Annotated in this window: 47 protein-coding genes and 1 pseudogene (2 of these 48 cut by a window edge); 34 read left to right on the forward strand and 14 right to left on the reverse strand. The window is 46.4% G+C overall.

Annotated features, from left to right (window positions below; translation table 11 throughout):
• The 3 genes from BMX82_RS05975 to BMX82_RS05985 form a co-directional block, all read right to left on the reverse strand.
• Positions 1 to 1254, reverse strand: the 5' portion of a protein-coding gene (locus BMX82_RS05975; RefSeq protein ID WP_091766942.1) for a DNA/RNA helicase domain-containing protein. Its footprint begins 1104 nt before the window's first position; the window shows 1254 of its 2358 coding nt (coding positions 1-1254); the start codon lies at positions 1252 to 1254; its stop codon lies off the left edge, out of view.
• Positions 1251 to 1580, reverse strand: coding sequence for a nucleotide pyrophosphohydrolase (locus BMX82_RS05980; protein ID WP_091766944.1), 330 nt, complete (start codon positions 1578 to 1580; stop codon positions 1251 to 1253). Before BMX82_RS05980 ends, BMX82_RS05975 begins: the two co-directional genes overlap by 4 nt.
• Positions 1581 to 2198: 618 nt before the next feature.
• Positions 2199 to 5852, reverse strand: a complete 3654-nt coding sequence (locus tag BMX82_RS05985; protein ID WP_177172029.1) for a M60 family metallopeptidase — start codon at positions 5850 to 5852, stop codon at positions 2199 to 2201.
• 354 nt (positions 5853 to 6206) lie between these two features.
• Between BMX82_RS05985 and BMX82_RS05990 the strand changes: the two genes are divergently transcribed.
• The 18 genes and pseudogenes from BMX82_RS05990 to BMX82_RS06075 all read left to right on the forward strand — a co-directional run bounded on the left by BMX82_RS05990 (position 6207) and on the right by BMX82_RS06075 (position 26650).
• Positions 6207 to 6554, forward strand: coding sequence for a P-II family nitrogen regulator (locus tag BMX82_RS05990; RefSeq protein ID WP_036914114.1), 348 nt, complete (start codon positions 6207 to 6209; stop codon positions 6552 to 6554).
• Positions 6555 to 6599: 45 nt separating this feature from the next.
• The gene (locus BMX82_RS05995) at positions 6600 to 7853 is read left to right on the forward strand and encodes an ammonium transporter (protein WP_036914111.1); all 1254 of its coding nucleotides are present in this window, start codon (positions 6600 to 6602) and stop codon (positions 7851 to 7853) included.
• 35 nt (positions 7854 to 7888) lie between these two features.
• Positions 7889 to 8599: a hypothetical protein gene (locus tag BMX82_RS06000; RefSeq protein ID WP_036914109.1), complete on the forward strand. Its 711-nt coding sequence runs from the start codon at positions 7889 to 7891 to the stop codon at positions 8597 to 8599.
• Between the two features lie 279 nt (positions 8600 to 8878).
• Positions 8879 to 9550, forward strand: a complete 672-nt coding sequence (locus BMX82_RS06005; RefSeq protein ID WP_091766948.1) for a UpxY family transcription antiterminator — start codon at positions 8879 to 8881, stop codon at positions 9548 to 9550.
• Positions 9551 to 9645: 95 nt separating this feature from the next.
• Positions 9646 to 11130 carry a lipopolysaccharide biosynthesis protein gene (locus BMX82_RS06010; protein ID WP_051949872.1) on the forward strand — a complete coding sequence of 495 codons (1485 nt, stop codon included), beginning with the start codon at positions 9646 to 9648 and terminating at the stop codon, positions 11128 to 11130.
• 21 nt (positions 11131 to 11151) lie between these two features.
• On the forward strand, positions 11152 to 12426 hold the full coding sequence (locus BMX82_RS06015; RefSeq protein WP_177172030.1) for an O-antigen polymerase: 1275 nt from the start codon (positions 11152 to 11154) through the stop codon (positions 12424 to 12426).
• Positions 12427 to 12440: 14 nt separating this feature from the next.
• Complete coding sequence (locus tag BMX82_RS06020) at positions 12441 to 13103, forward strand: acyltransferase (protein WP_091766953.1); 663 nt, start codon at positions 12441 to 12443, stop codon at positions 13101 to 13103.
• The gene (locus BMX82_RS06025; protein ID WP_091766955.1) at positions 13097 to 13930 is read left to right on the forward strand and encodes a glycosyltransferase family 2 protein; all 834 of its coding nucleotides are present in this window, start codon (positions 13097 to 13099) and stop codon (positions 13928 to 13930) included. The genes BMX82_RS06020 and BMX82_RS06025 overlap by 7 nt, the downstream gene beginning before the upstream one ends.
• Positions 13927 to 15054: a glycosyltransferase gene (locus BMX82_RS06030; protein WP_036914096.1), complete on the forward strand. Its 1128-nt coding sequence runs from the start codon at positions 13927 to 13929 to the stop codon at positions 15052 to 15054. The genes BMX82_RS06025 and BMX82_RS06030 overlap by 4 nt, the downstream gene beginning before the upstream one ends.
• A gap of 11 nt (positions 15055 to 15065) precedes the next feature.
• On the forward strand, positions 15066 to 16043 hold the full coding sequence (locus BMX82_RS06035; RefSeq protein WP_091766958.1) for an acyltransferase family protein: 978 nt from the start codon (positions 15066 to 15068) through the stop codon (positions 16041 to 16043).
• A gap of 34 nt (positions 16044 to 16077) precedes the next feature.
• On the forward strand, positions 16078 to 16641 hold the full coding sequence (locus tag BMX82_RS06040; protein ID WP_036914092.1) for an LbetaH domain-containing protein: 564 nt from the start codon (positions 16078 to 16080) through the stop codon (positions 16639 to 16641).
• Entirely contained in the window at positions 16634 to 17584 is a 951-nt protein-coding gene (locus BMX82_RS06045; protein WP_091766960.1) for a glycosyltransferase family 2 protein, read from the forward strand. The genes BMX82_RS06040 and BMX82_RS06045 overlap by 8 nt, the downstream gene beginning before the upstream one ends.
• A 372-nt stretch (positions 17585 to 17956) precedes the next feature.
• Positions 17957 to 19609 (forward strand): CTP synthase, encoded by a 1653-nt coding sequence (locus tag BMX82_RS06050; protein ID WP_051949869.1) that lies wholly within the window; start codon positions 17957 to 17959, stop codon positions 19607 to 19609.
• The gene (locus BMX82_RS06055) at positions 19590 to 21371 is read left to right on the forward strand and encodes an amidophosphoribosyltransferase (protein WP_091766962.1); all 1782 of its coding nucleotides are present in this window, start codon (positions 19590 to 19592) and stop codon (positions 21369 to 21371) included. Before BMX82_RS06050 ends, BMX82_RS06055 begins: the two co-directional genes overlap by 20 nt.
• An 8-nt stretch (positions 21372 to 21379) precedes the next feature.
• Positions 21380 to 22465, forward strand: coding sequence for a glutamine-hydrolyzing carbamoyl-phosphate synthase small subunit (gene carA, locus BMX82_RS06060; protein WP_036914086.1), 1086 nt, complete (start codon positions 21380 to 21382; stop codon positions 22463 to 22465).
• Positions 22465 to 24156 (forward strand): annotated as a pseudogene (carB, locus tag BMX82_RS06065) (carbamoyl-phosphate synthase large subunit); the annotation flags it as partial. The gene carA and the pseudogene carB, both read left to right, overlap by 1 nt.
• An 18-nt stretch (positions 24157 to 24174) precedes the next feature.
• Positions 24175 to 25839, forward strand: a complete 1665-nt coding sequence (gene asnB / locus BMX82_RS06070; RefSeq protein WP_091766965.1) for an asparagine synthase B — start codon at positions 24175 to 24177, stop codon at positions 25837 to 25839.
• Positions 25840 to 26005: 166 nt separating this feature from the next.
• Positions 26006 to 26650 carry a helix-turn-helix transcriptional regulator gene (locus BMX82_RS06075; RefSeq protein ID WP_036914081.1) on the forward strand — a complete coding sequence of 215 codons (645 nt, stop codon included), beginning with the start codon at positions 26006 to 26008 and terminating at the stop codon, positions 26648 to 26650.
• A 29-nt stretch (positions 26651 to 26679) separates the two neighbouring features.
• Here the strand turns inward: BMX82_RS06075 and BMX82_RS06080 are convergent, their stop codons facing one another.
• From BMX82_RS06080 to BMX82_RS06100, 5 genes are read right to left on the reverse strand one after another with little or no spacing between them, the layout of a single operon-like run.
• Positions 26680 to 27912 (reverse strand): PLP-dependent transferase, encoded by a 1233-nt coding sequence (locus BMX82_RS06080; RefSeq protein WP_091766967.1) that lies wholly within the window; start codon positions 27910 to 27912, stop codon positions 26680 to 26682.
• A gap of 1 nt (position 27913) precedes the next feature.
• Positions 27914 to 29446, reverse strand: coding sequence for a cysteine desulfurase (locus BMX82_RS06085; protein WP_036914075.1), 1533 nt, complete (start codon positions 29444 to 29446; stop codon positions 27914 to 27916).
• Positions 29446 to 30885, reverse strand: a complete 1440-nt coding sequence (locus tag BMX82_RS06090; RefSeq protein WP_091766969.1) for a family 2B encapsulin nanocompartment shell protein — start codon at positions 30883 to 30885, stop codon at positions 29446 to 29448. Before BMX82_RS06090 ends, BMX82_RS06085 begins: the two co-directional genes overlap by 1 nt.
• Positions 30886 to 30912: 27 nt before the next feature.
• Positions 30913 to 31137, reverse strand: a complete 225-nt coding sequence (locus BMX82_RS06095; protein WP_036914069.1) for a sulfurtransferase TusA family protein — start codon at positions 31135 to 31137, stop codon at positions 30913 to 30915.
• A gap of 10 nt (positions 31138 to 31147) precedes the next feature.
• Positions 31148 to 31627, reverse strand: coding sequence for a DsrE/DsrF/DrsH-like family protein (locus BMX82_RS06100; protein ID WP_036914068.1), 480 nt, complete (start codon positions 31625 to 31627; stop codon positions 31148 to 31150).
• A 174-nt stretch (positions 31628 to 31801) separates the two neighbouring features.
• Between BMX82_RS06100 and thiS the strand changes: the two genes are divergently transcribed.
• From thiS to pdxT, 15 genes are all read left to right on the forward strand, one after another.
• Positions 31802 to 32014: a sulfur carrier protein ThiS gene (gene thiS / locus BMX82_RS06105; protein WP_036914066.1), complete on the forward strand. Its 213-nt coding sequence runs from the start codon at positions 31802 to 31804 to the stop codon at positions 32012 to 32014.
• Complete coding sequence (locus tag BMX82_RS06110) at positions 32014 to 32820, forward strand: HesA/MoeB/ThiF family protein (RefSeq protein WP_091767291.1); 807 nt, start codon at positions 32014 to 32016, stop codon at positions 32818 to 32820. Before thiS ends, BMX82_RS06110 begins: the two co-directional genes overlap by 1 nt.
• 3 nt (positions 32821 to 32823) lie before the next feature.
• Positions 32824 to 33228, forward strand: coding sequence for a M67 family metallopeptidase (locus BMX82_RS06115; protein ID WP_051949868.1), 405 nt, complete (start codon positions 32824 to 32826; stop codon positions 33226 to 33228).
• 180 nt (positions 33229 to 33408) lie between these two features.
• On the forward strand, positions 33409 to 34800 hold the full coding sequence (locus BMX82_RS06120) for an ammonium transporter (RefSeq protein WP_051949867.1): 1392 nt from the start codon (positions 33409 to 33411) through the stop codon (positions 34798 to 34800).
• A 328-nt stretch (positions 34801 to 35128) separates the two neighbouring features.
• Entirely contained in the window at positions 35129 to 36058 is a 930-nt protein-coding gene (locus BMX82_RS06125) for a hypothetical protein (RefSeq protein ID WP_051949866.1), read from the forward strand.
• 28 nt (positions 36059 to 36086) lie between these two features.
• Positions 36087 to 39173, forward strand: coding sequence for a SusC/RagA family TonB-linked outer membrane protein (locus tag BMX82_RS06130; RefSeq protein WP_036914063.1), 3087 nt, complete (start codon positions 36087 to 36089; stop codon positions 39171 to 39173).
• A 13-nt stretch (positions 39174 to 39186) separates the two neighbouring features.
• Positions 39187 to 40758 carry a RagB/SusD family nutrient uptake outer membrane protein gene (locus tag BMX82_RS06135; protein ID WP_091766972.1) on the forward strand — a complete coding sequence of 524 codons (1572 nt, stop codon included), beginning with the start codon at positions 39187 to 39189 and terminating at the stop codon, positions 40756 to 40758.
• Between the two features lie 42 nt (positions 40759 to 40800).
• Positions 40801 to 41880 (forward strand): uroporphyrinogen decarboxylase family protein, encoded by a 1080-nt coding sequence (locus BMX82_RS06140; RefSeq protein ID WP_036914058.1) that lies wholly within the window; start codon positions 40801 to 40803, stop codon positions 41878 to 41880.
• Between the two features lie 19 nt (positions 41881 to 41899).
• The gene (locus tag BMX82_RS06145; protein WP_036914055.1) at positions 41900 to 42949 is read left to right on the forward strand and encodes a uroporphyrinogen decarboxylase family protein; all 1050 of its coding nucleotides are present in this window, start codon (positions 41900 to 41902) and stop codon (positions 42947 to 42949) included.
• Between the two features lie 3 nt (positions 42950 to 42952).
• Positions 42953 to 44155, forward strand: a complete 1203-nt coding sequence (locus tag BMX82_RS06150; protein WP_051949864.1) for a dicarboxylate/amino acid:cation symporter — start codon at positions 42953 to 42955, stop codon at positions 44153 to 44155.
• Positions 44155 to 45108, forward strand: coding sequence for a FixH family protein (locus tag BMX82_RS06155; RefSeq protein ID WP_091766974.1), 954 nt, complete (start codon positions 44155 to 44157; stop codon positions 45106 to 45108). Before BMX82_RS06150 ends, BMX82_RS06155 begins: the two co-directional genes overlap by 1 nt.
• A gap of 24 nt (positions 45109 to 45132) precedes the next feature.
• Positions 45133 to 47088, forward strand: coding sequence for a TonB-dependent receptor (locus tag BMX82_RS06160; RefSeq protein WP_036914052.1), 1956 nt, complete (start codon positions 45133 to 45135; stop codon positions 47086 to 47088).
• An 83-nt stretch (positions 47089 to 47171) separates the two neighbouring features.
• The gene (locus tag BMX82_RS06165) at positions 47172 to 48068 is read left to right on the forward strand and encodes a bifunctional hydroxymethylpyrimidine kinase/phosphomethylpyrimidine kinase (protein WP_036914049.1); all 897 of its coding nucleotides are present in this window, start codon (positions 47172 to 47174) and stop codon (positions 48066 to 48068) included.
• A gap of 7 nt (positions 48069 to 48075) precedes the next feature.
• On the forward strand, positions 48076 to 48951 hold the full coding sequence (pdxS, locus tag BMX82_RS06170; protein WP_036914047.1) for a pyridoxal 5'-phosphate synthase lyase subunit PdxS: 876 nt from the start codon (positions 48076 to 48078) through the stop codon (positions 48949 to 48951).
• Positions 48952 to 49503 (forward strand): pyridoxal 5'-phosphate synthase glutaminase subunit PdxT, encoded by a 552-nt coding sequence (pdxT, locus tag BMX82_RS06175; protein WP_036914044.1) that lies wholly within the window; start codon positions 48952 to 48954, stop codon positions 49501 to 49503.
• A 147-nt stretch (positions 49504 to 49650) separates the two neighbouring features.
• Here the strand turns inward: pdxT and BMX82_RS06180 are convergent, their stop codons facing one another.
• The 3 genes from BMX82_RS06180 to BMX82_RS06190 form a co-directional block, all read right to left on the reverse strand.
• On the reverse strand, positions 49651 to 50127 hold the full coding sequence (locus BMX82_RS06180; RefSeq protein WP_143058329.1) for a DUF6078 family protein: 477 nt from the start codon (positions 50125 to 50127) through the stop codon (positions 49651 to 49653).
• Between the two features lie 176 nt (positions 50128 to 50303).
• Positions 50304 to 50906 carry a hypothetical protein gene (locus BMX82_RS06185; protein WP_143058330.1) on the reverse strand — a complete coding sequence of 201 codons (603 nt, stop codon included), beginning with the start codon at positions 50904 to 50906 and terminating at the stop codon, positions 50304 to 50306.
• A gap of 2 nt (positions 50907 to 50908) precedes the next feature.
• Positions 50909 to 51112: a hypothetical protein gene (locus BMX82_RS06190; RefSeq protein WP_036914039.1), complete on the reverse strand. Its 204-nt coding sequence runs from the start codon at positions 51110 to 51112 to the stop codon at positions 50909 to 50911.
• Positions 51113 to 51295: 183 nt separating this feature from the next.
• On the opposite strand from BMX82_RS06190, the gene BMX82_RS06195 reads away from it, so the two are divergent.
• The gene (locus tag BMX82_RS06195) at positions 51296 to 53005 is read left to right on the forward strand and encodes a helix-turn-helix domain-containing protein (protein WP_036914037.1); all 1710 of its coding nucleotides are present in this window, start codon (positions 51296 to 51298) and stop codon (positions 53003 to 53005) included.
• A 10-nt stretch (positions 53006 to 53015) separates the two neighbouring features.
• Here BMX82_RS06195 and BMX82_RS06200 read toward each other — a convergent pair whose 3' ends face one another.
• The 3 genes in view from BMX82_RS06200 to purL are tightly spaced (at most 5 nt apart) and all read right to left on the reverse strand, a layout consistent with a single transcriptional unit that may run on beyond the window.
• The gene (locus BMX82_RS06200) at positions 53016 to 53591 is read right to left on the reverse strand and encodes a chromate transporter (RefSeq protein ID WP_036914034.1); all 576 of its coding nucleotides are present in this window, start codon (positions 53589 to 53591) and stop codon (positions 53016 to 53018) included.
• A gap of 5 nt (positions 53592 to 53596) precedes the next feature.
• Entirely contained in the window at positions 53597 to 54145 is a 549-nt protein-coding gene (locus BMX82_RS06205) for a chromate transporter (protein WP_036914031.1), read from the reverse strand.
• On the reverse strand, positions 54142 to 57671 hold the 3' portion of the coding sequence (gene purL / locus BMX82_RS06210) for a phosphoribosylformylglycinamidine synthase (protein WP_036914029.1). Its footprint extends 178 nt past the window's final position; the window shows 3530 of its 3708 coding nt (coding positions 179-3708); the start codon falls outside the window, past its right edge; the stop codon is at positions 54142 to 54144. Before purL ends, BMX82_RS06205 begins: the two co-directional genes overlap by 4 nt.

Genomic DNA, 57671 nt, shown 5'->3' on the forward strand with positions numbered 1-57671 from the left:
AGAGCCATTACAACGGAATTGAGAGTTGAGGTGCTCTAGGTGAACATCTGCTTCCATTTCTTCAGCACATTGCTTGATGTACTTAACACTACCAATATCCCTTATATGAATACGCTGGCAATCGTCTATGAAGAATACAGAGAAGTGCGCGGCTTTGATGATTTCCTTAATCTGATTCTCTCCTAAATTACACATCATTCCGCTCTTCATATTCAATCGATGGGCTTCATCCACAATTAATGCACCTAACGTATTTGGCATGGCCTCAATGAAACTGCCACTGCTTACAAAAAGGTTTTTGATATAAGTCTTTCCAAAATTACCTGATAGTTTTACGCTATATACTGCCCTTGGAGCGCTGTTCTTTGTTACATATTGTGAAGCAATACCTTGAGCCGTTAGATTTACAAGAAGATTAATGGCTAACACGCTTTTCCCAGTACCAGGACCACCTTCTACAATCAGTACCTGTTTCTTGCCTCCCTGTGCTTTCTTTGCCAAGTAAACTGCAGATTCATAGACAACCTTCTGATCATCGAGCATCATGAATTCTTCATTACCTTTTAGCATAGATGTAAGCGAATCTGCTAACTGCTTCGATGGACGCAAACGCCCATTATCTATTTTCCAAATAATATCCTCTGGCGAACAATAGCGCACATGTCTTAATATATAGTCTTGTAAACGAGCAGCATCATTCTTTAGAAAAACTGGCGCCTTAGTCACATATTCTTCATAAAGTTTGCCGTTAATCATTCCATCTGGTGTATAGTTGTGTAGGAATGCACAAGGATTTATCTGAACATCTCGTTCTTGGATTGTGAGGTTATAGTTCGAAAGCATGTAGGCATATGACCAGGCCTGATACGATGGATGAGCGACCTCAGCTTTGCCATGTTGAAAACGAGTTATCACAATGCCGGGCTTCTGCGTTGATTCTGCATTCTCCCATTGCTTCAATTCTATGATAACAATCTGCTCTTGTTTCTGAGCGTTTAAGCCAGAGACGATGAAATCTACTCGTTTGGCAGTCAAAGGTATCTGATATTCTATAGCTACCCCTGCGTTATCGGGTAAATCTTGTGTATTCACCACTTTATACATGAACTGCATCGAATTCTGCCACGAGCGTACTTCGTTTGGCGAAGTATGTCTCCCTAAATGTTCGTAGAAAGCCTCGTCGATATTGTCAGTAATTGTGTTGTTGAAAACATCGTCAACAAATTTTTTCTTAGTGGCTCTATAGATAATCATAGCTCATTATATTTTTTAGCACTCCCATAAGCCTTTTCTACGGGATATTTCTCTGCATTACGCCTCAATTTGTCCATGACTATCTGTTTGATGTTAAGGTCGTATTTATCAGCGATAAGGATAGCGTAATTAAAGATGTCTGCTAATTCTTCTTTAACCTTCTCTACATTCACTTCTGATGCATTCTTCCATAAGAAAGCCTCGTTTAATTCAGCAGCCTCTATTGAGAGTGCCAAAGCAAGGTCTTTTCCATTATGGAATTGGTCCCAATCTCTATCTTGGGTGAATCTTACAATAGATTTTCTTAGTTCCTCCAAATCACTCATAATTATTGCTTATGTTTTGCGTTATACATCTGAAGTGCAGACTCATGTGCCTTTGAGAATGGCAGGCCTAAATGCTCAAGTTTGTCGGGAATAGCTCGAGCCCAACTAAATTTCTCAGGTTCAAGAAGCCAAAAACAAAGCATCAATGACGCTTCTCAATATGTCGCTGTTCTAACCCTATTGCGGGTATGAACGTTGCAAAAATACTAATTAATTCTGAGATAAAAGCTATTTATCTTAGAAAAAAACAATATTTAAAGAAAAAGAGATGCCATGTGGCATCTCTTTATGGTTTTATTCTACGCTTTCATCTTCCTCTTTTAGTTCCTTGAACTTCTCTTCTGCAATATTCTAGCGGATATCGCTTGATATCGTCTTCGGACGGCAACACCAAGGCGCACCACCCATAGAGAAGGACAGACTTCTCTGCAGTTGTTTTGCGTTCGTTTTCAAATAAGTGGTGCTTATGTTATCCGACCTGATCGCTGCTGATGATCTCGTCGTCGATGATATAAAAGTCTTGTGGGGATCCACTACAACCGTTGAATGAACCCACTAGCAGCCTGCCGCATTGTTCGATGTGGTGGGCTTCTATTGTCGGGGGTATATATTTCTTTTTCATCGTTTAATTGTTTTAGTTCCTTTTCTGATAATCATGCCTTTATATCCAGCCCCTACGCGTTGGCCGCTGAGGTTGTAGACAGCAGACTCGCCGTTGGCTGATGCGTCGTCTCTCGGCAGAATGCTGATGGGAGAGATGCCTGTGGTTTCTCCGTAGTCGATAGTGAGACTGCGCGACGGATTGGGTGAGCTGACTTCGAGGTATGCCTTGTTCTGTGGAATGGCGACGCCTGTCTGTACCTTGGCAAAGGCCGTGACTCCTGCTTTCAGGGCATAGATGTTCTGGGCGGCCGTTACGGTGTAGCTGCCAGCGGCCGTATGACTGAGCTTGTTTTCTGCATACAGGTTCGCCACCTCGGTGTCGACCAGCGCGCCCAGCGAGAGGGTCTTCTCGCCACCTCCTTCGCTGTAGAGAATCACACCAGTGTCGGCGGGAATCATCTTAGTGTCTATCCGCTGTAGGGTAACGGTCTCGTCGGTGTTGCCTGTGACGATAAAGATGTTTACGTCGTCTGGCACCGTCACGTTCTGCTGATAGCTATACGACGAGATGTGACTGGTGGCGTTGATGCTGACGGTAAGCGTGGCAATGGATAGCTCATCGGATACCGTAATCTGCGAAGCGTTGCCGTAATAGGCGATGTTATTACCATGTCCGCCATAGTCGTTGAGATAGCGGCTGGTGCCTGGCACAGACAGTTGGAACCGAGGTGCATTGGCGGCAGTCGACTCGAAATAATCGAGTTTCCAATAGGTTGGGTCGCTGCTGCTCAGCGTAGGATGCTCGCCGTTTGTGGCATAGCTTGTGCCAGCGCAGAGCCACAGGCCTGTAGCCAGGTTCTTGATGCGGTAGCCCTCATACGGATTGCCATAGAAGGCCCAGCGATAGTAGCCGTTGTCTGCAACGGTGGTGCTGAGCTTTGGCTCTGAGACGTCTTGATAGAGGTAGCCGTTTCTTACCTTTACGTAATAGTAGTAGCCCTGTGTGTCGGTAGAGCTCTTGAAGGGCGTGCTTATCGTGGCTACCACAGTTTTCTCTTTGTTCGTTGTGGTACATGTGAAAGGAGTCAGTGCGGGCAGCGTCACGAACGGCGCCTTGAGGGCGTCGGGATAGTCGTTGATCTCTTGTCCGTTGGTTGTCAGCAGGGACAGCTGCTTCAGTATGTTTCCGTCGCTGTCTTTCACTGTCCACTCTATGAAGTTAGAGGCGGCAGGCATCACAAAGTCGGCACCATTAGGTCCCGCAGCCACAATCTTATAATCCGTTCCTTTCAGGTGGTCGTATATCTTCTTGGGAACCGTAAAGTTATAGGTGTTAGAAAGGAAAACCAGACAGTTGCTGGCATCGTAGACCTTGAAGCCTACAGCGCCTGAGGCTCCGCTATGACCCACACTCACATCCAGGCTGCCCGTGCTGTTCTCCGATGCCAACACCTCATAGCCGCTGGCTGCTGTCGTGCTCGCAAAGTCGGTGTATTGTCCCACGTCGCCTTTGCCAATGGGATAGCCGCTAAAGGCAGTCTTCTTGGTGCCTGCCACTACGCCAGTATAGGTGGCGTCAGGCGCTGACACGCGGTCTTCGATAAATACGATGTTGGCCTTGGGCAGCTCCATCGCCTTGACGGCGTCGATGGCGGCGTCGATCATCTGTTGGGTTATCAGGAGGTAGAAGGTGCCGTAGTCACCCACCTTATAAGCCTGTTTCGTTGCGCTGCCAACGGTGTAGTCCTGTAATTGGGGTATTACAAAGAAACCGTAGGCTTGGAAAAACTCCGTCAGGTCGTAACCACTTACCTCGCAGGCTTTCTTATAGAATTTCAGGTAGTCGTCGGTGGCGTCCACAAAAACGTTCTGTGTGCGGATCGTCGGGTCGGCACGCAGGGCTCTGAAGAACTCCGGATAGAAGTCTGACTTATAGCCCCGTGCATGGAAGAACTGGTAGAGCTGGAAATAGAGGTGCGTACGTTCCCAGATGCCACGATCTATCCAGAATACGCCGTTGGCCATATTCTCGAAAGTCTCGGAGATATACTCTGCGCGACTCGTCAGGTGTCCGTTCAGAAAGACAGCGATATTCGAGAAGAGATTGTTTGATACCTCAGACTGTCCGATGATGTTGATGGCGGCTTGGTTGATATGGCCTATCTCGTGGGCAGGGCCCCACAGACTGCCGCCAGCAAACAGGTTCTCGTAGTTCATCACGTCGCTCAGGGTGGTCTCGTTATAATAAGTGCCGTAGGTGCTGGCATACATATGTAGAGACCCCGTATGTGAAACTGCCATCATGGGTGTATTGAAATAGCCGGCAAATTCGGTGTCGAGTCCCATGATGTTGTGCTCCATGTTAACCACAAAGTCCCACTGCCCTAACAGTTCTACCATCTTCGTAGGGCAGGCGCTCTTCACCAAATCGGCATTCATATTAAAGATTTTCTTTTCGCTGCGCAGTTGCAGGTAGTCGTAATGCTGGAACAGGTATGTCTGCATCTTTGCCCAGTCGGCGTTGGTGTCGCCACGGGTGAGCGAGAAAGCGCCGTTAACCTGTCCGCCCTCAATATGGATGTCAACATCAGGATATGTGCTCAGTGCCGTAAAGGGCGCTGCGCCATTGGTGGTGTTGTCGACCTCGTAGTCGACGAACAGGCAGCCTTCCGCCTGTATTTTTAGGGCGTTGAAACCTGCAGTCAGTGTATAGCCGTCGCCCGTAGCGCTCTGGCGTTGCACATTGCGTATGATGATGCTGCCGCCATTGGGAATGGCGCTTACGTAGACGGTCAGGATATCGCCAGCGTTTGCGTAGATGCCCGTAGGGTCGCTGTTGGGAGCGAGGGCGTAACCCGCTTTGATGAGGTTTTGCCATCGGCTGGCCTTGCTCACAGGTTTGTAGGTTCCTACACGGAATGTTTTCTCGGTAATGGCCCAGCCTGCTTCGTACTCAGTCCATGCATTGTTTTTTACCTTCAGCGCCATGGTTCTGGCAGCTTCGGGGATACCGTCGGCAGACATGGCTGAGGTCAGGTCGTCATCGTTATAACTCTGATAGGTGTCTTTCAGTTGCTTGCAGCTGGCATCGGTGAAATACTTGGCGAGAGCTGTGGTAATGGCGGCCTTGTTGTTCACCAGACTGGCAAAACCGTTATATTCTGCTTTTTGGGCGGCTAATGCCGTTTCGTCTATTGTCGCGGCCTCTATCTGCCACTTTGAGGCGTAACCAGAGGTAGAGTAGCTCACCACGTCATGGCCGCTTTCTTGGTGATGCAAGCCGTTACCATTGTAGATAATAAAGCCATCGGTGGTCAGTGTTACTGTCAAAGTCAACGCCGTGGGCCATGTATGAAAGTTACTCCCCGAGCGATTCATCCACCGTTCCGACACTGCATTCTGTATCGTTACGGTCTTGGTGGTTGTGGTTTCCGCCGACACATTGATATACCACACTTGCATGTAGTCGCTGCTGTTTGGCGTATCACAGAACACATTGGCCGAACCCGTTGTGGTCTCGCTCATGGCCATTGTGGCATTGTAGGCCAGAGAATATATGCGGTAATAGCCCGTAGTCAACTGGTCGAGCGAGGTCAGAAACGTTTGTGCTGCCGTATGTATGGCCATCGTTGGCCATAAGCACAGCATAGCTACAATGAACACTTTCATTTGTCTTGTCTTGTTAATAGTTGTCATATTTATGTTTGTAATAGGTTAATATCTGTGGCAAATATAAACAAAAGTTTTGATATGACAAAGCTTTTTGCTGAAATTTGCATCTTTTTCGAATGAATAACCGCCAATGTGATAATTTGTAGTTTTTCGGCGTCGATTTGTTTTAAATCGTAAGCAAAATAAAATCAAACGGTTTCGAACTGTTAGATTGTGTGCGTTTTAACGTACAAACTGGAAGTTATATGCTCGATATTCTGACAAAATGTACTACTTTTGCAGCAGAAAGCTTTCAAAGTGTAAGCCAAAAGGCTGTAATAGTATTAATAAGGTAATAAAGAGAAGACAGGTATGAAAAGAATCGAAGCAATCATCCGTAAGACCAAGTTTGAGGATGTAAAGGAGGCATTGTTGCAGTCGGATATCGACTGGTTTGAATACCACAACGTGCATGGTATCGGCCAGAGCCGCGAGGAGCGTATCTACCGCGGCGTGCAGTACTCTACCGACGTGATAGAGCGTGTGGCACTGACCATTGTGTGCCGCGACCAGTTTGTGGAGCCTACGGTGAAGGTGATACTGAGTGTGGCTCACACGGGTGAGGTTGGCGATGGTCGTATCTTCGTGAGCGATATGATTGACACTTGGAGTATCCGCACGGGTGAAAACGGCGACACCGTTCTGAGAGACAAGAAGTGATGTGAATAGGTAAGAAGGTAAAAAGGTAAAAAAAGTAAGAAGATTATGAACGAAATTGGATTATCACTCGATACTGTATGGATGTTGTTGGCAGCCATGTTGGTTTTTTGGATGCAGCCTGGTTTTGCGCTGTGTGAGGCTGGTTTTACACGAGGCAAGAACACGGCCAACATCCTGATGAAGAACTTTGTGGACTTCATGTTCGGCTCGCTCTTGTTTTTCTTCCTCGGCTTTGGCTTCATGTTCGGCAGCGAGGGTGCCGGTTTTATCGGCATGCCCAACTGGGGTGATTTGAGTTTCTATAAAGGCGACCTGCCTGTTGAGGGCTTCCTGATTTTCGAGACGGTGTTCTGTGCCACGTCGGCCACAATCGTGAGCGGCGCCATGGCCGAGCGTACCAAGTTCTCGATGTATCTGGTCTACAGCGCTGTGATCTCGCTGTTCATCTATCCCATCGAGGGACACTGGACATGGGGCGGCGGCTGGCTCTGCAACGACGCTGCCGACAGCTTTATGATGACCACCTTCGGCGACGTGTTCCACGACTTTGCCGGTTCTGCTATCGTACATAGCGTGGGTGGTGTGCTGGCTCTGATTGGTGCCATCGCGCTCGGTCCCCGTATCGGCAAGTATGCCAAGGACGGCAAGAGCCGCGCTATTCCCGGTCACAACCTGACAATGGCTGCCCTGGGCGTCTTCATCCTCTGGCTGGGATGGTTCGGATTCAACCCCGGTTCTCAGCTGGCTGCCTCTGGCGAGGTGAACCGCGTGGCTATCTCACACGTGTTCCTGACCACTAATTTGGCTGCTGCTGCGGGCGGTGTGGCTACGATGTTCCTCACATGGTGGAAGTATGGCAAACCGTCGCTCTCTCTGACGCTGAACGGTGTACTGGCCGGTCTTGTGGGCATCACGGCTGGTTGCGACCTCGTATCGCCTGTTGGTGCCGTGGTGATAGGTTTTGTCTGCGGACTGGTGCTGGTTTACGCCATTGAGTTCATCGACCACAAGCTTCACATCGACGACCCCGTGGGTGCTTCTTCTGTACACGGCGTGTGTGGTATTCTTGGCACTCTGATGACTGGTCTGCTCTCTACCTCTAACGGCGCCTTCTATGGTGGCGGCTGGGGATTCTTCGGCGCTGAGCTCTTCGGTATCCTCGTGATCGACCTCTGGGCTGCCGCTTGTGGACTGGCTCTTTTCTACGGTATCAAGAAACTGCACGGACTGCGCGTTGGTGCGCGTGTTGAGGAGGAAGGTCTCGATATCTACGAGCATGGTGAAAGTTGCTATAACTAAATAAGTTTTTTTTAAGTGTGTTTTATTTGGAAGGTATGAAAAAGATTGTTTTATTTGCCATGGGTCTGGTTGCGTGTGCAACCACCCATGCACAGGAGACGGAAAGTGTAGAGACAACCGTAGCGGCGGACGTTGTGAGCCAGTATATCTGGCGTGGTCAGGACTTGGGAAGCGTGTCGCTCCAGCCAACACTCGGCATCGGCTATAAGGGCCTGAGCCTCTCGGCGTGGGGCAGTGTGGGCCTCTCAGAGCCTGCCGACACAAAGGAGTTTGACCTGACGCTCGCTTACACCGCTGGCGGTTTCAATATCGGGCTGACAGACTATTGGTTCAACGCTGGTCTCGACCCCGAGGGCCGCTACTTCAAGTACGACGCCCACGGAACGAACCACGTGTTTGAGGCCAACATCGGTTACGACTTCGGAGTGGCCAGCCTGCAGTGGTATACTAATATTGCCGGCAACGACGGCGAAAACAAGGACGGCAAACGGGCCTACAGCAGTTATGTTGAAGCTACTGTTCCATTCAAACTTGCCACGGTTGACTGGGCTGCTACGGCCGGTGCCGTCCCCTTCGCCACCACGTTCTACGGAACAACGGGATTCGCGGTGACCAATCTCTCGCTGAAGGCAACGAAAGATATTAAAGTCACCGATACGTTCTCGATACCTATCTTCGGACAGGTTGTAGCAAATCCTTGTTCGCAGAAGGCATACCTGGTTCTTGGTTTTACGCTGCAACCTTAATCTAGCCAGGTGTGACTGCCCCACCCATCCATCCGTTTGCAATCAGATGGGTGGGCTTTTTTTTGTGTCGTTTTTTCCGTTAAGGGAAGCAGCTTGTTATTGTTCTTGCACATTCAAGGTACAAGAAATTGCAAAAATAAGCAATAATTATTGCTTTTTTGAATATTCTTTTCGTTATATGTCTATTTTTTTGTACTTTTGCACTTGATTCTCAAAGTCGTAAGACTCAGAATCTAAGCATTGAACCGACCGATAAACCAAAACTCGAAAAGGTTTGATATGAGCACATTGTCTAATGTGGAAACTCGACGAGGCGAGGCTAAACCTCCATGTGTCAGGCTTACCCCTGATACCATCCCCGATGCGATCAGCTCAAAGACAGGGGTGTCGGTAAGATATGCGCCAGACGAAAATAAGAGGTGGTATGTGTTTCGTGCTTCATACCGAAGGGAAGATAAGGCGTTTGACATGATCGTTGAAGACGGAACCTATTGCTATATTGCCAAGCGCTATGTGCGCAAAACCGACAAACAAGGTAAAGACAAACGAGTACTCGAGGCGCTGATTCCGAACCTTCTGTTTGTCTATACCACAGAAGACAAAGCCAAGGAATATATCAAGGGCACTCCCGAACTCTCCTTTCTCACATATTACTATAATCACTTCGAACTGGATGAAGACTCAAAGAATCCTCCACTGACTATTCCATGTCGTGAAATGGAGAATTTCATCTGTGCCACCTCTAATAAGAGCGAGCATCTGATGTATGTTAAGGAAGAACAATGCCATTTCAAGGGAGGCGAGACCGTAAGAGTCATTGACGGTCTGTTCAAAGGGGTGGAAGGAAAGGTGGCAAGAGTGTCGGGACAACAGCGTGTAATCGTTTCTATAACAGCCGTAGGCCTGGTATCGACAGCATATATCCCCAGCGCTTTTATTATGGAAATCTGAAAGTAGGTATATTGTATAACAAGTGCTCTAAGTAAAGGGAAATCATGTCCACGGTAAACAGAGTAGTTAAGAATACATTATTCCTTTATGCACGTATGGGAACATCAATTGTTGTTTCCGTATTGACTACTCGTATTCTGTTGGATGCTTTAGGCGCATCTGATTATGGACTCTATAATGTGGTTGCTGGTGCATTGGCTATGTTGGGTTTCCTTAGTGCTTCTATGAGTACAGCCTCCTTGCGTTATATGAGTTATGCAGAGGGAAAGGGAGATATTACCGCCATACAGACAATCTTTAATTCCTCAGTTCGTCTGCATCGTATGTTGGCTTTGTTGGTTTGTGGACTGTATATCATAGCTGGCTTCTTTTTATTTAATGGTATTCTTAATATCCCGAGTGGTAGGGAAACAACGGCCATGATTGTTTATGGGTGTTTGATTTTCAGTACCGTATTTTCAATTACTATAACGCCTTATGATGCTGTTCTGAATGCTCATGAGAACATGTTTTTTTATTCACTTGTAGGAATAATAGACGTGTTCTTGAAACTGACAATCGCTGTATTAATATCATATTCAGACTATGACAGATTACTTTTTTATGGACTATTGATGGCTGGAGAGTCGTGGTTGTTGCGATTCATTACTAAATGCTACTGCGATAGGACTTATCCTGTATGTAGAGCAAAAAGTATAAAGGAACATGATAATGAGATCTTGAAGAAAATGGCATCTTTTGCAGGCTGGAACATGCTGAATATTTGTGCTGGGATGATTTCACTTTATGGTATGACTATTGCGATAAACCATTTCTTTGGGACTCTATTGAATGCAGCATTGGGAATAGCTACACAACTGCAAGGGGCGTTGATGGGCGTTTCTGGTAATATGTCAAAGGCATTGACACCAGTCCTTGTCAAAAAGGAAGGAGCAAACCAAAGGCACCAAATGCTTGAGATTTCATACGCAGGCTGTAAGTTCTCATTTCTCTTATTCTCCTTTTTTGCACTTCCTATATTGTTCTCTATGCCTGTCGTGTTGCAATTGTGGCTAAAGGAAGTGCCTGAGTGGACTGTTCTGTTTTGCATGTTATGGTTCGTTTCTGGGCTTATTGAGCAATTGTATCATTTCTTGTATCAGGCTATTCAGGCAGAAGGAAACATCAAGCGGTTTAATATTTGTAGTTCGATAGCAAACATTATTCCAATTATATTGACATGTGTTGAATTTCAATTTGGCTTTCAGCCATATTGGGCAATTCTTAATTGGATAATCTTCCGTATTATGGTAGATGGAATAATTTATATTTATTTCGCACACAAACTTATTGGTTTATCTGTTTTAAGATGGATCAAGTATGTGTTAATCCCATGTTTGGCTTCATTTGTTTGCATATCATGTATTTATTGGAGAATCCGTCCACAGGTTTCTGATAGCCTGTTGGTACAACTTTCATTACTCATAATTATGTTTATCATAAGTCTACCTGTGTATTGGTATGTTGCATTGTCACGAAATGACAGACATGTATTTTCTTCAATTGTTACAAATATGAGAAGAAGGAAGTCTTTATACTAAATGCTATTGGTAGCTTTGTTAATGGAAAATATTGATTTCCTATATAGTTTTATCCTGTGTCTTGTTTTTGCAATAGCCAATTTTTTAAAGTTGGGTATGCGAAACAAAACATACGTTCTTCCGTCAACATTCTTTGCTTTGATGTGGGGATTGACTTCTTTGGGAGGATTTCTATATTCGAATCTGTTGGTTGGTGTTACCGACTATTATAATGGTGCTGATTATCTTCAGGAAATAAGTTCTTACCAATTAATGATATTGTTTGTTGTCTTTTCAGCATTCCTATTAGCTCGATTTAAGCGAAGAAAAGTTGCAGTTAAGGTAACGGCGAACTTTGGTAGTGCAGATATAGTATCCATTAGACGTAAGATGCGATGGGTTCTATATCTTTTTTTTGCCATTGGAATGTATCGACTGGTTTCTGTTGTATCGGTAACTGGTTGGGATTATTCTGCAATGAGATCATATTATATTGATTCTCGTTCGCATTTTAGTTTTTTTGACTCCAATGTAATCCGTATTGGTAGTTATCTGTGCCAGTTTGCTGTATTCTATATCTGTATTCTAGGTATGGAAACTGCATTACAAGGTATTCGTTTGAAAAAATTTATTCGGGAGTTCCTTTTGTTTATACCATTCCAGATGTCGTTTGGCGGACGTTTGTTCATCCTTTCTTTCTTCGTTCCTTTTATTTTTTCCTATCTTCTTACATATTCTATAGCAGTAATAAGGGATAAGGATAAAAAGATAGATAGGAAGTTTTTGTTGGTCCTTGCTTCGCCAATAATAATGCTTGTTGTTGTACAGATTCTGAAGATGAATGAGACAATAAACATAAAAACGATAGAGGCTTACTCATCTGAAATTTTCTATACTTCTACTTCCTATATACACATGAATGAGCTATGGGGTAGTCTGCCATCCGAATATTCGTTGGGGTATGGCCTGAATTGTTTAGGTATTGGCTCGTCTGTATATAATCATATTATTGAAATGTGGAATGTTGTGTATAACCCTGCATCAGTATGTGTGCCTTCTATGATACCGCAGGTATTCCTTGACTTTGGAAAGTGTGGTAGTCTTGTATTTTTCTTTATCGTTTTCTATATGATAGAAGAAAAGGCCATAGTTTGCTTGAAGAATCTTACAACAAGGAATATGCTGCTTATTATCCTGCTTTGTCAGACAACATATCAAACAGCAAGCTCAAGTGCTTTTGACTGTTTGCGTGCTTTTATCGTAGGATATGTAGCTTTGGTAGTTTTTGTACAGATGACCCAGTTGAAATCCTTATAATTTTTTTGCTTATAATGATCAATTCTATATTCATACATAACATTATAAAGATTATATATGTTAATTTCCATTTTTTGCCATTCAGACAAGCAATAAAGTTTCCTATTGACGTTTATGGCAAACTACGGGTTGTAGGTAATAGTGGAAAATTGTGTGTAAATGGAACTGTTAGACCAGGAATGATAAAACTTGGATCGCAAGGGCGTGATATGTTTCCACTCGATCCTGTTATTCTTGATATCAGAGGGAGTCTTTGTTTCAATGGCTCTTTCTATATAGGTTGTGGTAGTACAATAAGGGTAGAGCCTGGGGCAAATATGTCGATAGGGGCAAAATCGAGATTCGGTGCTCAGTCGATTCTGTTCTGTGAGGACAATATAAAAATCGGTTCACAGGTTGGAGGCTCATGGAGATGCCAGTTGATGGATACAGACAGGCATGAAATCATGAATCTGAATACAGGAACGATATCTCCTTCGCACAAGCCAATAGTAATAGGCGACAATGTATGGATTGGGAATAATGTTTGTATTAACAAAGGAACTGTAATACCAGATAACACAATCGTTGCCTCCAATTCTTTCTGTAATAAGAACTATTCAGATGTGGCACCATTTTCTGTTCTTGGAGGTATCCCGGCTAAAGTCGTGTCATCAGGCAAACAAAGAGTATGGTAACAATAGCAGTCCTCATAACCTGTCATAATCGTAAGGATACTACATTGTCGTGTCTTGGCAGACTATTCTCTATCAGGAAGGATATTGATGTCTATTGTGTCGATGACAATTCAACTGATGGTACTGCAGATGCTATTCGTGAAAATTTTCCTCAGGTGAATCTCATTCGTGGAGATGGCAATCTTTTCTGGTGCAGAGGAATGAGGAAAGCATGGGTTGAAGCATCAAGAAGTAGGGATTATGATTTCTATTTCTGGCTTAATGACGACCTTCTTCTCTATGACGACAGCTTCGATGAAATGCTAGAATGTAGTAGAATCATGGAGCATAAGGCTGTAATAGCCGGCTTAGTACAGGAAACAACAACCAGGCAAGTTGTATATGGTGGTTATGATAAATCCAAGCATCTTATACCTGCTAATGGTGAGTTGAACGAGGTTTGTCGTTTGAATGGCAACTTCGTTCTTGTACCCAAATGTGTATTTGAGAAGAATGGTTTATTTGATCCTGTATATCATCATGACTTGGGTGATGTAGCCTATGGTTATGAGACTCATAAGAACGGGCTTCATGTATGCACATCAAGAAAATATATAGGATGTACGGATGCTGCATTACAACGTGGGAATCCAAGGATACGCCTTAATGGTGTATCGGTAGTTAAAAGATTCAACAAACTATATTCTCCTTTAGGAAGTAATCCGTTCATCACATTCCATTATCTCAATAGATATGAAGGAGTGTTCAAAGCTGTATTGTTCTTTATTTACGTTCATGTTATAAATCTTCTGCCAGATTGTATCTGGTCAAGAATCTCTCGATCATGAAAATTCTCTCATTCGTATCTTCTCTGGATTTGGCATGTGGTGGTCCATCCCGTAGTGTTCCTATGCTCGTCAAGGGACTGGCTGAGCTAGGTGTGGATATCACTCTTATGACGATCCGTTCTAAAGACATGAATACGCATGCGCTTGAAGGAACTACAGCAAAACTGAAGGTACTTGAACCTTCTTTCTCGAAGAAGGATATTGCAAAATATCTTGCAGATGAGAAGTTTGAACTGATTCAGATTCAGAGTATGTGGGATTTGCCTTATCATAAGGTGATGGTTGAGGCTCGCAGATTAGGTATTCCGTATGTCGTCACTCCTCGAGGCATGCTTGAGCCTTGGAGTCTATCACAGAAGAAATGGAAAAAGATATTGGCTTGGTGGCTGTACCAGCGTAAGGATGTGCAGAAATCTGCCTGTATCTTTACTACGGCTAAGATGGAGGCAGAACATGTGAGTGAACTCGCTATCACGACCTGTAAGGCAGTTATTCCAAATGGTATAGAAACAAATGCTTATCCATGCAAGACGTCTATTGATGTTGTTAAGAAGCAAGTGCTGTTTCTTAGTCGCATACATGTAAAGAAGGGTATAGAAATCCTATTTGATGCTTGGAAACGTATTCATTCTGATTTTTCTGACTGGCAGTTGCTTGTTGTAGGTAATGGCGAGGCAGAATATGTTCATAGTTTAGAGATGAATGTGGAAAGTTTAGGGTTGAAAAATAGTATCAAGATTCTTCCGCCTGTATTTGGAGAGGCTAAGATAAAGCTTTATCAGGAGTCTGCCCTTTTCTGTTTGCCTTCGTTTAGCGAGAGTTTTGGAATGGTGATAGCTGAAGCGATGTCGTGCGGAACGCCTGTTGTAACTACAACAAACTGTCCTTGGAAAACACTTAATGAGACAAAGACGGGTTGGTGTATTGGCCTTAGTGTGGATAATCTTGAACATACACTTCGTGAGGCTTTGAACATGAGTCCTACTGTTCTCTATGATATGGGACAAAGAGCAAGCAAACTTATCTATGATAACTTTGGCTACCGAAGCGTTACTCGTAAGACTTTACACCTTTATGAGTGGTTACTGAATGGTGGTGAGAAGCCGGAATTTGTATTAAAGTGAAATAAAGATATATGGTATTTGGAAAGGAAAATGTACTTGACAAGAAGGACAATACGAAAAGAATTCAAGAGATTGACATGGCTAAAGGATTATTAATCCTTCTTATGGTGGCTTTCCATCTTGGATTGTTTAATGCAAAGTATCCTCATGCGTGTCAAATAGTATATGCATTCCACATGTCTGGCTTTCTGTTGATTAGTGGTTACTTGTTTTCTGTGAATAGAGAGCCTAAAAAGTTTATAAAAAGTATATATGGTATTGTGGTGCCATATATTGCCTTTGAGATCGTATATCTGTTGGGATTAGGCATGTTTGGAAAATTCATTGGAGCCTCTAACACCTTTGATGGTGGAGTGCTAACTCTGTTGAGTAAGATCGCATTTTTGCCTTCTGGCACTTACTGGTATTTACATACAATGGCTATCTGTTTGACGATCTATTATATAGTTAATCGTTATGTAATGAAAGGATTGTCTGGCATTCTGATTTCATCTATCATCCTGTATACTTTGTCTGTTGGAATACCAGGTTTTAAATGGGGAGACATAATCTATTTTATAATAGGTATTCTATTTAGAAATGCGAATTTTGAAATAAATGAGAAATTAAAGTCGCCGATATCATTATTGTGTTTTGTTTTGATTATTATATTTGCCAATGACATTTCAAGATGTTCTATTCCAGGCATTGGACTAACTCTTACATTTCTAGGCTTTATTTTTGATTTGAAAGATAGAATACCGAAGTGTATATCCAATTATATATCGTATATAGGAAGGAATTCTCTTGCTATTGTACTTTTCTCTCCGTTGTTTACAGTTGTTGCAAAGGTATGCGCTCCGTTCTTTGCCTTTGATGGCACAAGAATTATTGGGACGATATGCTGTTTGTCGATGATAGTTACACTATGTCTGTTTTGTGCAATATTGTTTGACAGGTCATCGTTATCTCGTATTATTGTTGGAAAGAATATATACTCTAAACTATAAACCAAAGGACTAAATACATTTATTGAATTTGTATATGACTAAAACAAAAATCGATTTGTCAAAATATGAGAATCACTTGGGGCGGAAGCATCAGATGATTCGTCTTTTGTGGAATATCACTTGGGCATTGTGTGCAAGGTGGCTGCCTAGGAGTGTTGGTAAGGGCTGGAAAAATTTCCTTCTTCGTCTCTTTGGGGCAAAGATTGCAAAAACGGCTCATGTATATAGTTCTGCAAAGGTATATTATCCACCTTTCCTCACGATGGGAGAGTATGCTTGTCTTGCCGGTGATGTTGAATGCTATAATGTGGCTCCTGTCACAATCGGAGCTAACACTACGGTATCTCAAGGGACGTATCTCTGTACAGCCAGTCATGATGTCACAAATCCTTTAAATCCGCTCATAACGGCTCCTATCGTTATCGAGGACCAGGCATGGATATGTACTAAAGCGTATGTTGGCATGGGCGTTACGATTGGTCGAGGTGCCGTTGTTGGTGCTACGGCAAGCGTATATAAAGATGTGGAACCTTGGACAATTGTTGGCGGTAATCCTGCTAAGTTCATAAAAAAGAGGGAGATTATAGAAAATGCTTGATATTACAACCATAATCCTCACATATAATGAGGAACTTCATATAAAACGTTGTCTGGATATTATATGTCCTGTCGTCAAGGATGTTTTTGTGATAGACTGTTTCTCTGAGGATAGGACAGTGGAAATTGCCCAATCCTATGCTAATGTTCATGTTCTTCAGCATGAATGGCCTACAACAAAACATGCGGGACAACTTAATTGGGCATTGGAGAATGCTCCTATCACCACTAAATGGGTGATGAGATTGGATGCTGACGAGTATCCTATGAAGGATTTGGTAGAGGAAATGCAGCAAAAAATCCCTTCACTTGGTGATGAAATTACGGGAATTGTGCTAAAAAGAAGGCATATTTTCATGGGGAAATGGATGAAAGGAGGTATTTATCCTGTAAAGCTTCTTAGAATCTTCCGCTACAGAAAGGCGATGTGCGAGCGGAGGTTTATGGATGAACATATCCAGTTGCTTGAGGGAAAGAGTGTGGAGTTTGAACATGATTTCTGTGATCATTCACTGATAAATATCTCAGAATATTGCAAGAAACACATAAATTATGCATATGGTGAGGCTACTCAGGTGTTGAATGAGATGTATCATCTTACGGGAAGTGCGTCTGATAATATAACACATCTTGGGAAACAGGCGGAAAAAAAGCATAGGATAAAATGCAAATATAACAGGCTGCCACTCTTTTGGCGCTCGTTTGCATACTTCGTTTACCGTTACTTCCTACGAGGCGGATTCCTTGACGGAAAGGAAGGATTCATTTTTGCTTTCATTCAAGGTTGGTGGTATCGCACGCTCGTAGATGTGAAGGTTCTTGAGGTAATGAAGTGGATGAAAGCCAATCATTTGGATGCTAATTCTCCAGAAGGCAGACAAGCACTGAAGCAATATATCAAGGATCATTGGGGAATCGTCTTGTCGTCAAGAGGCTCCGTCTGAATATCGTAATTTTGTGATTAATATCATTTCTATTTTAACTAACTGTATATCAGTTTGTTTAGTAAGGTGGTCTCAAAGGTTTTGAGGTCACCTGTTTTACTTTTTCCCCAATGTTTAAAAGGAACTGATGAGGAGGCCTTTCGAGGTAGCCTTCGCCTTTTTATGTGTATAGGTCTAAAGTGCTGTTTGTGTGTAGGCCGTGTTTCGGATTGAAAGGTTTTCAAATGAAAATGGTTGCGAATTGAAAGGTTTTTGGTTTTAAAAACTTACAATCTGAAAGTTGGCCGCATTTTTAACACTCAAAATATAAATGTTCACGCGCGTATTATTCCGAAATGCTGTACCTTTGCAGTCCATAGAAACGATTGTTTTATGGAGACAAAGTACATTTTTATCACCGGAGGTGTAGCCTCTTCATTGGGAAAAGGCATTATCTCAGCCTCGCTGGGAAAACTCTTGCAAGCAAGAGGCTACAGGATTACCATCCAAAAATTCGACCCCTATATCAATATCGACCCAGGCACGCTGAATCCCTACGAGCACGGTGAGTGCTACGTGACGGCCGATGGTATGGAAACAGATCTCGACTTAGGACACTACGAGCGATTCACTGGTATCGAGACCACGCGCGACAACAGCGTAACAACAGGGCGTATCTATCTGAGCGTCATCGAGCGCGAGCGCCGAGGCGACTACTTGGGAAAGACCATTCAGGTGGTGCCTCATATCACCGACGAGATTAAGCGCCGTATACTGATGAACGCCACCAAGCAAGATCTCGACTTCGTCATTACCGAAATAGGCGGTACCATCGGCGACATCGAGAGTCAGCCCTTCCTCGAGGCTATTCGCCAGCTGCGCTGGGAGCTGGGTCCCCAGAGGGCGCTGAACGTCCATCTTACCTACGTGCCCTATCTGGCTGCCGCTGGCGAGCTGAAGACAAAACCTACCCAGACCAGCGTGAAGCAGCTGCAAGGACTGGGCATACAGCCCGAAGTGCTCGTACTGCGCACAGAACACAACCTGAACGACGATATAAAAAGCAAGGTGGCCCACTTCTGTAACGTCGACTCAAAAGCCGTTATTCAGAGTCAGGATCTGCCGTCAATCTATGAAGTACCTGTAAACATGCAGCGACAGGGCCTCGATGCTATCATCCTCAAGAAGATGGGCCTCGAGCCGGGAAAGACACCCGAACTGGGACCTTGGCGCTCGTTCCTCGAGAGAAGGAAAAAAGCTACTAAGGAAATGAAGATTGCCCTTGTGGGCAAGTATGACCTGCAAGACGCCTACAAGAGCATTATCGAGAGTCTTGCACACGCTGGAACCTACAACGATCGCAAGGTGAAGGCCGTGTTTGTGAACAGTGAGGAAATTACCCGTGAGAACATTGCAGAGCGACTGAGCGGCATGGCGGGAGTTGTCATCTGCCCAGGCTTTGGCACGCGAGGTATTGAAGGCAAGATCATTGCCGCCGAATATACCCGCACGCATGACATTCCTACATTCGGTATCTGTCTAGGCATGCAGATGATGGTCATCGAGTTCGCACGTAACGTGCTGGGTTATAAGGATGCCAACAGTGCCGAGATGAACCCCAAGACGCCCCACAACGTGATTGACATGATGGAGGAGCAGAAGAACATCACCCAGATGGGCGGCACGATGCGACTAGGCGCTTATGAGTGTGAGCTCGTGACGGGCAGTCGCACATGGGAGGCTTATGGCGAAGAGACGCTCATCAAGGAACGCCATCGTCACCGCTATGAGTTTAATAATAAGTATCAGGAGGAGTTTGAGAACAAGGGCATGAAATGTGTGGGCATCAATCCCGCATCCGACTTGGTGGAGATTGTGGAGATTCCCGATATGAATTGGTATATCGGTACTCAGTTCCACCCAGAATACTCGTCAACGGTGCTTAATCCGCACCCCCTGTTTATGTCGTTTGTGAAGGCTGCAATTGAGCAAGAGCAGTCTCGAATGAAATTCAAAGCATGTATCGATGGAGCAACTGAAGCATGAATGTGGCGTGGCCATGATTCGCCTGCTCAAGCCGCTGAGCTATTATGAGCAGAAGTATGGCACGTGGCGATACGGGCTGAACAAGCTCTACCTGATGATGGAGAAACAGCACAACCGAGGCCAGGAAGGCGCTGGTGTCGGTTGTGTAAACCTCAACGCTCCTGCCGGCGAGGAATATATGTTCCGCGAGAAGGCGGAAGGCAAGGATGCCATTACCGAGATATTCAAACGGATATCCCATCCGTTAGCCGATGGCAGTTCGCCGCAAACCGGAGAGCAACCGGCGTTTGCAGGTCAACTCTATATGGGGCATCTGCGCTACTCCACAACGGGTAAGAGCGGATTGCAATATGTGCATCCATTCCTGCGTAGAAATAACTGGCGAGCAAAAAACCTCTGTCTGTGTGGTAATTTCAATATGACCAACATTGACGAGGTTTTTTCTTTTCTGACAGCTCAGGGACAGTCGCCCCGCATATATGGCGACTCGTACATCACGCTGGAACTGATGGGCCATCGCCTGGATCGTGAGGTGGAGCGCCTGTTTCAGGAAGCTCAGGAGCAAGGTTTACAGGGCACAGATATCACCGACTATATAGACAACCATGTGGAGATGGGCAACGTGCTGAAGACCACGATGAAGCATTTCGATGGCGGCTACGTGATGTGTGGACTCACAGGCAGCGGCGAGATGTTTGCAGTGCGCGATCCTTGGGGCATACGTCCTGCGTTCTGGTATCAGGACGACGAAGTGGTGGTGCTGGCATCAGAGCGCCCCGTCATTCAGACCACCTTCGACCTTCAGGCCGAGGATATCAAAGAGCTGAAGCCAGGGCAGTCGCTCATCGTGCGTAAGAGTGGCGAGATAGTCCAGCAGCAGATCATGCCTGCCAGGCAGTTGAGCGCCTGCAGCTTTGAGCGCATCTACTTCAGTCGCGGTTCCGATCGTGACATCTACTTGGAACGTAAGCGTTTGGGTGAGCAACTTACGCCTGCCATCATGCAGGCCATCGACAGCGATGTGGCACATACAGTGTTCTCATATATCCCCAACACCGCCGAAGTGGCCTTCCACGGCATGACCGACGGCGTGAGAAGGCTGAATCAGGAAGTGCGCATCGAGAAGGTGGTGTGGAAAGACATCAAACTGCGCACTTTCATCACAGAAGGCAATGAGCGTAACGACCTTGCTGCCCATGTTTACGACATCACTTATGGCTCGCTAGTACCCTATGAGGACAATCTGGTCATCATCGATGACTCGATAGTGCGTGGCACAACGCTGCGAGAGAGCATCTTCAAGATCCTCGACCGTCTGCATCCCAAGAAAATCGTCATGGTGTCGAGCTCGCCGCAGATACGTTATCCAGACTACTATGGCATTGATATGTCGCGTTTGGAAGAACTCTGTGCTTTCCGTGCCGCCATTGCGCTGATAAAAGACCGGGGCTTGGAACAAGTGATAGCCGAGACGTATAGGGCCTGTAAGACTGAGCCCACGACAAAGAACCATGTGCGGGCCATCTATGCCCCGTTTACCGTTGAAGAGATTAACCGCAAGATTGTTGAAATGCTGCGCCCCGATGGCATGCAAGCTCCTATCGAGCTGGTTTATCAGAGCATCGAGGGGCTGCACGAGGCTTGTCCGAACCATCCTGGCGACTGGTATTTCACGGGTCATTATCCCACCAATGGTGGTATCCGCCTCTGTAACGGGGCTTTTGTGAATTATGTTGAGAATGTATTGAATTTACAATTGTAATAGTATATATGAGAGAAGCAAAACTGATACTTGACGATGGCAGTCAATTCTGCGGCTGGTCGTTTGGCTATGAAGCCGGAACGACTGGCGAGGTGGTGTTTAATACAGCCATGACGGGCTATCCTGAGAGTTTGACAGATCCCAGCTATGCTGGACAGATACTGGTGACGACCTATCCGCTGATAGGCAACTACGGCGTACCTGATACGGGTATGGAAGAAAACGGTCTTCCACTTTTTATGGAGAGCGACCGCATTCATGCCAAAGCGCTGGTGGTGGCTGACTATAGCAAGACTTATTCACACTGGAATGCAAAGGAGTCGCTTGATGCCTGGCTGAAACGCGAAGGTGTGCCTGCCATCACTGGCATTGATACCCGAAGACTTACTAAGTTGCTGAGAGAGCATGGTGTAATGATGGGAAAGATTGTGTTGGAAGACTCAGAGAGTGTGCTGCCATCAGAGGACTATGGTTCCGTGAACTGGGTTGAGAAGGTAAGCTGCACGGAAGTGATTACCTATCAGCCAGAAGGTGAAAGGAAACATCGCGTGGTGCTGGTAGATTGCGGCGTGAAGGCAAATATCATACGCTGTCTTATCAAGCGCGGCATCGAGGTGGTGCGTGTGCCTTGGGACTATGATTTCAATAAATTGGATTTCGATGGCCTTTTCCTGGCTAACGGCCCTGGCGATCCTGAGCGTTGCGAGAAGACGGTGGCCAATATCCGTACCTTCCTGAACAGCAAAGAGGTGCGGCCGTGTATGGGTATTTGTCTTGGCAACCAACTTCTGGCAAAAGCAGCTGGCGCGAAGACCTACAAACTGAAATACGGTCACCGTTCACATAACCAGCCTGTGCAAAAGGTTGGTACTACACAGTGCTTCATAACCTCGCAGAACCATGGCTATGCAGTTGATGATTCCACACTGCCCGGAGATTGGAAGCCTTTGTTCGTGAATATGAACGACGGTTCTAACGAAGGCATCTGCCACAAGTCAAATCCATGGATGTCTGCGCAGTTCCATCCTGAAGCCTGCTCGGGGCCTGTAGATACAGAGTTTTTGTTTGATGAATTTGTAAAAATGCTAGGATGATGGAGAAAAAAGAAATAAAGAAGGTTTTGCTGCTTGGTAGCGGCGCTTTGAAGATAGGTCAGGCGGGTGAGTTTGACTACAGTGGTGCTCAGGCACTGAAGGCTCTGAAGGAAGAAGGCATACACTCAGTGCTCATCAACCCTAACATTGCCACCGTACAGACTTCTGAAGGCGTGGCCGACACGGTTTACTTCCAGCCCGTGAAGCCCGATTTCGTGGAGCGTGTCATAGAAAAGGAACGGCCTGATGGCATTTTACTCTCGTTTGGTGGACAGACGGCACTCAATTGCGGCGTAGAACTCTATCAGCGTGGCGTGCTGGAGAAGTATGGTGTAGAGGTGCTGGGTACTCCCGTACAAGCCATCATCGACACCGAAGACCGTGACTTGTTTGTGAAGCGCCTTGATGAGATTGGCGTGAAAACCATAAAGAGTGAGGCTTGCAACACCGTTGAGGAAGTGCAGCGGGCGGCTCATGAGTTAGGATTCCCCGTTATTCTCCGTGCGGCTTATGCTCTTGGCGGTCTTGGCTCTGGTTTCTGCGATAATGAAGAAGAACTCCTGTCCCAGGCTGAAGAAGCTTTCTCTTTTTCACCGCAGGTCTTGGTTGAAAAGTCGTTGAAAGGTTGGAAGGAGATTGAATACGAGGTGGTGCGCGACCAATACGATAACTGTATCACCGTCTGCAACATGGAGAACTTCGATCCGCTGGGCATCCATACTGGTGAGAGTATCGTGGTGGCTCCCTCGCAGACTCTTTCGAACGCAGAGTATCATAAACTTCGTGCCCTCGCCATCAAGATTATCCGCCACATCGGCATTGTTGGCGAGTGTAATGTGCAATATGCACTTGACCCGCAATCGGAGGATTATCGCGTGATTGAGGTCAATGCCCGTCTCTCCCGTTCATCTGCACTGGCTTCGAAGGCTACGGGCTATCCATTGGCATTCGTAGCTGCAAAACTGGGACTCGGTTATGGACTCTTTGAACTGAAAAACTCGGTTACGAAGACCACAAGTGCTTTCTTTGAGCCCGCCCTCGACTATGTGGTAGTGAAAATTCCACGCTGGGACCTTACTAAGTTCCATGGTGTGAAGCGCCAGCTGGGCTCGTCGATGAAGAGCGTGGGCGAGGTGATGGCTGTTGGCCGTACTTTTGAAGAGGCACTGCAAAAAGGCTTGCGTATGATTGGGCAGGGTATGCATGGCTTCATAGAGAATCACGAAATAAAAATCGCAGATATCGACAAGTCGCTCCACGAACCTACGGATATGCGTATCTTCGTGGTCTCAAAGGCTTTACAGATAGGATATACCGTTGAGCAGATTCATCAGCTCACAAAGATTGACCGTTGGTTCCTGCAAAAGCTACAGCATCTTGTTGACATCGATCAGCAGCTGAAGCAATTTGCCCAGTTCTCCGAGATGGCTGAGTTCATGGAGAATACAGAGTTGCTGGAGTATCTTGAGACACCAGAGTTCGTGAACCTGCTGCGTGAGGCCAAGGTTTATGGATTCTCTGATTTCCAGATAGCGCGTGCGTTAGGCTTCGAGTCACGTATGAGTATGGAGGATGCGGGATTGACGGTGCGCGCATGGCGCAAGAATCTGGGTGTCGTACCTACCGTCAGTCAGATAGATACGCTGGCCGCTGAGTATCCAGCCCAGACTAATTACCTTTATTTGTCGTACCTTTAAAATAGAAAGATTATGTGTGGAATCGTAGCTATATTAGATGTAAAAGAGCAAACACATGAGTTGCGTGAAAAGGCACTGAAGATGAGTCAGAAAATCCGCCATCGTGGTCCTGACTGGAGTGGAATATATTGTGGCGGCAGTGCTGTCCTCGCTCACGAGCGACTGAGCATTGTTGATCCCGAGAGTGGTGGACAGCCTTTGTTCTCGCCTGATAAGAAGCAAGTGCTGGCTGTGAATGGTGAGATTTATAATCATCAGGAGATCCGCCGCCGCTTTGCTGGTCAGTATGAGTTTCAGACGGGTTCTGACTGTGAAGTGATTCTTGCACTTTATCGTGAGAAGGGAGTGAACTTCCTTGAAGATCTGAGCGGAATTTTTGCTTTTGTGCTTTACGACGAGGAGCGTAATGAGTTCCTCATTGCTCGCGACCCTATTGGTGTGATTCCTCTTTATATCGGCTACGATGCTGATGGTACGGTTTATGTTGCTTCAGAGTTGAAGGCCCTCGAAGGTCAGTGTGAGCGCTATGAACCTTTCCTGCCAGGACATTTCTATTGGAGCAAGGAGCCTGGCATGAAACGTTACTATCAGCGCGATTGGTTTGAATATGATGCTGTTAAGGATAGTCCTGCCTCTGTGGCTGCCATCCACGACGCGCTCGAAGACGCGGTAAAGCGCCAGTTGATGTCCGATGTTCCTTACGGCGTACTGCTCTCGGGCGGACTCGATTCTTCTGTCATCTCTGCCATTGCCGAGAAATACTCGGAGATGCGTATTGAGGACGACTCGAAGACAAAAGCCTATTGGCCCCGACTGCACTCGTTTGCCGTGGGTTTGAAAGGAGCTCCGGACTTGGCTAAGGCTAAGTTGGTGGCTGACTATATCGGTACCGTTCACCACGAAATAAACTATACTATCCAAGAGGGGCTTGATGCTATCCGCGATGTAATTTATTATATAGAGACCTACGATGTCACCACCGTGCGCGCCTCTACACCGATGTATTTGCTGGCTCGTGTCATCAAATCAATGGGTATCAAGATGGTGCTCTCTGGCGAGGGCGCAGATGAAATCTTCGGCGGCTATCTCTACTTCCACAAAGCACCAGATGCCAAGGCTTTCCATGAAGAGACCGTACGTAAATTAGGCAAGCTCTATATGTACGACTGTCTGCGTGCCAATAAGAGTCTTAGCGCTTGGGGCGTTGAAGGTCGCGTGCCTTTCCTTGATAAGGAATTCCTAGATGTGGCTATGCGTACTAACCCAGAAGCTAAAATGTGTCCTGGCAACACGATGGAGAAGAAAATCGTTCGTGAAGCCTTTGCTGATATGCTACCTGAGGAAGTGGCTTGGCGCCAGAAGGAGCAGTTCAGCGATGGTGTAGGCTATTCGTGGATAGACACGCTTAAGGCCATAACGACAGCGGCTGTTTCCGATGAACAGATGGCGCATGCTGCAGAGCGTTTCCCCATCAACCCGCCAAAGAACAAGGAGGAGTATTACTATCGTAGCATCTTTGCCGAACACTTCCCCAGCGATTCTGCTGCCCGCAGTGTGCCCAGTGAGGCTTCGGTAGCATGCTCAACGGCTATTGCCCTCGAGTGGGATGCCGCCTTCAAAGGCATGAATGATCCCAGTGGTAGGGCCGTTAAAGGCGTGCATGAGCAGGCCTACTAGAATATTATTCTTTGATACACCTTACTAAATCGGGAAATCAGAAAAATCATAAGGCAAATCCTTTTTTGTTGCTAATTTTTTCTGATTTCCTTCTTTATTTTGGCGCATTGTTCTGAAATTCGTATCTTTGCACCCACAAAATGGTTATGGTTCAATTATAACGGAAATGAGACAATATATATTGGCAGATAATCAGGACTTGACGCGTTTCGCACTGGAAAGTCTGATCAGGCAGGATGAAGATAACGTGTTGCACAGGGCTGTCGACAAGGCTGGATTGGTGCAGCTGTTGAAAGAGCACGAGAATGCTGTTGTGTTGCTCGACTACACGTTGTTCGACTTTGCCGATGTAGAACAGCTGCTGATTGTGGGTGAGCGTTTTGCACTGTCGCAGTGGATACTTATCAGTGATGAGTTAACACCAGCTTTCATACGTCGTGTGGTCTATTCATCCCATCAGTTCAGTATCGTGTTTAAGGACGGTCCGCTAAGAGATGTGCGCGAGGCGTTGCAAGCCGTCGTGCAGCATAACAGGTTCATCAGTCAGCGAGCGCTTGAGGTCATCATCAACCATCAGCAGGAAGAGGATGAACGCCCTAGTGTGCTGACCTCGACGGAGATAGAGATTGTGAAAGCCATCGCACAGGGTAAGTCAACGAAGGAAATTGCCAACGAGCGCTTCTCGAGTATTCATACCATCACCACTCACCGTAAGAACATTTTCCGTAAGCTAGGTGTCAACACAGCCCATGAAGTTATTAAGTATGCTTTAAGAGCAGGACTTGTCGACTCTTCAGAATTCTATATTTAAACAAAGATAAGAGTGAAAATGCTTCACTCTTATCTTAAACTCTGCTTAATATCCTCTAACAAGTCTTCTCCGTTTTCAAGACCGATACTCAGACGAACGGTGGTGTCAGGTACAGACATCTCTGCACATTGTTCGGCAGAGAACAGTCCAAAAATTGTTGAGGCGGGATGGATGGCTAGTGATTTACGATCAAAGAGGTTTGTAGCACGACGGATAATCTGTAGCTTATCGATAAATGCAAAGGCTGCTTCTTTCGAAGCGAGGTCGATGGTGAAAACAGCACCTGGCAGCGGGCCGAATTGTTGACGTGACAGTTCATAGAAAGAATTATCCTCCAAGCCTGTGTAGTTCACTCGTTTAATTTCTGGCAACTCTTGACACTGACGGGCAAGCCACAACGTTGTATCTGACTGACGACGGAAACGAATGTCAAGTGTATCAAGGCCGAGTGTCTCCATATAAGCCACTTGTGGCGTCATCAGTGCTCCGAGGTTTGTTACAAGTTCCGTTTTTACACGAGCCGTAAAGGCCATCTTCTTGCCAACACGCTTGGTACGCGCTTGTAGGGTAGGAGATGGTGACAGGCTCCAGTCAAACTGCCCGTAATCAATGAGAAGACCACCAAGTCCTGTGCCGCCACCAGAAATATACTTTGTGCTCGACACCACCTCGATATCCACTCCGAAGTCAACAGCATGGAAGACAGAGAAAGGCACGATTGTCGTATCGGCAATTAGCGGTACTCCCGCTTTGTGAGCAATATTAGATAGTTTACGGATATCAGCCACGAACAACTGTGGATTAGTGATAATCTCAAAGAATAAAGCACAAGTGTTCTCATCAATCAGTGTTTCCACCTCTTCTGGCTTTGTAAAATCGGCAAAACGTGCTTCAACCCCAAAACCACCTAATGTGTCGCGAATCAGTGAGGCACTATTGCCAAACAAGTGCTTCGATGCTACGATGTTCAGTCCTGCTGCACTCACTGCCGTCAATGCATAGTGAATAGCTGCCATTCCAGTGTTAAGCGCCGTCACGCTTGTACCGCCTGTTAACTGTCGCACACGTTCTTCCAGATAGGTGGTTGTGGGGTTGGCAATGCGTGCATACGACGGTGCCATGGAGCGACCGCAAAATGCGTCGCCCATGGCCTTGGCTGACTCAAACTCAAACGCCGCCGTATAGTAGACAGGCATTGATAATGCTCCATATGCATCAGGCTTCTGATACTTGGTAGTAAGAATCTTTGTTTCGTATTGCATGTCAAATCTTTCCTATAATCTTTCGTACTGCCACAACAAGTTTGTCAACGTCTTCGCGGGTATTATATAGTGCGAAGGTTGGACGGACACTCATCTCGTAGCCGAGGGCACGAAGGGCTGGCTGAGCGCAGTGGTGGCCTGCTCGAACGGCGATACCCTCCTTGTCAAGTAATGTGCCGACTTCTGGTACGGGCATGCCGTCAAGCACGAAGCTAACTACTGATACGCGATTTTTCGGATTACCGATGAGCGTTAGACCTGATATTTGTCCGAGTTGCTCACGAGCATACTGCGTCAGCTGATGTTCATGATGCTCAATATTACGCATGCCGATATGACTCACGTAGTCGAGTGCAGCACCGAGTCCGATGGCATCAGCAACGTTAGGGGTACCAGCTTCAAAACGTGCGGGCGGTACATTGTATTCTGTGCGCTCAATGGTGACATCCTTGATCATATTGCCACCACCCTGCCAGGGTTGCATCTTATCTAACAAATCCTTACGTCCATATACCACACCGATACCATTGGGCCCATAGATTTTATGACCGCTGAACACGAAAAAGTCTGCGCCCAGTTGTTGCACATCCACGGGGGTGTGAGCAATTGACTGTGCACCATCAATCAATACAGGGATTTGATGTGAATGGGCTATCTCGATGATGCGTTTAACATCATTGATGGTACCAAATGTGTTGTTCACGTGTCCCACGGAGACGAACCGCGTGCGGGGAGAAATGAGGCGCTCAAGTTCTGATAGGATCAAGTCGCCATTTTGATCAATTGGGATGGCTCGTAATGTGGCTCCGCGCTCTTGACAGACGCGCTGCCAGGGCACGATGTTCGCATGGTGGTCCAACTCAGAGACAATCACCTCGTCACCAGGAGTAAGGAACTGTCGTCCGTAGGTCTGTGCAACTAGGTTGATTCCCTCAGTAGTGCCGCGAACGAAGATGATTTCCTCGCTTGTGGCGGCATTGATAAAATGCTGTACTTTCTCACGTGCTTCCTCATAGGCGTCCGTAGCCCGAGCAGCCAGCGTGTGTGCGCCTCTGTGTATGTTAGAGTTGTATGTACGATAGTAGTCTGAGATTTTATCAATCACCTGATTCGGCTTCTGCGTTGTTGCACCGTTGTCTAACCATACGAGGTCATGCCCGTTTACCTTCTGTTGAAGTACCGGGAAGTCACGCTTAATCTGCTCAGAGTTCAGTATGTCAGCCTCCTCGTAATGCAGGTCTCTCAGTTTCTGTGTCTCTGGGATGCCAATGCCGAAACCATCCTCGTGAGGAATGGCCTTTGTCTCAGCATCTGTATCGCCGATGTAAGGCAATTCCCCATAGCCGCTACTACCCGCCAATAGTTGCTTGAACCCTGCTTCGAGTTCCGTCAGATTGAGACTTTCGTCAGGCAACACGGCCTGACGCTCAGCCTGCAATTCCTCGGGGCAGTATTTCTGCGCAAGTTCTTTTAGCAGAGCTAGTGAGCCACCATCCTGTGCAGGAAAACTATTGATTTCTGATATGTTTAGCATTATTTCTCTACTTTATTCCTATGCTGATAATCATGATAATATCCCACTTCGACATTCTCAAGTACGGCGATAGCATCATCGGTGAGTGATGCCAGTGAGAAGTACTTTGTGAGCAGGTAAGAGGCTACACCGAACTTATCAAGGCCCATCAAGCGTGCACTTAAAGATGGGGCAATCTCGCCAGGGATACCACTTTGGTGCAGGCCGATAACGCCTTGGTTCTTCTCGCCGACACGTACAAGGATGATTTTTGTGGTGCCTACGCCGCGGCCTGTTAGATACTGACCTTCTACTTCAACCTTGTCACTCGGAATCAGGGGTATGCCGCGCCACAGGATGACTCTTGTACCGAAGAGGTCTGTTGTTACAGGAGGCACACCACGCCACGTACATTCGCGCTCAAAGGCGGCGATAGCTCTCGGATGGGCGATAAAGAATGCAGGTTCTTTCCATACCAGACTAAGTAATTCATCCAGATCGTCGGGAGTAGGTGAACCATAACGTGTGGTTATGCGATAGGCAGGGTTAGCTGCAGCCAGCAAGCCGAATTGTTTATTATTAATCAGTTCCCACTCCTGACGTTCCTTGATGCTTTCAATCGACAGGCGCAACTGCTCCTCTAATTGGTTGTAGGGATTGTTGTAGAGGTCGCTGACACGGGTATGGATACGTACCACCGTTTGTAGTGTGTTTAATGAATACTCTGTAGGATTTTCCTCGTAATCAATGTAGGTCTCTGGGATGATGTTGTCCTCCTCATGCCCACTTACCAGGTCGATATGTTTCTCGCCATTGTCGTTTACAGATGCTTTCAGACGTAGCTGCTTGTCAACGGCTTTTGTAAAGGTCTCGCGGAAATCAGGAACCTCTTTGATAAACTTAACGAGCTCTTTCAGTTTCAATCCAAGAAATACTGTAGGTGTAATTGCTCGTACGCTCACTGTTGATTCCTGCTCGTCTAACAAGTCGGCCTCGCCAAAGTATTCACCGTCACCTAACAAAGCAATCCGTAAGTCCTCACCATGAGGACCTTTACTAATAACCTCTGCTTGACCATTGGCTACAATAAAGAAACGTTGCTTGTCTTTGCCCTCTTCAACAAAGAGTTTGTCAACATCAACCTCCTGAGCCTCGAAAGCACTCACTAGACGGTTCAATATCTCTTCATCAAACTCAGAGAACAAGGGGATGGCTTTCAGGTTCTTTGCCGTGAATGAAGGCACACCGTTCACGTATTGGATAGGAAGACGATCGTTCTTGCGGAGTTCTACCTTTGTACGGTTCACGCGGAATGTGCCACCTGATACTTGAACCCATGGTAATAACTTCAGGAGTAATCTAGGTGTGATACTGCCCATCTGTGGGGCTGTCTTGGTGGTTGTTGCCAGTCTTCTGGCGGTTGCAGTGGTAACACTGCGCTGAAGATTTGATTCTGCCATAATTTTTTTCTAGTTTAAATGAATGATTTATTTCTTTATAATTACCTTATGTGTGGTTCCTTCTACATGCTCCACAGAGAGTACATTATAGCCTTGTTCTCTTGCGTTTCGGGGCACGTTGTCAAGAGGCTCACCTTCAGTGAGTAGCACTTCTAGAAAATCGCCCGATTGAAGTTTCGAAAGCTCGATCTTTGTTTTGACGAAAGTCATCGGGCAGTGTTCCTTCGTAATATCTAATACCTTTGTTGCCATATCCTTGTCTTTAAATAAATAAAGTTTGACCACCTTCGGAGAGGTTGAGGAACGAGGCGACACCGAGTACCTCTTTCACCTCAGGGATAAAATCTTCTTTTTTGAGCCCGAGCACATGCATTGCCATTTCACAGGCGTAGAGGTTGATGCCGAGTATTTTGGCGGCCTCAACGAGTTCTTCAAGTGTTGCCACATTGTTCTTACGCATGAGGTAACGGAATATCTTCGGGCCTGCACCGAAAAAATTGAAACGACTTGTGGGGGTGGCATGAAGACCGCCCATCATGAACCCGAATAGTTTAGTGAGCCAATTGCCGCCAGTGAAACTTCTGCCGTGTTTCTGTTTGATAGCGTCAAGACCCCAAAAGGTGAAAAAGATATTCACCTCGTAGCCTACAGCTGCTGCGCCTGTACCTAATGTAAATACTGCCGTCAGTTTGTCAAAGTCGCCACTGAAAGCGATAATTGATAATTTCTTGTTTTCTGCCATATTTCTTACGTTTGAGTCTGGGTGCAAAGGTACGTCGGTTTTGGCGTTCCCGCAATCGCCTTTTTGTGGCATTTTACATACCTATCATGTGGTATGCGATTTACCATCCATATGGGATTGTGACATCAGAGAAAACAACGTACCTTTGCACTTGGATTCAAACTCAAAAATGTTATGGCAAAGATTTATGTAAATGGAGATGCGCAGGAAGTGAATCTGCCACTCAATGTAAGTGAACTGATTAAACAGAACGATGTACAGCAACCGGATATGGTCAGTGTACAGGTAAACGAGGAGTTTGCTGAACGTGAAGATTGGAATGGCCTTCAGTTGAAAGAAGGCGATAAGGTGGATTTTCTGTATTTTATGGGGGGAGGAACATTATGATAGATTTTACAGAGGAACAGATACAGCGTTATTCTCGACATATTCTGTTGCAGGATGTAGGCGTAGAAGGGCAGGAAAAAATAATGAATGCGCGCGTGCTCGTAGTGGGTGCCGGCGGATTGGGTGCTCCTGTGTCGCTCTATCTTGCTGCTGCGGGCATCGGGACCATTGGTATTGTGGATGCTGATGTGGTTGACCTTTCTAACCTACAGCGCCAGGTGATTCATTTTACGAAAGACGTAGGTGTTCAGAAAGTAAAGAGCGCTGAGGAGAAAATCAAAGCCATTAACCCCGACGTGAAGGTGGAAACCTATTACAAGTTTCTCGACTCATCAAATGCACTCGACATTATCAAGGAGTATAACTTTATTGTTGATGGTACCGACAACTTTCCAGTGAAGTTTCTTATCAACGATGCGTGTGTGATGGCAGGAAAGCCCTTCTCGCATGGTGGCATCTTACGTTTCAACGGACAGACATTCACCCATCTGCCTGGCACGGCTTGTTACAGATGTATGTTCAAGGAACCGCCTCCTGTGGGAGCTGTCCCTACTTGCTCACAAGCAGGTGTGCTAGGCGCAATAGCGGGTATGCTCGGTACTATTCAGGCTGCAGAAACACTAAAGTACTTTACGGGGATTGGCGAGTTGTTGACGAACCGCCTGCTTACTTTCGATGCTAAGACTATGCTGTTCCGTACCGTTCCTGTTAAACATCGTGACTCGTGTTCCGTTTGTGGTTCTAATCCCACGATTAATCAGTTGATAGATTATGAACAGGCCGCTTGTGACCTTAAAAAGCATTAAATAATGACTATTCCACAAGAAATCATTGATAAATTGATCAGCCAAGCCCAGCAGGACGCACCCCATGAAACGTGTGGCTATCTGCTGGGCATTAGCGGCCCAAATGGTGATGTGGTGACGGAGAATTACTGGATGGAGAACATCGATCACTCGTCTGATCATTTCTCTTTTGCACCGAAAGATCAGTTTGCTGCACTGAAGTATGCCCGTTCAAAAGGATTGAAAATACTCGCTAACTGGCACAGTCACCCCGTTTCTCCTTCGCGTCCCTCACAAGAGGACCTCCGCTTGGCCAACGACCCCACTATCCGCTACGCCATCCTCTCCCTTCATGAAGGCGTTCACCTCAACTCCTTTAAAATCTTGAATGGTGAAGTGGTGGATAAAGAAGAACATTTCTTTTTGTAACAATCTGTAATAAATTGATTAAAGATTTGGCAAAAGTATAAGTAAAACAACAATGGGAGATGTGGTGTTGTTACAATTTGATACTTGATAAGAGATTTAACAATCAAAAAGAAAGAGAGCTGTCGGTTTCTTTTCTTTTTTGTTAGTACCTTTGCGGTCAAATTGTAAAAAAGGAAAGTTATGAAGATTAAGAAACGTTGGATTATTTTGATGACGGCAATGACACTGATTTCAGTCGCAGGTGTGTTTGTGGGAGAGCCGACTTTTGAGTGTGACTGGTCAGTTATCTCGGCAGCTGATGTGGCGTGGCTCATTACGGCTACCATTTTCGTATTGATGATGACACCGGGACTTTCGTTCTTCTATGGTGGTATGGTGGGAGCGAAGAATGTAATCTCTACCATGTTGCAGTCTTTTATTGCCATGGGCCTTATTTCGGTGCTCTGGGTTGTTATCGGCTTCTCATTATGTTTTGGCGATGATATCGGCGGTGTGATTGGTAATCCGTTGACGTTTGTAATGTTCCAAGGTGTAGGTGCAGAGGTTTATACGACACCAGCAGGTAATATCTTGGGCGGAGCAACAATCCCATTGGCTTTATTTGCATTGTTCCAGATGAAGTTTGCCATCATCACACCATCGTTGATTACTGGCTCTTTTGCTGAGCGCGTCCGTTTCTCTGCCTACATGTTTTTCATGATGTTCTTTTTCTTCGTTATTTATTGTCCGTTGGCGCATATGACGTGGCATCCCGAGGGCTTGTTTATGAAATGGGGTGTTATTGACTTCGCAGGCGGTATTGTGGTGCATGCTTCATCGGGTGTGGCTGCTCTGGCAGGTGCTATTTTCCTTGGACGTCGTAAAGCTGAGACGCGTAAGAGTGAGCCTGCCAATATTCCCTTTGTATTGCTGGGTGCTGCTATGTTGTGGCTTGGTTGGTTCGGATTCAACGCTGGTTCGTCGCTCCATGCTGACGGACAGGCCATCAAAGCGTTTCTGAACACAAATACTGCCTCGGCTACGGCCATGATGACATGGATATTCTTCGATTGTCTTCGTGGGCGCAAGCCGTCGGCTATGGGTGCTGCTGTGGGTTGTGTAGTAGGTTTGGTGGCTATCACACCGTCTGCAGGTTACGTCACTGTGGGACAGAGTATCTTCATTGCTTTTATCATCACACTTATCTGTAATGTTGCCGTTTATTGGCGTTCGCGTAGTAGTATTGACGATGCACTCGATGTGTTCCCAACCCATGGCACAGGCGGTATCTTCGGTACTGTTCTTACAGGTATCTTCATTCAGGAGGGGCTCATTGCCGGTACGTGGGATGGCTTTATCATTTTCCTTTACCACTTGCTCGCTATTGTCATTGTCTTTACCTATACCTTCGCCATGAGCTGGTTGGGCTACAAGCTCATCGACCATCTCATTCCTATGCGTGTTTCAGCTTATAGTGAAAAGGTTGGTCTCGATTTTTCTCAGCATGATGAGCATTATGGCTTGGCACATATTGGTGAGCGTGAATTGGCTGAGTATGAAGAGCATATCAGGGAAAAGAATAGTAAGAGCTGAATTGATATACAAAATTTGATTTTCTGCATTGTCAAAGACACGGTATGATGCTTATTAAATGGCATCATACCGTGTCTTTTTATCAATATAAAGTTGAAATACCAAACATATGGTATGCGGAATGCCACATGCTAGGGATTGTGGGAGAGTGGAATTCGCCGTACCTTTGCACCCAGAAATAATTCAATAATTAATTAGAGTTTAAAAGTAATGAAAACAATGAATCAGATGCGAATGCGTGAGTGTTGTTGCTGTAAGATGATGGCAATGACAGAGAAGGGGAGTGTATATATAATAATAGGTAATAAACAAGCAAAGAATAAAGAGTATGAAAAAGTTAGTTTCAATTATAGCAGTAGCATTCATTCTGGGGTTAACCAACATTTGGGCTGAGGGTAATGAAGTAAAAACTAGTAGTGTTCGTTACATCAAGAGCCCACGCTTTGTACGACCACTCGTTGAAAAATGGATAGAGGAATACGCCAAGACTGAGCCGGGTGTTGTGTTCCAGATTGTTAGAGGCTCTGCTAATCAGGATAATATCGATCTGAACGTCGTTTCAGATTACCAAAACAATAGTACCGACTTTAGCCATGTCATTTACTTCGGAGAGACAGCCGTGCTGCCTATCACTGCACGTAGCTCTGAAGCAGCACGTCTGCTCGAAGGAAAACATCTTAACTCGAAAAAGCTTAAACAGCTCTTTTTCCTAAGCGATGATCTTGATGAGGATGTAAAGAAAATCAAGGCCTTTGAGAACATTATAGTCTATAGCGGTAGCAATGCTTCGTCGGTAGCTTCGTCGTTTGCACATCATTTTGGAGAGGAGAGCAGCAGTTTTCGTGGCAGACGTATCTCTGGTGATGATCTGTTTCTAAACACGGCTTTGTCGAAAGACCCGTTGGGCGTTTCGTTTAATGCTCTGTCAAACATTTTTGATTTAAATAACCGCCACCTGAAGAATGATATCTCGTTAATCAGTCTCGATGTAAAGAAAGAACTTGCCGACAGTTTCAGCGATGAGGGCTCGCTTGATGACGTACTCAACATTCTTGAGAGTGGTAAAATATCAGAGATTGTCATTGAAAAAGTTGGTGTCAGCTATAATCAGGCTGATGACGCCGTTAATCAGTTTTTGCAGTGGGTCCTTGACAGTGGTATCAAGTATAATCATGAATATGGTCTGCTGAACCTCGATCGCAAAGAGACTAGTACGCAGTTAGACAAAGTAAAGACCATTCTAACCGCACAGAAGTAAATAGCTTTTTAATTTAGGAATTATACTTATGGTAAAAAGATTGTTAGTTGCAGCATTTGTTGCAATCAGCCCCTTGTTGGCAATTGCTCAAAATATTGTCACGGGTCATGTCGCCGATGGCCGTACAGGCGAGTCGCTGATAGGAGCATCGGTGATTGTGAAAAGTGATAAGGGTAAGGGCGTCGTTACAGATGTCGATGGTAATTTTTCGCTTCAGACAAAAGTAGAAACCCCTCTCACCCTGCGTGTTGAATATGTTGGCTATCGTGCTCTTGACGTAGACGTCTATGATTTCGAGGAGCCTGTTGAGATAACATTGGTTGATAATGCAAGTAGATTGAACGAAGTGGTCGTCGTTGGTTATGGTGCCCAGAAACGCCTTGAGTTGACGAGCAGTATCTCATCAGTAGGCGATGACCTGCTTCGTCAGTCGAACACCTCAGTAGAAGGTGCTCTGCAGGGAGCAGTGGCTGGTCTGAATGTCACCACTACCAGCGGCCAGCCTGGTGCGGCCAGCATCATCCGCATTCGTGGAGGTAACAGTATCACTGGTGGTAATGAGCCTCTCTATGTTATTGATGGACTCATTGTTTATAACGACGCCTCGTCTAACCGTACTGGTGCCAAAGGCAGTGACGCCACACTCGACCCTTTGGCTTTCCTCAATCCCAGCGATATCGAGAGCATCGAAGTCCTCAAGGATGTATCGGCCACAGCCATCTACGGTACCCGTGGTGCCAATGGTGTGATTATCATCACAACAAAGAAAGGTTCTCATGGTCGTAATAATATCAGTTATAATGCCACCTTCGGCTGGAGCCAAATAAGAAAAAAACTGAAATTCCTTGATGCATGGCAGTGGGCTGATATCTGGAATGAACTCTATCAGAATGGCGAGATTGGTTATGGCCTTGATACGCCCACTCAGACTTACGATTGGCAGGATGAAGCCTTGCGTACAGGATTCCAGCAGGAGCATCAGGTTTCAGCAGTTGGTGGTGATGAGTTATCTCGCTATAGCATCAGTGGAAGCTATAAAAGTCAGGATGGTATCGTAAAGGGTACAGGACTCACCCGTTATGCTGGTCGCGTCAACTATGAACGCAACATTTTTAAGAATGTTCTAATCGGCGTGAACGCCAATGCTGCCTATAACAAGGTGACGGGTGTGGAGAATACTAACAGCATGTTTGCTCCAAATACGTGGTTTGCCGTTATTTCACATACACCTTATACATCTATATATAATGCAGATGGGTCATTTAACTACGATCCCACTCCTACCAGTGTTGATATCTACAATGGCAAGGTGGGTAACCCTATTAGTGACCTGTTGAACACCAAGTCAGAGACAGAGAATACCCGTGTCATCGGTAGTGGCTTTATAGAGTGGAGTGTCATCCCTCAGCTTAAGCTCAAGGCCAGTCTGGGTGCCGACCTGTCTAACACCCGACAGAATTATTATGCACCCTCATATACCACAGGTGGTATCGCCAATAGTGGTTATGCTTCTGTTGGACAGACCAAAACCAATACATGGCAAACAGAATATACCGCTACTTATAGTAATGTGTTCAGTCGCGTACACTCACTCACTGTTCTGGCTGGATACACCGCTCAGCAAACCGATCGTAGCAGTTTCGCTACTACAGCCTACGGCTTCAGTAACGATGCAACAGGCTATGATAATCTAGGTGCTGCAGCTACCACTCTGCCCTCAAAGAGCAGCCATTATATCTCGACACTTCAGTCATGGATTAGTCGTGTAAACTATAGCTATGATTCGCGCTACAATGCCTCACTTACTTTCCGCGCCGATGGTAGTAGTCGTTTTGCAAAGAACCATCGCTGGGGCTTGTTCCCTTCACTAGGCGTTTCGTGGAATATTGACCGTGAGAAATGGTTGCATCTCAGCAAGAAGGTCGATTTTATCCAGTTGCGAGCCTCTATTGGTACTGTTGGTAATCAGGAGATTGGTGATTATCAGTTTGCAGCCAATGTGGTGCCACGTACTGTTGTCATCGATGGTCAGAAAGCCACCAGTTACATTATTGAAAACAAGTCGAATCCCGATTTGAAGTGGGAGACAACTAGTTCATATAATATTGGGCTCAGCACAGGATTCTTTAAGAATCGGCTTACTGCCACTCTCGATGTCTACTATAAGAAGACTAGCGACCTGCTACTCGATGTGCCTGTAGAACAGGTTACGGGATTCTCCACAGTTTTACGCAATATCGGTAGTGTGGCCAATAAAGGTATAGAATTTGAAATCGGTGGTGTGCTGGTTGATAAAAAGGATTTGAAGTGGAATGTGAATGCCAATATCGCTCATAACAAGAATGAGGTAACTGATCTTGGTAATTCAGATTATTTTGTTCCCAGTTTTAATACTGCAACCCTTTCATATATCGACCCGCTGATTGTGAAAGTAGGTGAACCTCTCGGCACCTTCTATGGTTATCGTTTCAAAGGCATTATTCAGGCCGATGAAAACCTGACCAAGTTGCCTAGCCAAACAATATCTGTTGTTGAACCTGGTAACCCTAAGTTCGAAGATATCAATGAAGATGGTGTTGTTAACGAGCAAGATCGTGTTGTTTTGGGCAACATCCAGCCTAAGTTTACTTATGGCTTCAATACCAAGGTGACGTATAAGAACTTCGACTTTTTCTTGAGTTTGAGCGGCAGTTATGGAAACAAACTTTTTAATGCACTTGCTTGTCGTCTGGATCGTGGTAATGGTTACTACTATAATCCATTGGCCGAGGTTGCCAATCGTTGGACCCCTACTAATCCCAGCAACACCATTCAGAAGGCTGCCACTGCTACCTCAATCTACGCTGACGACCGCTTCGTTGAGGATGCCTCTTATCTGAAGTTCCGTAACATCCAGTTGGGTTATACACTGCCCTTAAAACAGATTACTCCTGATACAAAGGTCCGTCTTTATGTATCGCTGCAGAACTTCTTCACCATTACGGGTTATAATGGCTATGATCCTGAGTCAAACCGCAATGGTATCGACGAGACTAGTGCTCTCTATCAGGGTGTTGACTATGGTGCTTATCCTACCGCCAAGACTATCCTTGTTGGAATTAACTTAAACTTTTAATCAGACAAGTAATATGAGAAAGATTCAATATATATTAGGTCTTGTTACTATCATTCTGCTGAGCAGTTGCGCAGACCTAGACCAAACATCCATTAGCTCAATAGACAAGGATAATTTCTATCAGAGTAAAAATGATATAGAGACAGCGATTAATGGTATCTATCAGGAATTTACGGTTAACGGCATGTATGGCGTCTGGAATAATCAGACCATTTATCTAAACGATTTGCAGACAGACTATGTACGTGCAGGAGCCCAGACAAATTCTGCCCATATCCGTGAGGTTGCCAATTTCGCTGTTCAGCCCACCAATCTTTTTGTAGTGAACGCATGGGAGGCGCACTATACTGCCATCAATCGTGCCAACGTTGTGATTGATAAGGCCACAGCAGCTTCCTGGCTTGATGAGCAGTCGAAGCAGAACTACATCAACGAAGCCCGTTTCCTCAGAGCTTATTCTTACTTTAACCTCGTGCGATACTTCGGTGGTGTACCCATAGTGCTTCATGATGGTGAGGGGGAAGGGGTTCCACGTAATACTGTAGACGAGGTATACGAACAGATTGTTGCTGACTTTGCGGCTGCTGAGCAGTTGCCCGCCAACTATTCCACACGCGACAGCAAGGCTTCTTCACTAGCTGCATCGGCATTGCTCTCTAAAGTCTATCTCGTATGGGCACAGACCAGTAGTGAACAAGGCAAAGCCAACAAGAATAAATACCTTCAACTGGCATCAGATTATGCCCAGAAGGTTATCGACTCAGGTAAGTTCCATCTACTCAACAAGTTCATCGACAATTGGTCGGTTGATAAGAAGAACGGTCCGGAGCATATCTTCACCTTCGAGCACGACCGCACTGTTAATGGCAATACCACAGGTCATTGTACCTTTGCCACCAACTGGAGTGATACCGAACCTGTGTTGATAGCCACCAGCGATCGTTATTATCTGGAAATGGACCCTAAGGATCAACGTCGAAACGGCTCGTGGGCCAAGACTATCATCAACCCTAACACTGGCACCGATTTCGTATTCACCATCCCTCGCTTCCGTAAATATATCGATTCACTCAATTTCGCCAATCCAGCTTCATCAGGTAATGCTGCAGGTCAGTCAACAAACTCGGTAGTGATTCGATACGGAGAAGTGTTGCTCATCAAAGCCGAGGCCGAAAACGAACTCAATGGTCCTACTGCCGCAGCCTACGATGCTATTAACCAGATACGACGTCGTGCCTATTGGAGTCCGTATCTCAACATCCAGAATACACCTTCGGATGGCTCTCCGCTTGAGCTCTCAGGCCTTACTCAGGAGCAGTTCCGACAGGCTGTACGCGATGAGCGCTGGAAGGAGTTTATCCTTGAGGGACAGCGTTGGTTCGACCTCGTTCGCTGGCATATCCTCGTAAAGCATGTCAAGGCTAATGCTCCTGCTTCAGAGCCTCTCAAGATACAGAACGTATCAAAACGTAACTATCTGCTGCCTCTGCCTCAGGATCAGCTGATTCTCAATCCCAACCTGACGCAGAACTGGGGGTATAGCGGTGAAAGTGGTGACGGCCCATACGATAGCATTTTCGAATAAGAAAATGAATGAAATATAGAATATTAAACAAAAAAAGAAATTATGAAAACAATTAGTAAGAAAACTTTCCGCAGCCTGCTGCTCACAGTGGTGGCAGCAACCACATTCAGTGCAAATGTTTCAGCACAGAGTTATGATAACTACAACAAGCGTGAATTGCTGTTGCAGGTACTTGATCAGAGTCGCCCCAACGACTATGTTCCCGTGTTCTTCAATGTCCATTTCCCCGACAAGTTCGGCTATGGTGCTGTGAAATCGCACATAGACTGGTTCCGTGCTACTCATGTTGATTTTGTAAACGTCAAATATGAATTCGTACCTCAGCAGGTGGAAATCAATAGTCCTGCCGATTGGAAGAAGATCCTACAGGTAAAGCCCGAGCAGTGGGTAGAGCAAATCCAGGTGGTACGTGAACTGGCTCGTGAGTTGAAGAGCGAGGCTTTCATCATCCCCACCGTTTATTCCCCTCTGGCTCTCCTGAATCAGGCTGCTGGTACTTGGGCAGCCAGCGATCCTAAGGCAGCCAAGCAGAAACTGTTTGAAATCATCAAGAAGGATCCTGAGGCTGTGAAGCCTGCCCTTGAGGCTCTTACCAAGAGTTTGGTATATTATATCCGTGAGGCTCGCAAGGCTGGTGCAGATGGATTCTATCTCTCAAGTCAGGGTGGTGACATCGACTCTTTTGGTGGTAAGCTCTTCCGTGAGCTCATCAAGCCTTACGACAAACAGGTGTCTGATGCTGCCAACGAGGTTGCTCCATTCAATATTCTCCATGTTTGCGAGGGCGGTGGTCATTTTACAGCGGACTCATTTAACGATTATGTCGATTATCCTGGCAGTATTGTCAATGTGCCTTATCATGAGTTCAAGGGCAAGGCACTGAGTACTAAACAAGTAGCCAAGCTTTTCAATCGCCCTGTTCTTGGCGGTCTGCCACGTCAGAGCAAAATATATACAGGAACTCTTGAAGAGGCTAAGGCTGAAGTAGATGAGATACTGCGTAATGCACCAGCTAATTTCGTTCTTGGTGCCGACGATTCTGTGCCCAATGACTCAGACCCAGAGAAGCTCCGTGCCTTAGTAGACTATGTTCATTCATGGCGCCAGACTCACAAGTTGTAATGAATAAAAAAAAGAATAAATGAAACAGATTATAAAATCAACTTTGGCCGTTATCGCTCTGGCCACAATTTCTAATCAGGCAGTTCTTGCCCAGTCAGTAGCAACCTCTAAGGTTAACAGCCGCGAGCGTATTTTACAGGTGCTCGATCAGAGTCGCCCCAACGACTATGTGCCAGCAGCTTTCTTCCTGCACTTTGAGAACAAATTAGGTCGTAAGGCTGTGCAAGATCATAAAGATTTCTATCGTGCCACCAACATGGATTTTGTGAAGGTCTTCTATGAGATATCTGTACCACAAATCGATATTAAGTCTGGAAAAGATTGGGCTAAAGTTCCTGTTTATGGCGAGGACTTCTTTGCTCCTCAGGTAGCTGTTATCGAGGATCTGGCCCGTGAGTTCGGCGACGAGGCTTTTATCCTGCCCACTGTTTATTCCCCCTTGGCACTTGCACACCAGACTTTGGGGCGTGGCAAGGACTTAAAGAAACTCATCGAGGAGGATCCAAAGGCCTTCGGACAGGCCATAAAGAACCTGTCGCTGAGCATAGAGAACTATCTGCGTTCAGCGCGTAAACATGGTGCCGATGGTTTCTATGTATCAAGTCAGGGTGGCGATGGTAACTCACTTTCACCAAAAGTCTGGAAAGAACAGGTTCGTCAATGGGATAAGCATGTATCAGAGGTTGCCAACGAGATTGGAATTATCAATATCCTGCATATCTGTGATTATGGTACACCCTTCAAGAATGCTGAGGCTTTGTATGATTTTGCCGATTACCCCACAAGTATCATCAATGTTCCTCTAAAGTTCTCTGATGGCTCGACACTCAACTTAAAGGAAGCGCAGCAGCGTTTTGGGCGTCCTATCTTCGGTGGCCTGGAACGTTTGGGAGTTATCGCCAGCGGTTCAATAGAAGAGGCCAAGGCCGAGGTTGATAAAGTGTTGGAGAATGCATCACCCAACTTTATCCTTGGTGCTGATTGTACTGTTCCTGGCGAAACCGATTGGGAGAAACTCCGTGCAGTCATTGATTACGCCCATACTTGGCGTCAGACACATAAGAAGTAATTGATGAAGAATACTATATTATGGATTGGCGCCCTTATCGTGGGCGCCATTTTAGGATTGTTAGGTCTTCAGTGGCTCGACGAGGTGATGACTTTTGTAGCCACAGTCTATACGCGGTTGTTTCAGTTGTTAGCTGTCCCAACCATCGTACTGGCAGTTATCACCACCTTTGCCACGTTTGGTTCTAAGGGTTCAGGCAGAATTTTCGGTCATACGCTGACCTACACGTTGTTGACAACTTTTGCCGCTGCTGCTGTGGGAGCCGTCCTCTTTGTGCTTGTTGCACCAGGGAATCTGCCTGTTGACACCCTCATTCAAGGTGAGCAGTCTGTGGAGCAGGCGCCTCAGCTGTCTTACTTCGACCATATCATTAGCGTCATTCCTAACAACATCGTCAAGCCATTCCTTGAAGGCAATGTACTTTCTTTGCTTTTGTTGGCTTTTGCCATTGGCATAGGACTGTCTAAGTTGCCCGAATCAGAAAATAAGACGATTGTAGTCAAAGGCCTGCTTGGACTTCAGGAACTGCTCTTCCTGCTTATCCGTGGTCTCATATGGACACTGCCTTTAGGTATCGTAGCCTTCTCGGCTCAGTTGTCGGCTCAGTTGTCGGCAGGCGTGGTGGCCGATTCCATCGGTAAATATGTGCTGGTGGTACTGGGCGGTAATGTCCTTCAGTTCTTTGTGGTGTTACCACTGTTCCTGTTGGCACGTGGATTGAATCCTATCCATGTGCTGGGTAGAATGACGCCTGCCGTACTGATGGCGCTTTTCACGAAGAGTAGTGCAGCCACTCTGCCTGTTACAATGGATACAGCAGAGAATCGGTTGGGGATTAAGAAGAATGTGGCTCGCTTTGTGCTTCCCATCTGTACTACTATTAATATGAATGGTTGCGCAGCGTTTATCCTCGTCACCTCGCTCTTTGTGATGCAGAATGGAGGTACGCCTCTCACATGGACGACTATCCTGCTATGGATTCTTATATCAGTGGTGTCGGCAGTTGGTAATGCAGGTGTACCTATGGGCTGTTATTTCCTTACCCTTTCACTCATGTCGGGTATTGGTGCTCCTATTGCCATCTTGGGTATTATCCTGCCTATCTACACTATCATTGATATGATAGAGACCGCAGAAAATGTATGGTCCGACTCTTGTGTAGCTGCTATAGTAAATAAAAAGCTTTCACCAAAAACAGAAGAATAATGAAAAAAGTAATATATTTAATTCTCGTAACAGTTTTTTTTATAACCGTTACCTCATGTAATAGCAACGACGATGGTGTGCAGAAGGGAATCGATATTCCTGGCATCACCATTGATGGCGATGCAGACTGCTGTTCAGCCGAGGAAGCTATTCAGATATATAATTTCCTTCAGACCGTGAAGGTTGTCCCTGAGCTCACGGCCGAGATTGATAGCAAGTATCGTGTCTCTGTATATACTCGTACTGGTAGTCTCCACACGGGCTATAATGATTTGTACTTCGTGGCCACTAAACTCACAACAGGCAATTATATCAAAGAGTTTACAGTGAGTAACTTTAAACCACTCATGTACATGACCAAGATGAAGATGCAGCACAGCACGCCCATATCGGGTATCGTCAAGAGTTTTAACTCCAACTTCACTGCCGTCAAACAAGGTTGGATATCGCTGTTGATGCCGACCAGCGATGCAGGCTATTGGACACTGGCCTATGATGCCAATGTCTTGGGGCAGAAAGGAGGCGTCAGTCCTACGGAAGTCAAGGTGGATGGCCTGCCTGTTGGTCAGGAGTGGCTCAAGTCGTTCAAAATTGGTGGTAACACCTACTATCTGTCGCTGGTTAACCCTGCCGACTGGATTACTGGCAGCAACGAGATACAGGCCTACATATCGGTGAAGAGCCTGACAGGCACTGATCCTTATGAGTTGGCCACAGAGCAGTTTGTCATTGACATTGATCCTCGCATGCCCGACATGGGACACCATACCTCGCCAGACAATGCAGCACTCACACTCCAAACTGATGGCAGTTATCGTGGCAAGATCAATCTCACCATGACAGGTCTGTGGCGCATCCACCTTACGGTAAAAGATGTAAAAGGAAACATTGTGGCTGGAGGTGATAATCTGAAAGATGGCTTCAGCTCACTCTATTGGGACGTAACCCTCTGATAATCTGTTAATATTAGTATCTGTATGCTTAGACTGTTATTATTAGCTATCCCTTTGTTGGCCGATACTACCATCAGCCAGCCTCGTCATCTCGACGAGGTGGTGGTAGTGTCGAATCGGCAGGGTGGAAAGCGTTCGGTCAAGGGACAAGTGGCATCTATCGATGAGCATCTGTCGCAATTGTCGCATGTGTCGCTTGTACGGCGTGGTTCTTATGCATGGGAGCCGATGGTCAACAATATGCCGACGGAACGTGTTTCAACCACCATTGATGGCATGAAGATATTCTATGCATGTACAGACAAGATGGATCCTGTGACGAGCTATGTGGAGAGCGGAAACCTGCAAAGCATCAGTCTCAACTCTGGTCTCAATGGTAATCCACAGGCCACAGGCAACATCGGCGGTGCGCTCGACCTGCGTCTCCGCAAGGCTGGGTTTGATGCCGATTCCTTTCACCTTAGCTCAATGGCTGGTTATGAGCTCAACGGTCATTTACAGGTGTACGGCGCTGATGCAGCTTGGTCCTCCCAACGCTTCTATATAAATGGTGGCGTATTCTATCGTCATGCCGATAACTATAAGACGGGTCGTGGCGATGTGCTGCCATTCTCACAATTTCATAAGTTGAATGCTTTTAGCAATCTGGGCTATCGCCTTACCAATCGTGATATCCTCGAAGGTGTACTCATTGTCGATCATGCTGGCGATGTGGGCTATCCTGCTTTAGCGATGGATGTCAAGCGGGCCGATGCCTTCATCACCTCCCTCGCTTACCGGCACACGTGGGCCGAAGGCCTGTTCGATTCGTGGGAGACTAAGATCTACTATAATCATATCATTCACGAGATGGACGATACCCATCGGCCTGATGTGCTTATCCACATGGATATGCCAGGTCGTAGCACAACTGCGGGTTTCTATAGTCTGCTATCTGGTGTGGTTGGTCAGCACGGGTTTCAATTCAATGCCGATGGCTACTATAACCGATTGTTTGCCGACATGACGATGTATCCTGGCGGTGCGGCTCCGATGTATATGGTCACATGGCCTGATGTCCGTACGCTGAACACGGGTGTGGCCGTTTCTGATGACATCACTTTACCTCACCGCCAGTCTCTCTACGTGTCTGCTAAGTTGGCTTGGCAGCAGCAGACGCTTCGTGACAAGGAGGGCTATGAGGCATTGAAGGTTTTCTTTCCTGGTATGTTAGATTACTATCATCAGTTCACTGGGCGTATCGCTGCCAGCTACAACTGGCATCCCGACCATTGGCAGTTGTCAGTTGGCATGGGCTGGGGCAGTAGGGCGCCAACCGTCACAGAGGCATATGGCTATTACCTCAACAACACCTTCGACCAATATGATTATATCGGCAATCCACGCCTTAGTAACGAGTCGGCTGTTGAAGCCAATGCAACTGTCAGATGGCTGCCAACAGGGGACTTCTCGCTGACTGCCGATGCGAGTGTCTTTTCCTTTTCCAATTATATAATAGGTGTTTCTGAACCGCGACTCAGTGCGATGACTATTGGTGCCGAGGGAGTCAAGGTATATGCCAATCTCAGTCGTGCCACCATTGCCAATGCATCGCTCACCAGTCGGTGGCGGATCTCGCGCCGCATTGATTTTGAGGGCTCTATGGGTTGGGCCTTAGGGCGCGACGACGAGGACGACGCTTTGCCTCTTATCGCCCCTTTTAATTATTCGGCACGTATAGGCTATACATACAAGACTTTGCAATTACAAGCCGAGCTGAAAGGTCATGCCCGTCAGTCAAATTATGCAGCTAAATATGGTGAGACGCTCACTGTGGCTTGGGCCATCTGCAATCTCTCTGCCCAATACCGCTATGCCCGGTTCGCCCTATGTGGCGGTGTGGAGAACGTGTTCAACCGCCTTTATGCAACTTATGCCGACTGGAACAATATACCACAGAAGGGGCGGAATCTCTATTTTAATTTGTCGTATGAACTGTAATTTGTTTTGCCAAATTGCAGTTTTTTTTATCATAAGAGGAATAATATTTGGCTATGTCGGGGGATTTTATTTCCTTTGCACCCATGAACAAAGCGATACTGACGATAACAGGTAGCGACGGCACAGGAGGCTCTGGCGTACAGGCCGATATCCAGCTTATCCACGAGCTGGGTGGTACTGCAGCATCGGTCATAACCTCTATTACGGTACAGAACACACTGGGTATTCAGGAGTTCCACGACCTGCCCGTAGCAGTGGTACGTCAGCAAGTTGAGGCTATCATCAATGACCTTGAGCCGCAAGTTGTCAAGATAGGCTTGCTACGCCGCATTGATGTCGTCGAGATGCTGGCCGAGGTGTTGCAACGTCATAAGCCACGCCATATCATCTATGCGCCGGTACTGACATCAACCAAGGGAGAACGGTTGGTTGAACCTCGTGTCTATGAAGCCATCGAACGATTGTTGATGCCAATGTGTACTGTGGTACTGGCACCGGGCGACCTGCCTATTGGTCCTCGTCGTCATGGTCATGCCAACCAGTTGGCTTCGGCATTGGCTTACTATCTGAGTCTCGACGAGAAGGTGAACGATGCCATGCTCCATGCCCAGGCCTATCTGAAGCAACTCCCCGCCGAATATGCCGATGGCAATAGTCGCAGCGAAGAGCTTTATAACCAGTTTCTTGACGCCGTAGAGCATTATTTCAACCGTTACGCCGACGTGGCTTTCTATGCCGAACAGCTCAACGTGAGTCCTCGTTATTTAGGACAGGTCACGCGGCGCATCGCCGACCGCTCGCCCAAGGCCATTATCGATGAGCGCATCGCCAACGAGATAGCCACCTTGATAACCACAACCAACAAACCGCTGAAAGACGTTGCCCGATGGCTGGGATTCTCATCGCAGGCCCACCTCTCGCGCTTCTTTAAGAAACGGAAAGGGGTCTCACCTACAGAATTTCAACAACAAAAGCAGTAATATAAAAATGACAAACGAAAGACGTGATTTAAACCGCCAGTTGGCTCAGATGCTGAAGGGTGGTGTGATAATGGATGTGACTACTCCCGAACAGGCCAAGATTGCCGAAGAGGCTGGTGCCTGTGCAGTTATGGCACTTGAACGCATTCCTGCCGATATCCGTGCAGCGGGTGGTGTGAGCCGTATGAGCGACCCGAAGATGATTCGTGGCATTCAGGAAGCGGTCAGTATCCCAGTGATGGCTAAGTGCCGTATCGGCCATATCGCAGAGGCTCAGATTCTGCAGGCCATCGAGATCGATTATATCGACGAGAGCGAGGTGCTCAGTCCTGCCGATAACATCTATCACATCGATAAAACCAAGTTCGACGTGCCATTTGTCTGCGGTGCCAAGAATCTGGGCGAGGCGCTACGCCGTATTGCTGAGGGCGCCACGATGATCCGCACCAAGGGTGAGCCCGGTACGGGTGACGTCGTGCAGGCCGTAAGCCACATGCGACTGATGCAGAGTGAGATTCGCCGACTGGTATCGATGAGCGAAGACGAACTCTATGAGGCTGCCAAGCAGTTGCAGGCACCTTATGAACTGGTACGCTTTGTTCATGACAATGGCAAACTGCCTGTCGTAAACTTCGCCGCGGGCGGCGTGGCTACACCTGCCGATGCCGCGCTGATGATGCAGTTGGGTGCTGAGGGCGTATTTGTGGGCAGTGGTATCTTTAAGAGCGGTAATCCCCGCAAGCGTGCCGCTGCCATCGTGAAGGCCGTGACCAACTATCAGGATGCCAAGATGCTGGCCGAGCTCAGCGAGGATCTCGGCGAAGCTATGGTGGGAATCAATGAACAGGAGATAGAACTCTTAATGGCTGAACGCGGAAAATAAATGAGAGTTGCAGTACTGGCCCTGCAAGGGGCCTTCATAGAACATGAGCAGATGCTCCATCGTTTGGGAGCTGAGACTTTTGAGGTACGGCAGCTGAGCGATTGGCAGCAGCCCAAAGACGGGCTCATTCTACCAGGAGGCGAGAGTACGGTGCAGATGCGCTTGCTCCGCGAGCTGGGGCTACTGGAGCCTATCCGCCAGGCCATCCTCGGTGGACTGCCTGTCTTCGGCACTTGTGCTGGTATGATACTTCTCTCAAAGGATTATCTTGGTACTATGGACATCCGTGTGCGTCGTAATGCCTATGGCCGACAACTCGGCAGTTTCCACACCACAGATAGTGTGGAGGGTATTGGCAGCGATGTGCCAATGACTTTTATCCGTGCGCCGTATATCGAGGAGGTGCTGTCGGCCGATTGTCAGCCGATAGCCGAAGTCGGCGGCCATATCGTGGCAGCACGCCAGGGCAATCAGATAGCGACCGCTTTCCATCCAGAGTTGGATGACGATATACGGATACACCAGTACTTCCTGAAATCCTTGAGCCGGTGAAGATGATTATGCTTTGTGTGCTTAAAATAAGGGTTAACGCTGTTTTCTCGGTTGGAAACCGTTGTTTTCTCGGTGAGGAAATACCATTTTCCAATAGGGAAAACAGCGTTTTCTAACAGGGGAAACAGCGGGAAATGACGTCTCTTTCTAATCTGTGGGGGGATTGCCGAAACAGTAGGCTTTGTGATAGCCATCAAAAGGTACGTCCCAATCATAGCCGTAAGACTTGATGATATCTCGGATACCCTGTTGCTGAGCGGGAGTAAGCGGACGCTCGCCTCGCATGTACTGGTAGTAGAACTTAACGCCATGCAAATACGCAGTGATGGTCTTGCGCATACTGGTGAAGTCGCTCTTCAGCACGTTGTCGTAAAGATGTGAGAAACCAACGGCCATCGTCATCACCTTAATCTTGTCGAACCAGCGGCAGTGGCCATTTTTCAGTGTGTGGGGTAGCACGCAGCGGCATGTCTCCAAAGTTTCCGGCGCATGGGCGACAGCGAAATAGTGCATACAGTTCCCGCTAAGCGGACAGCCTGTGTTGAAACACAGGGGATACCAGCTAGGAACTGCTGAATAATCAAACTCATCGTCGTGTGAAATAATGTCTTTAGTCTCGTTCATTTTGTATCTTTTTAATGTTTAACTTTATAGTTGGTTAGAGATTGCAAAGATACTGAAAAAATAAGTGATTCCCAAATTTTTGGCTGTAAAAAACACATGAGGAAGAAAATCCGATTCGACTCTAAAATTCGTATATAGGATAAGAAACAATCAATCGGTGAATTAATCTCCAGATGTTATTTTACAATAAGATGATTCAGATCATTCATGTCGGTGGGCTGAAAACTGATAGACCAGCTGCCGCCGTCTTTCTTCCATGAGAAGAGCAAAACCTCGATGGTCTCGTTGGCAGAGAGAAAAAGGTAGCAAATATCGGCATTATAGTCCTCAAACCTGACTTCACCTTTGTTTACGAAGCCATTGCGCTTTAGCTCGGATATCACAGATTCCAATGGTACCGGGAAGAAATAATCATAGGCGCAGTAGAAGAAGTCATTGCCATCGTCGTAGCTGAAGTGGAACCTGATTTGACGATTCCCTTTGTTATAATACCTTCCGTAGCATATGTCGCCTTCCTTGTCTATGCGTATCAGGGCGTTGGCATTTACGATGGCGAAATCGGCAAAGTTCTCCGTCATGTATTTCTCTACGTCGGTGAGTGTTGAACCAAATGCCAGATATGGCTTGATGACAATGGAATCGAGGTTGATCACAACTGCCATTGAGTCTTTTGAAGTCTCTGACGTCGCAGATTCCTCTTTATTACCATAGGCAGTGAACACTGATAAAACCATTGCGCAGCAAACGACGGCTGCGAGCGTCATAAGAATCTTTCTCATACTTATAGCTGATTAATATTTCTGATTTTTTTCTCTAATTGTTCTATCTGCTGTTCTATCTCCCAGTTCTTTCTGATGAAAGCACTGATGCCAGTCATCAGTTCGGTGGTGCGCCAGCGGTAATAAGCCACTGCCACTGCCAAGCCAATGAAGATAAGCATTAGAACTGTGGCACATGCTACTGCAATGATGAATGATACTTCCATATCTGTTTGCCGTTTTGATTTTCGCCGGCAAAGGTAAGCAAAGCCTGCGAAAGAGGTGTTCTCACGGCGCACAAGCTTGTATTCTGGGCGCACAAATTACATTTTGAAACAAAAATGAAACATTTTATGCATATTTTATCAGAAAAAGCTGTATCTTTGTACCCAAACAAAGTTATTCAACCGATGAAGAAATATCTTTTTGTATTCTTGATTGTTGCAGCGATGGCTATTGGATGTACTGGCGGTCGCGGAAACGGTAATGTGTTGTCGGATGCTGACAGCATCTACCAATGGGAGAATATACGCAAGTATCTTATGGAAGAGCCGGAACTAGCGCTTAGACTGATTGATACATCTGAAATGCGTGGGGTGGCTGATGTGAACTACGCCAACTATATGCGGGCACAGATATACTATGGTTCGCCAACGATGGAAGATTTGGATAAAGCTCGCGATTACTGTCTACGGGTGCTTAACAACCAGAATCCCGTCGTCGACAGCTTGCAGAGGATAAAGATAATTTCATTGCTAGTGTCAGTTTTCCAGAAGACTCCTGAAAAATATCAGGACGCAGTGCGCTATGCTATTAAAGGTGCCGAGATGGCTCACAAGGCAAATCGTCTGATGGAAGAGGCGGAATTCTATTTCAATGCGGGGACCATGATGGAACGACTACAGCAAGGTAGCGGCATTGCCTATATGAATAGCTCATTAGAGCTTTATCGTAAGGCCGCTCGAAATAGTATAGCCCCTCTACCAATGTTTTCTTCAAACCTTGGTCAGATGGCACGTATCTATGCTGAGGAAAAAAAATATGCTGATGCTATCTCTTTGCTAGAAGAACGGCTGTTGGTCATCGAGCGCATCGAAAAGGAATACTCTACAGCCCCTGCTGGATGGATAGATCAGCAACGGGCGTATACTTATCCTGTTATGGCATATTGTCTGTATATGACAGGAGATAAGGAGAGAGCTCAACGCATGGCTGCGGCATTTGAGCAGACACAGGCAGGACAACAGCCTGGTAACCAAGACGATATTCTGTTTTATTACGCATCTTCTGGAAATGCCGCTCGTATTCAGCAGATTTATGACCAGTTGGAGCCTTATTATAGGGAGAAAGGGGATACCATATCCCAGAATTATGTCAGTTTGCTGGCCTTATATGCCCGTGGACTCAATGAGATAGGCCGCTACCATGAAGCCTATCAGGTGCTCGACCGTTTTAGTGTGATTAATGATAGTCTGGTACAGCGTGAGCGTCAGCAGGAAACGTTGAAATATGCACAACAGATGAAAACACAGGAGAAGGAGCTAGAACTGAAGGACAAGGAGGCCAAAGCTCGATTACACCTTATTATAATATTAGCTCTTGTGGTATTTTTGGTGGCTTGCATAATATTCTTGTGGCGTATCACTTTGGCTCATCGCCGACTACAGGAGAAAAACCGCCAGTTGTTCGATACTGTGCAGCAGATGATACAACAGGCTGACAAGCGACAGGAAGCACTAGATCGCCTTCCCGAGGCCACCTTGAGCCCATCACAGCAACTCTACAACCGTATCTGTCACCTGATGCGTGATCAACAGCCTTATACTGATAGTGAACTGAACCGTGAGACACTGGCCCAGATGCTTGCTACAAACTATAATGTTGTGGCATCTGTTATCCGTGAGTGTACAGATGGACAGACCATCGGAGATTTCCTCGATGATTGGCGCATCCGTCATGCTGCTCAGTTAGTGGCTACCACTAGTGATACCGTTGGTCTCATTATCGAAGAAAGCGGCTTCTCTAGCCGCAGTCATTTCAACACACTCTTCCGTGAGAAGTTCAAAATGACACCATCAGAGTATCGTAAAATAGCACAGGAAAAGAAAAATGAAGGATAGTTGCCCTTTATTAGTGGAGCAGTAGCAATCCTGCAAAAGCGGCATAGCATATCATACGGATGGGATTGATTTTTAGATAGCCTGTTCCGAAAGCAGTAGCTATGAAAAGGACGCAACTGATACAGAACTGCCACGGAGTCTCTGTTGGTGTGGAAAAATTCTCCTTGTTGCAGAGCAATAGGGTGGCTGCAGCGAGTAATCCTACGACGGCAGGGCGCAGACCTATAAAGATCGATTGCACCAATGGGGTGTTCATATACTTCATGAACATCTTGCTAATCAGAATCATCAGAATGAGCGAGGGGAGTACCAGTGCGAAAGTCGCTGTGGCACTACCGAGGATGGCCATCAGATGACTATAACCTGCATTATGAATGGCTGTGTATCCGCAGTAAGTAGCTGAATTGATACCGATAGGACCAGGTGTCATCTGTGAGATAGCTACGATATCGGTAAACTCAGCCGTAGAGAGCCAATGGTGTGTCTCTACTGTCTCGTGTTGGATAAGTGATAGCATGCCATAGCCTCCACCAAAGCCGAAAAGGCCAATCTCGAAGAATGTGATGAATAGACTGAGAAATATCATTTGGCTTAACTACTTAACTTTTGATTACTTAACTTCCCGTAGATATAGCCACCGATAGCAGCGATGATTATAATGTAAATAGGTGAAACGCCTAGGCCCCAAATTGTTAGAGCGCAGGCGATGGGAATCCAGATAGTGTAGCGATTAAGTTGGGCACGCTGACCAAGACGAAACGTTGGTACGGCTATCAATGCCACTACCGCAGGACGTATGCCTCGGAAGATGGCAGCCACATAGGGATTATCCTTAAACTGACTGAAGAACATCGCGATGGCAAGGATGATCAGAAAAGAGGGCAGTGCTGTGCCGATGGTTGTGGCGATGGCACCACGTGTCTTGCGCAACTTATAGCCGATGAAGGTGGCGATATTGATGGCGAAGACACCCGGACAACTCTGGGCGACGGCTATCAGGTCGAGCATCTCGTCCTTCGACACCCATTTTTTCTTGTTCACCACCTCTTCTTCTATCAAAGGAATCATGGCATATCCACCACCGAGGGTGAATATGCCAATCTTAAAGAAGGTCTTAAATGATTCCCAGTAAATGTTCATCGCTGTTCGATCCATTTACGGGCATTGACGAAGGCTTCAATCCATGGGGTTACCTCATCCTGACGACGATTGGCAGGATACCAGGCGTTCTGCCATGGGAATACGGCTCGCTCCAAGTGAGGCATCATGCAGAGATGACGACCATCGGCAGAGCAGATACCTGCTACGTTATAGTCGGATCCGTTAGGATTAGCAGGATAGCCTGCGTAGTTGTACTTAGCAATCACGTTGTAAGCACTCTCAGCCTCGGGCAGTGAGAACTTACCCTCTCCGTGAGCAACCCACAAACCGAGTTTGTTGCCACTCAATGAGCCGAACATGACAGAGTTGTTATGAGGAATGCTCAGTGAGATGAACTCACTTTCAAACTTATGAGAGTCGTTGTGCAGCATCTTAGCGCCCTTAGCGCCAGTCAGACCGAGCTCAACCATCAACTGACAACCGTTACAGATACCTAATGAGAGAGTATCCTCGCGGGCATAGAACTTATCAAGTGCCTCCTTGGCCTTAGGATTGAAGAGGAAGGCACCAGCCCAACCCTTAGCCGAACCAAGTACGTCGGAGTTAGAGAATCCGCCACAGAATACAATCATGTTGATATCCTCGAGTGTCTCGCGACCAGAAATCAGGTCAGTCATCATTACGTCCTTCACATCAAAACCGGCCAGATACAAGCAGTAAGCCATCTCGCGCTCACCGTTGGTACCCTTCTCACGAATGATGGCAGCCTTGATGCCAGAAGCCTGACGACGATCGGCAGAGATACCATACTGAGCGAGCTTACCTGTGAAGTCCTTGTTGAACTGCATCTCGATAGGCTGCTTCTTATAGTTAGCGAAGCGCTCAGCAGCCTTACCATTGAAGCTCTGCTTGCGGTCGAGCAGGTAAGAAGTCTTATACCATGTATCACGGAGTGCATCGATGTCGAATGTATGCTCTACATCACCAGCCTTAACTGCGATGGTGCGGGCATCCTCAACAGGATAACCAATCTTAGCATAGCCAACACCCTGCTCCTCCATGAAGTCCTTGAACTCCTGCTTGTACTCATCGCTTACCTCGATAACTACACCTGGGTTCTCTGCGAAGAGAGTCTTAACAACATCGCCATCGGCACAGATGTCGTGCAGGTTGATATGCATACCACCCTTCTGGTTAGCGAAACACATCTCAAGCAGAGTAGTAATCAAACCACCAGCAGAGATATCGTGACCAGCCATAATCCAACCACGGTTAATCATCTCCTGAACAGCCATAAATGCATCGGCAAAGTACTCTGCGTTCTTAACAGTAGGAACATCGTTGCCTACCTTACCCAGACTCTGAGCGAAGGCAGAACCACCAAGGCGCTGCTCGTCGAACGAGAAGTCAATATGATAGAGTGATGCATTCTTATCGTTAACCAATACGGGGCTTACCACCTTCTTAATGTCAGAGACCTCACCACCAGCAGATACAATTACTGTTCCTGGAGAGATGATCTTCTCGCCGTTAGGATACTGTTGAGAGAGCGACAGTGAGTCCTTTCCTGTTGGCACGTTGATGTGCAGGTCGCAGCAGAAATCGCTCAGAGCCTTTACACCAGCATACAGACGGGCATCTTCACCCTCTTGAGAGCGGCAAGGCCACATCCAGTTAGCTGAGAGTGAGAGTGAATCCATACCCTCAGCGAGTGGGGCCCATACGATGTTTGTGAGAGCCTCTGCTACAGAGAGTACTGAACCAGCAGCAGGATCAGCCAGACCAGCCTGAGGTGCATGACCAAGCGCTGTGGCGATACCCTTAACACCACGATAGTCGAGGGCTACAACACCACAGTCGCTCAGAGGCAACTGAATCTCACCCTGACACTGCTGACGTGCAATCTTACCTGTCACACTTCGGTCAACCTTATTCGTCAGCCAGTCTTTACAAGCCACAGCCTCCAGCTGGAGCACACGGTCGAGGTACTCGTTAATCTTATCCTGACTGTAGGTAACGTCAGCATAGTGACGCTCTACAGTATTATCCTTCATAATAGTCTTTGGTGAGTGACCAAACATCTGTGCCACATCCAAATCGAATGGTTTTACACCATCACCCTGCTTGAAAGAGAAGTGAGCATCGCCAGTAGTCTCACCAACTACATACAGTGGAGCACGCTCGCGCTCAGCAATCTTACGTACGTGTTCGATATGCTTCTCGTCGATGAGCAAGCCCATACGCTCCTGACTCTCGTTAGCAATAATTTCCTTAGAGCTCAGAGTCTTATCGCCGATAGGCAACTTGGTCATATCAATCTCACCACCGCACTCCTCAACAAGCTCAGAGAGACAGTTGAGGTGACCGGCTGAACCATGGTCGTGAATTGAAACAACGGGGTTCACATCCTCCTCACAGAGGGCACGAACCAGGTTGTAGGCACGCTTCTGCATCTCAGGGTTAGCACGCTGAACAGCATTCAACTCGATACCGTTGCTATAGCGACCTGTATCAACTGATGATACAGAGCCACCACCAAGACCGATACGGTAGTTATCACCACCTACTACTACCACCTTGTTACCCTTCTGAGGCTCTTTCTTCAGGCAGTCACGCTTAGTACCATAACCAACACCACCAGCCAGCATGATAACCTTATCGTAAGCATACTTGGTATCGTTTGGCTCCTGGTGTTCGAAGGTAAGTACAGAACCACAAATCAGTGGCTGACCGAACTTATTTCCGAAGTCAGATGCACCATTCGAAGCCTTGATTAGAATCTGCTCTGGTGTCTGATACAGCCACTGGCGAACAGGCAGAATGCTCTCCCAATCGCGAGTGAGCTTATCATCATCAGTCAAACGAGGATAAGCAGTCATATAAACAGCTGTACCAGCGATAGGCCATGAACCTACACCACCACCCATACGGTCACGGATTTCACCACCAGTACCTGTAGCAGCTCCATTGAAAGGCTCTACGGTTGTGGGGAAGTTGTGTGTCTCAGCCTTCAGCGAGATAACACTCTCGATATCTTTTACCTGGAAATAGTCGCTTGTGCTCTGATCCTTTGGAGCAAACTGCTCAACCACAGGACCCTGCGCAAAAGCTACATTATCCTTATAGGCCGAAAGAATCTTGTTAGGATTCTCCTGTGTAGTCTTCTTAATCATTGCAAAGAGGCTTGACTCCATCTCCTTGCCGTCGATAATGAATGTACCACCAAAAATCTTATGACGACAGTGCTCAGAGTTGATTTGTGCAAAACCGAAGATCTCTGAATCGGTAAGAGGGCGACCGTTCTTTTTCTCTAGTCCATGCAGATACTCAATCTCCTCAGGGCTCAGAGCCAGACCTTCTTGCTCGTTATATTCCTCCAGATTATCCACATACTTAATTGGCTCTGGCTTAATGTTAATGGTAAAAATGTCCTGATTCAGGCCATTATACATACGCTGCAACATCTCGTCGTGCTCGGCATCCTTTGAGTCTACGGCAAAATATTCCTCTATACGAGAAATGCCGCTGAGGCCCATATTCTGTGTAATCTCAACGGCATTTGTCG

The sequence above is a fragment of the Prevotella sp. khp7 genome (assembly GCF_900109055.1).
Classification (GTDB): Bacteria; Bacteroidota; Bacteroidia; order Bacteroidales; family Bacteroidaceae; genus Prevotella.

What these genes read in the sequence shown, in the direction of transcription:
- thiS (WP_036914066.1), top strand. Translation starts at nt 31,802, where the DNA reads ATGGCAAAGATTTATGTAAATGGAGATGCGCAGGAAGTGAATCTGCCA.
- carA (WP_036914086.1), top strand. Translation starts at nt 21,380, where the DNA reads ATGAGAGAAGCAAAACTGATACTTGACGATGGCAGTCAATTCTGCGGC.
- BMX82_RS06085 (WP_036914075.1), bottom strand. Translation starts at nt 29,446, where the DNA reads ATGCTAAACATATCAGAAATCAATAGTTTTCCTGCACAGGATGGTGGC.
- pdxT (WP_036914044.1), top strand. Translation starts at nt 48,952, where the DNA reads ATGAGAGTTGCAGTACTGGCCCTGCAAGGGGCCTTCATAGAACATGAG.
- BMX82_RS06195 (WP_036914037.1), top strand. Translation starts at nt 51,296, where the DNA reads ATGAAGAAATATCTTTTTGTATTCTTGATTGTTGCAGCGATGGCTATT.
- BMX82_RS06040 (WP_036914092.1), top strand. Translation starts at nt 16,078, where the DNA reads ATGACTAAAACAAAAATCGATTTGTCAAAATATGAGAATCACTTGGGG.
- BMX82_RS06075 (WP_036914081.1), top strand. Translation starts at nt 26,006, where the DNA reads ATGAGACAATATATATTGGCAGATAATCAGGACTTGACGCGTTTCGCA.
- pdxS (WP_036914047.1), top strand. Translation starts at nt 48,076, where the DNA reads ATGACAAACGAAAGACGTGATTTAAACCGCCAGTTGGCTCAGATGCTG.
- BMX82_RS06140 (WP_036914058.1), top strand. Translation starts at nt 40,801, where the DNA reads ATGAAAACAATTAGTAAGAAAACTTTCCGCAGCCTGCTGCTCACAGTG.
- BMX82_RS06010 (WP_051949872.1), top strand. Translation starts at nt 9,646, where the DNA reads ATGGGAACATCAATTGTTGTTTCCGTATTGACTACTCGTATTCTGTTG.
- BMX82_RS06045 (WP_091766960.1), top strand. Translation starts at nt 16,634, where the DNA reads ATGCTTGATATTACAACCATAATCCTCACATATAATGAGGAACTTCAT.
- BMX82_RS06005 (WP_091766948.1), top strand. Translation starts at nt 8,879, where the DNA reads ATGAGCACATTGTCTAATGTGGAAACTCGACGAGGCGAGGCTAAACCT.
- BMX82_RS06135 (WP_091766972.1), top strand. Translation starts at nt 39,187, where the DNA reads ATGAGAAAGATTCAATATATATTAGGTCTTGTTACTATCATTCTGCTG.
- BMX82_RS06030 (WP_036914096.1), top strand. Translation starts at nt 13,927, where the DNA reads ATGAAAATTCTCTCATTCGTATCTTCTCTGGATTTGGCATGTGGTGGT.
- BMX82_RS05990 (WP_036914114.1), top strand. Translation starts at nt 6,207, where the DNA reads ATGAAAAGAATCGAAGCAATCATCCGTAAGACCAAGTTTGAGGATGTA.
- BMX82_RS06120 (WP_051949867.1), top strand. Translation starts at nt 33,409, where the DNA reads ATGAAGATTAAGAAACGTTGGATTATTTTGATGACGGCAATGACACTG.
- BMX82_RS06100 (WP_036914068.1), bottom strand. Translation starts at nt 31,627, where the DNA reads ATGGCAGAAAACAAGAAATTATCAATTATCGCTTTCAGTGGCGACTTT.
- BMX82_RS06130 (WP_036914063.1), top strand. Translation starts at nt 36,087, where the DNA reads ATGGTAAAAAGATTGTTAGTTGCAGCATTTGTTGCAATCAGCCCCTTG.
- BMX82_RS05995 (WP_036914111.1), top strand. Translation starts at nt 6,600, where the DNA reads ATGAACGAAATTGGATTATCACTCGATACTGTATGGATGTTGTTGGCA.
- BMX82_RS06055 (WP_091766962.1), top strand. Translation starts at nt 19,590, where the DNA reads ATGGAGCAACTGAAGCATGAATGTGGCGTGGCCATGATTCGCCTGCTC.
- BMX82_RS06080 (WP_091766967.1), bottom strand. Translation starts at nt 27,912, where the DNA reads ATGCAATACGAAACAAAGATTCTTACTACCAAGTATCAGAAGCCTGAT.
- BMX82_RS06145 (WP_036914055.1), top strand. Translation starts at nt 41,900, where the DNA reads ATGAAACAGATTATAAAATCAACTTTGGCCGTTATCGCTCTGGCCACA.
- BMX82_RS06180 (WP_143058329.1), bottom strand. Translation starts at nt 50,127, where the DNA reads ATGAACGAGACTAAAGACATTATTTCACACGACGATGAGTTTGATTAT.
- BMX82_RS05985 (WP_177172029.1), bottom strand. Translation starts at nt 5,852, where the DNA reads ATGAAAGTGTTCATTGTAGCTATGCTGTGCTTATGGCCAACGATGGCC.
- BMX82_RS06205 (WP_036914031.1), bottom strand. Translation starts at nt 54,145, where the DNA reads ATGAACATTTACTGGGAATCATTTAAGACCTTCTTTAAGATTGGCATA.
- BMX82_RS06090 (WP_091766969.1), bottom strand. Translation starts at nt 30,885, where the DNA reads ATGGCAGAATCAAATCTTCAGCGCAGTGTTACCACTGCAACCGCCAGA.
- asnB (WP_091766965.1), top strand. Translation starts at nt 24,175, where the DNA reads ATGTGTGGAATCGTAGCTATATTAGATGTAAAAGAGCAAACACATGAG.
- BMX82_RS06200 (WP_036914034.1), bottom strand. Translation starts at nt 53,591, where the DNA reads ATGATATTTCTCAGTCTATTCATCACATTCTTCGAGATTGGCCTTTTC.
- BMX82_RS06150 (WP_051949864.1), top strand. Translation starts at nt 42,953, where the DNA reads ATGAAGAATACTATATTATGGATTGGCGCCCTTATCGTGGGCGCCATT.
- BMX82_RS06000 (WP_036914109.1), top strand. Translation starts at nt 7,889, where the DNA reads ATGAAAAAGATTGTTTTATTTGCCATGGGTCTGGTTGCGTGTGCAACC.
- BMX82_RS06115 (WP_051949868.1), top strand. Translation starts at nt 32,824, where the DNA reads ATGACTATTCCACAAGAAATCATTGATAAATTGATCAGCCAAGCCCAG.
- BMX82_RS06035 (WP_091766958.1), top strand. Translation starts at nt 15,066, where the DNA reads ATGGTATTTGGAAAGGAAAATGTACTTGACAAGAAGGACAATACGAAA.
- BMX82_RS06050 (WP_051949869.1), top strand. Translation starts at nt 17,957, where the DNA reads ATGGAGACAAAGTACATTTTTATCACCGGAGGTGTAGCCTCTTCATTG.
- BMX82_RS06165 (WP_036914049.1), top strand. Translation starts at nt 47,172, where the DNA reads ATGAACAAAGCGATACTGACGATAACAGGTAGCGACGGCACAGGAGGC.
- BMX82_RS06155 (WP_091766974.1), top strand. Translation starts at nt 44,155, where the DNA reads ATGAAAAAAGTAATATATTTAATTCTCGTAACAGTTTTTTTTATAACC.
- BMX82_RS06185 (WP_143058330.1), bottom strand. Translation starts at nt 50,906, where the DNA reads ATGAGAAAGATTCTTATGACGCTCGCAGCCGTCGTTTGCTGCGCAATG.
- BMX82_RS06015 (WP_177172030.1), top strand. Translation starts at nt 11,152, where the DNA reads ATGGAAAATATTGATTTCCTATATAGTTTTATCCTGTGTCTTGTTTTT.
- BMX82_RS05980 (WP_091766944.1), bottom strand. Translation starts at nt 1,580, where the DNA reads ATGAGTGATTTGGAGGAACTAAGAAAATCTATTGTAAGATTCACCCAA.
- BMX82_RS06095 (WP_036914069.1), bottom strand. Translation starts at nt 31,137, where the DNA reads ATGGCAACAAAGGTATTAGATATTACGAAGGAACACTGCCCGATGACT.
- BMX82_RS06020 (WP_091766953.1), top strand. Translation starts at nt 12,441, where the DNA reads ATGATCAATTCTATATTCATACATAACATTATAAAGATTATATATGTT.
- BMX82_RS06025 (WP_091766955.1), top strand. Translation starts at nt 13,097, where the DNA reads ATGGTAACAATAGCAGTCCTCATAACCTGTCATAATCGTAAGGATACT.
- BMX82_RS06125 (WP_051949866.1), top strand. Translation starts at nt 35,129, where the DNA reads ATGAAAAAGTTAGTTTCAATTATAGCAGTAGCATTCATTCTGGGGTTA.
- BMX82_RS06190 (WP_036914039.1), bottom strand. Translation starts at nt 51,112, where the DNA reads ATGGAAGTATCATTCATCATTGCAGTAGCATGTGCCACAGTTCTAATG.
- BMX82_RS06160 (WP_036914052.1), top strand. Translation starts at nt 45,133, where the DNA reads ATGCTTAGACTGTTATTATTAGCTATCCCTTTGTTGGCCGATACTACC.